This is a genomic window from Sphingopyxis sp. (assembly GCF_965227415.1).
Classification (GTDB): Bacteria; Pseudomonadota; Alphaproteobacteria; order Sphingomonadales; family Sphingomonadaceae; genus Sphingopyxis.
Genome location: NZ_OZ245749.1, coordinates 567944 through 623807 on the forward strand (window position 1 = coordinate 567944; position 55864 = coordinate 623807).

Consider the following 55864-nt stretch of genomic DNA (forward strand, 5'->3'; position numbering starts at 1 on the left):
ACCTTGCTTGCCGAAGTGATGGACGAGGCCGGCGTACCGCCCGGCGTCTTCAATCTCGTCCACGGCTTCGGCGCGGCCTCGACCGGCGAATGGTTGACCGCGAATCCCGACATCGATGCGATCACTTTCACTGGCGAGTCCGCGACCGGAAGTGCCATCATGCGCGTCGCGGCAGCGGGCGTGAAACCCGTCTCGTTCGAACTCGGCGGAAAGAATGCCGCGCTTGTCTTTGCCGACTGCGACTTCGACGAAGCGGTCGCGGGCACGGTGCGGTCGGTCTTTTCGAATTGCGGGCAGGTCTGCCTCTGCACCGAGCGCGTCTATGTCGAGCGGCCGATCTTCGATCGCTTCGTCAAAGCGCTCGCCGAGCGCGCCGAAACGCTGACGATCGGCGATCCCTGGTCGGGCGCAGACATGGGCCCGCTCATCTCGCACGGGCACCGCGAGAAGGTGCTCGGCTATTATGATCTCGCGCGCGAGGAAGGCGCAGTGGTCGTGACCGGCGGCGGGGTTCCCGAGCTTGGCGATGCGTTGAGCACAGGGGCGTTCGTCCAGCCGACGATCCTCACCGGGCTCGACCAAAATGCGCGCTCCGTGCGCGAGGAGATATTCGGCCCCGTCTGCCACATCGCGCCGTTCGACAGCGAAGAAGAAGCGATCGCGCTCGCCAACGATACCGACTATGGCCTCGCCGCCGCGATCTGGACGCGCGACGTCTCGCGCGCGCACCGCGTCGCCGCGAGCATGGAAACGGGCATCGTCTGGGTCAATGAATGGTTCCTGCGCGATCTTCGCACGCCCTTTGGCGGCATGAAGCTCTCCGGCATCGGCCGCGAGGGCGGCGAGCATTCGCTCGGCTTCTATTCGGAGCCGACCAATATCTGTGTAAAGCTGTAAGAGAAGGGAGCGCGGACACATGGCCGACATTGCCGCAATGGCCGCAAGGCTCGATGACGCGGCCCGCGAAGCGCGGGCGATTCCGCAGATCACGGGCGAAGACAGCACATTATCGCTTGCGGATGCCTATGCGATCCAGGGCGCCGCGATCGACCGCCGGCTTGCGCGCGGCGAGCGCCTCGTCGGGGTCAAGATGGGATTCACGAGCGAAGCAAAAATGGCGCAAATGGGTTTGAAGGACCAGATCTGGGGTCGGCTCACCTCGGACATGGTCGTGACCAACGGCGCCGCGATCGAGCGCGCGCGCTTCATCCATCCGCGCGTCGAACCCGAAGTCGCGGTGCGGCTGAACGCGCCGCTCACTGGCGCCGTGACGCGCGAAGAGGCGCTTGCTGCGGTCGATGCCGTCGCGGCCGCGCTCGAAGTCATCGACAGCCGCTACGAGAATTTTCGCTTCGCTTTGGGCGACGTCGTTGCCGACAACGCCTCGTCTTCAGCCTTTGTCGTCGGGCCGTGGATGCCCGCCGGCACTGACATTTCTGACGTCGCGATGGAAATGCGCGTTGACGATGCGCCTGCCGAAACCGGAACGAGTGCAGCGATACTTGGCGACCCGATCCGCTCGCTCGTGGCGGCTGCGCGGCTCGCCGGCTCTGCCGGGCTCGTGCTCGAGCCCGGATGGATCGTGATGCTCGGCGGGGCGACCGCAGCCGCCGCGATCGGCTCGGCGCGCGCGGTCTCGCTCGATGCCGCGCATCTTGGCCGCGTCGGCTTCACGATCGAGGGGGGCGGGGCATGAGCGGCGAGGGGAGAGTCATCCCCGGCAAAGCGCGCCCACGTGGCCGCTTCCCGCATTATCGCCGCGCGGGCGACTTCGTGTTCGTCTCGGGGACGAGCTCGCGCCGCGCCGACAATAGTTTTGCGGGCGCTGCGGCCGACGAGCTTGGCACGGTCAGCCTCGACATTGTCGAACAGACGCGCGCAGTGATCGAGAATATCGCCGCGATCCTCGACGATGCGGGCGGCAGTCTTGCCGACGTCGTCGATGTGACGAGCTTCCTCGTAAACATGAATGACTTTGGCGGATATAACCGCGTTTACGCCGAATATTTCGACGAAGCGGGACCTGCGCGAACGACCGTTGCGGTCCACCAGCTTCCGCATCCGCATCTTCTCATCGAGATCAAGGCGACCGCCTTCATCCCGCGCGCGCCCACGAAAGGATAGCTCATGCTGACCTATGGATTGCCCTTCAATTTTCGCGAATGGATCGAGGCGCATCGCGACCGGCTGAAACCGCCGGTCGGCAATGCCCAGATCTGGGAAGACGCTGATTTCATCGTGACGGTCGTGGGTGGCCCCAACCAGCGCACCGACTATCATGTCGATCCGCTCGAGGAGTTCTTCTTTCAGATCGAAGGCGACATGAACCTTCGCCTCTGGACCGACGAGGGTCCGAAGGACATGCCGATCCGCGAAGGCGACATCTTCCTGTTGCCGCCGCGCGTTCCGCATTCGCCGCAGCGGTCCGTCGCGGGAAGCGTCGGTCTCGTGATCGAACGCAAGCGCCCCGAAGGCGTGATCGACGCCTTCCAATGGTATTGCGAAAGTTGCGGCGCGATCGTCCACCGCGTCGAGGTTCAGCTCCAGAGCATCGTGCGCGACCTGCCGCCGCTCTTCGACGCCTTTTACGCGAGCGAGGAGCTTCGTACGTGCAGTGGCTGCGGCACTGTGCATCCCGGCAAGCATCCGCCCAGCGCCTTAATCTGACGGTTGCGGTGCAAAGCCGGGTTCTCGCGGGCGGAGGGGCTCAGCGCCGCTGGGGTTTGGGCACCACGGCGCCTGTCACGAGAATGATGCGCGTCGTGGAAACGCCGCCGCGGCGTCGATCTCGATATCGGTTATCTTGGAGTGCCACCGCAGGTTGACTGTCCTGAACCAGCCAAACTACGCCGGCGTGGATGGGTCGGTCTTTGCGATTTCTCGCCGGGAGGGGACGGGCACAAAACGGCTGGACTTGCATGCTATCCACCCACTTGGTGCCGGCGTCGTCCGAACTACGAGTATATTTGCCGGTAAGGATGCCGCCCGCTTGCCGCGACCGAGCGATGACGCCGGTCTCCAGGAAGATAAAGCTATATCAAAGGCATATATGGTGAGCCCTGCTGGGTTCGAACCAGCGACCTACTGATTAAAAGGCAGCGAAGACGATTTTCATTTTTTCCCGGAAAACCGACGTTTTTTAAGCTTTGGAACCACTGAAAAAAAGCGATTACCGTAAAATTACCGTAACCCCAGATAGGACAAACGAAGGACACAAATATCCAGTTGTGCTGCTCTCGCATCTAGGCGTGGCTTATGTCCCTGAACCGGCGTCGTCCGGCCAAGCGAGATTTGGAGTAGGCATCACGCGGCCGCCCTCCCGAAACCTGTTCATTACCCGTCGCAATGAAGGCGCCAATGTGTGATCGGATGATAGGAGACCAACAGGGCTTACATATACCTCGCTCCGGTGGATCATGAGCCTACGAAGAGGGAGCCACCCCTGTTCGCCGAGATTGCCAACCAACGCGCGCCTTAGAGCATTGGTGACGATATCGGCCAATTCCAAACCGGGCTCGGGGTCACTCGAGAAACGGAAGCTTTCTCCATACATAAGCTGAAGATCCACACCGATGGGGTGCCCGGCACTGGGGGGTGGGGCGACTTCATGTAAGTAAGCTGGCAACTCCGTTAGGAAAAACCGCTCAAAATGACGGTAGTCACCTCCGGGAAGCATCGCACCTGGCTTCGATAAGGACATTGCCTGAAGCCAAATTACTAGCGTCTTTGACCACCAATCTTCCCAATCTGTGACGACCGCGGGATCCTTGGCGTCGACAACCCAGTGAAACTCGCGGAGCTCCTTGGGGAAGCGTTGACAGTGATACACGATCATTTCCTGCATCACCTTGTAAAGCAGGTCGATCGTTACCGCGCCTTGGACGTAGAGCTGATCTGAAAAACCGGCCATTCTCTTTTGCAAATCAGCCACACCGTCGCGCAACTCTTGCGTGTGTCCGTCTGTCAAGTTGGCTGCAAGGCTTGCACCTCGCTTTTCGCGATGGTTGGCGATGTCCTTCGCAGTATGATCGGCGAGGTCAATCATCGATGCACAAAAGATCGCCCCATTCTTCCAAAGGAGATCCACCACTGCCGCCACTTGTGTCTCATTAAGCTGGCTGCCTTTCACCTCTCCCTTTCGTTTTGGAAGATTGACGCGCAATCGCTCGTATCTGCGAAAGAGTTTAGGCAAACGATGCGTGGCGACGATGAGAGCACCTAGTGTTGAAACGGCTGGCGCGTCCGCGCCCACCCCGGTAAACGTTCCCGACTCATCGATGAAAATATGCAAGTGCCCTCCATTGCCGCAACGCAACCCGCGATCAGACTGCAAGCCATTCCACGAGCAGTGCTACAAGGTAGAGTAGAGTAATCAGCCCTAGGCAGAGAAGGGCGAGCGCCGCTCCGTTGAACCAACTCGGCATCTGTCTTTGTGGTATCATATTGATCAATTTACCCGGCACGTCATCACTTCGCATGGCGCTGATTAGTGGCAAATCCTGATTGATGCTCATAATCTCTATGCCGAAAACTTCTCCCGGTCCCAAGCTGTCTAGCTTCAGCGACCAGCGGCCCATTTCTGTTTCCTCGGCGCTAAAGGCTCGACCGGGAAAGACAGTGTAGATTGGCGGCTTCCAGTTGAATGTATACTCCACATTCTTGGCCGTCTGGAGCCCTGCATTCTCCGAAACAATCGACGCCGTTCGAATGATCTGATGCTGCTGCAAAATGTTGCCCTGCGGGTCTAGAAGAGGCTGGTCGATCACATAATTTGAAGCGTGTCGAACACTGTAGAAAATTTTGGGCCTCAACCGAAATACGCGGTTGATGAAAAACCCGAGAACCACTGGCACGACTGCAAAGGCTTCTTTGCTGTGAGTTTGAAGAAATTCCAGCATCTGCATCCCCCATGCTTGGATACCAACTAGCCCAAAACCGGATGCTACGCGACTAGGTTCTCACTGGTCGGAGGGGACTCGCAGCTTCGAGGAAGGCGCGTTTAGCGACCCACTGATATGGAAAATTCCGATACGTTCCAATAATTTCCCTGATTTCCGTGCATTTCGGGGCAGCCACGGAGGCCAGCCGCAAATTACTGTGAAAATTACTGTGACTTTGTGGAAGATCGTGACCGATCCTGACCGACTTTCGATCTCGATTTCAAATCGAGATCGACTCATAAGTCTCTGACATTATTGAAGTTTTATGGTGAGCCCTGCTGGGTTCGAACCAGCGACCTACTGATTAAAAGTCAGTTGCTCTACCGACTGAGCTAAGGGCCCATCGCAGCGCCGAACCAGCGGCGCCCGAAAGTGAGCCGTCGCCCTAGTGCGCCTCGGCGTTCCGGTCAACCGGCTTGGGGCGGATTAGGCGGGCGGCGAGTTGGCGGATCGTGCGCGCGCTCAGCGGATGGCGCCAATCGGGTGCGATCGCGCGCAATGGGCCGAGAACGAAGGCCCGTCCGGCCAATTCTGCGTGCGGAATGGTAAGCTCGGCGTCGCTCCATGCGCCCCCCGACCAGAGCAGGATGTCGAGGTCGAGGGTGCGGGCGCCCCACCGCTGGCCGATCCGGCGGCCGAATTCGGCTTCGACCGCTTGCAGCCGCGCAAGCATTTCGGGCGGGGTCAGCGGCGATGCCACAAGTGCCACGGCATTGGCATAGCGCCGCCGCGAGGGGCCAATCGGTTCGCTCGCGATGATTGGGCTGACGTCGACGGGTTCGATGTCGTCGCTTTCGAGCGCATCGAGAGCGGCGAGCAGCACCTGCCGCGGGTCGCCGAAGCGCGCATGACGGCGGTTCGAGCCGAGGCCGATGGCATAAAGGGGCAGGGGCGTTGCGCTGGTCATGTCAGCGCGCCTATCGCAGCATGGTGGAGATTGACAGCCCTTTGCCGGACACCGAGCCGCCGCGCGACTGTCCGCGGTGCCCGCGATTGGTCGCGCTCCGGCACGTCTGTCAGGCCGAATATCCCAATTGGTGGAACGCGCCGGTACCTATATTCGGCGACCCGGATGCCTGGCTGGCCCTTGCCGGACTGGCGCCCGGAAAACATGGGGCGAATCGGACGGGAAGGCCGTTTACCGGCGACTATGCCGGTGACCTGCTGTTCGCGACGCTGGCCGAATTCGGGCTGAGCCGCGGCGTGTACGACGGCCGCATCGACGACGGGCTGACGCTCGACGGCGCGATGATCATCAACAGCGTCAAATGCCTGCCGCCGCAGAACAAGCCGACGCCGGTCGAGATTGCGACGTGCCGCCCCTTCTTCGAGACGCAACTCGCCGCTTTGCCAAAGGTGCAGGTGGTCATCGCACTGGGGCGCATCGCGCATGATGCGGTGCTGCGCGCCGCAGGCGTACGCCTTGCTGCTTGCCCTTTTGCCCATGGTGCGGTGCATCCGCTGCCGGGCGGCAGGCATCTGGTCGATAGCTATCATTGCTCGCGCTACAACACGAACACGGGGCGGCTGACGCCCGAAATGTTCGCTGCCGTATTTCGCTCCGCGCTCGGGCTTCGCGATCAGACGAGCGGGCGGAACTCGTCGACGATGGCGCGGTAGAGCTGACGCTTGAAGGGAACGATCAGCTTTTCGAGCTCGTCGAGATCGGCCCAGCGCCACGAACGGAATTCCTGGTGCTTGGTCGCGATATCGACGTCGCCGTCTTCGCCCATGAAGCGCATCAGGAACCAGTGTTGCCGCTGGCCGCGATACTTGCCGCCCCACATCTTGCCCATCAGATGATCGGGCAGGTCATAGAAATGCTCGGTCTTGCTGCGCGCGATGATTTCGACCAACCCGCCATGGATGCCGGTTTCCTCGCCCAGCTCGCGGATCGCCGCTTCCTCGGCATCCTCGCCAGGGTCGATTCCGCCCTGCGGCATCTGCCAGGCCTCGCTCGACGAATCGAGTCGCTGGCCGACGAAGATGCGCCCGTCGCGGTTCGCCAGCATGACGCCGGCGCAGGGGCGATAGGGAAGGCTGTCGTCGGTCATGCGGTCGCTTCGGCGACGATGGCCTTCAGCACCGTCAAGGCGCCGCGAATGTCGTCCCTGGCGCTCGGAATGCCTTGCGCAAGGCAGATATAACCGTGGATCGTCCCCGGCGCCTCGCGGTAAGTCGTCGGCACCCCCGCTTCGATCAGCTTGGCGGCATAAGCGCGCCCTTGATCGCGTAGCGGATCGAGGCCGGCGGTGATCAGCAGCGTCGGAGGCAAGCCTTCGGCGGGGAAATCGATCGGCGAGGCGCGGCGATCGGCGGGGTCAGCGGCATAGTGATCGCCGAACCATGTCATCAATTCGGTGGTCAGCAAATGGCCTTCGCCAAAATCGCGATAGCTTTGCCAGTCATTGTGTGTGGTGACCGCCGGATAGATCGGATGGATCGCGACCACCGCTTTCGACGCCGGCTCGTCGCGGAGCGCGAGCGCGGTCGCGATGGTCAGATTGCCGCCTGCGCTGTCGCCCGACAGGACGAGCCCGGTGCACGGGATATGGGCCGCAATCCAGCGCGTTGCCGCTTCGCAGTCGATCGGTGCTGCGGGAAAGGGGTGTTCGGGAGCAAGACGGTAATCGACCGCAACGACGGGCATGTCGAGGATGCGTGCGGCCTCGGCGCAATAGGGATCGTGCGTCTCCAGATCGCCGATCACCCAACCGCCCCCATGATAGAAGACCATGACCGGCCCTGCGGCACGGTCGGGACGGCTGTCGTAAATGCGGATCGGAATATCGCCTGCGGGGCCCGGAATGGTCCGGTTCTCGACCTTGGCGATCTCGCCGCGCGGGACGTCGGCCATCTGGCCCATGACCCGCATCATTTCACGCGACGCGTCGGCAGGAAGCTCGTTCAACTTGGGCCCTTCCTGGGCGTTCAGAAAGGCAAGAAAGGCCGCCACATCGGGGCGCGTATAATGGGTGGTGCCGTCGGTCATCCTCTTGGTCCCCTTTTTGCTCAAGGCGCATCTTTGTGCGCCAAGCTATTCGGCATCGCCGCGGATAATTCAATGGCAATTGGCAACCGATCGGGCACGGCACCGCGCGCATTCGCTTTGCACTGCACAATTTTTTCTGAATTGCGGCTTGCCGCCTACGGGCCTAGGCCGATGTCACAGGTTCGCAAGATTCAAAGGCAGACACAGAAAATGGCGACAGCGGTAGAGGACCGGGCCGACGAGCGGCAGTCCCCCCTTTCCGACGCAGTGGTGGTTCGATTTGCAGGCGATAGTGGCGACGGGATGCAGCTGACCGGCGGTCAGTTCACTCTTTCGTCTGCGCTCGCCGGCAACGACTTTGCGACCTTCCCCGATTTCCCGGCCGAAATTCGCGCGCCGCAGGGCACGCTATTCGGCGTTTCGGCATTCCAGATCAATTTCGGCTCCTCGGCGATCGAAACTGCGGGCGATGCGCCCGATGTCCTGGTTGCGATGAACCCCGCGGCGCTCAAGACCAATGTGCCGTCGCTCAAGCAGGGCGGGCTGATCATCGCCGACGAAGGCGAGTTCAACGATCGCAATCTCGCCAAGGCGAAATATGACGCGAACCCGCTCGACGACGGCAGCCTGGCGAAATGGCAGCTGCTCAAGCTCAACATCAGCCAGCTGACGATGGACGCCGTGAAGCCCTTTGGCCTTGGCAACAAGGAAGCGCTGCGCTGCAAGAATATGTGGACGCTGGGGCTGGCGCTGTGGATGTTCGACCGCGACCGACAGCCGCTGGTCGACTGGCTCAATGCGAAATTCGCAAAGGCGCCCGATCTTGCAGCCGCAAACATAGCGGCGCTCAATGCCGGGCACGCCTATGGCGAGACTGCGGAACTCGCTGGTCCGCTCAAACAGCATCATGTCGATCCCGCGCCGGTTGCGCCGGGCCTCTACCGTACGCTGACCGGGGCCGAAGGCATCGCGCTTGGCCTCGTCGCGGGTGCACAATTGGCAAAGCTGCCGATGTTCTTCGGTGGCTATCCGATCACGCCCGCGTCGGCGATCCTGCATCACCTGTCGCGGCTCAAGGAATATGACGTCACGACCTTCCAGGCCGAGGACGAAATCGCCGCGATCTGCTCGGCGATCGGCGCGAGCTATGGCGGCTCGCTCGGCGTGACCTCGTCGTCGGGTCCGGGCATCGCGCTCAAGGGCGAAGCGATGGGCCTTGCGATCATGACCGAGCTGCCGCTCGTCATCGTCAATTCGCAGCGCGGCGGCCCTTCGACCGGCCTGCCGACGAAGACCGAGCAGTCGGATCTCTATCAAGCCGTTTACGGCCGCAACGGCGACGCGCCGCTGCCGGTGATCGCGGCGCGCTCGCCCGGAGATGCATTCGACTGCGCGATCGAAGCGGTGCGCATCGCGGTGCAATATATGACGCCGGTGATGCTGCTGACCGACGGCTATATCGCCAATGCTGCCGAGCCTTGGGCGGTGCCCGACCTGGAAAGCTATGACGCCTTCCCGGTCGAGTTCCTGACCGAAGTGCCCGAAGGCGGCTTCAAGCCCTATGGCCGCGATGAAAAGCTCAAGCGGCCGTGGGTCAAGCCCGGCACGCCGGGGCTGCTGCATCGCATCGGCGGGATCGAAAAGGAAATCGATACCGGCCACATCAACTATGAATCGTCGAATCACCAGGCGATGACCGACATCCGCAAGGACAAGATCGACGGCATCAAGGTTCCCGATCAGGTCGTCGAACTCGGTGCCGAGGGCGGGAAGCTTGCGGTCGTCGGCTGGGGTTCGACCTTCGGCCCGATCCACCAGGCCGTGCGCCGCAAGCGCGCCGAAGGCGCCGACGTCAGCCACGTCCACATCCGCCACATTTGGCCGCTGCCCGCCAATCTGGGTACGCTGCTCAAAAGCTTTGACCGGGTCATCGTGCCCGAAATGAACACCGGCCAGCTCAAGACGGTGCTGCGCGACCAATATCTGGTCGATGCAAAGCCGGTGAACAAAGTGTCGGGCCAGCCCTTCACCATCGCCGAGATCGAAGCCGCCATCGAGGAGGCATTGAAGTGAACGAGATGACGACCATCGCGCGGACGACCACGCTCAAGGATTGGGAGACCGATCAGGAAGTGCGCTGGTGCCCCGGCTGCGGCGACTATGCCATCCTGAAGGCCGTGCAGCGCACGATGCCCGAAATAGGCACTGCGCCCGAAAATACCGTGTTCATCAGCGGCATCGGCTGCTCGTCGCGCTTCCCTTATTATATGGAAACCTATGGCTTCCATACGATACACGGCCGCGCGCCGGCGTTCGCCACGGGGCTGAAACTGGCCAATCCGGGCCTCGACATCTGGATCGTCACCGGTGACGGCGACGGGCTGTCGATCGGCGGCAACCACACGATGCACCTCATCCGCCGCAATCTCGATTGCCAGATCATGCTGTTCAACAACGAGATTTATGGCCTGACCAAGGGGCAATATTCGCCGACGAGCCGCGTCGGAACGACCAGCCCATCGACGCCCTATGGCTCGGTCGATCGCCCCGCGCAGCCCGCGGCCTTCGCGCTCGGCGCCGGCGCCCGCTTCGTCGCGCGCGGTTTCGACGTCTCGAAGGAACTGCCGAACGTGCTGAAGGCAGCGCATGCGCACAAGGGCGCGGCCTTTATCGAGATTTTCCAGAACTGTATCGTCTATAATAAAGACGTGTTCGAGGATTTTGCGGCGCCAAAGGGCGCCGAGGATCGCCAGCTCTGGCTCCAGCAAGGCGAACCGATGCTCTATGCCAAGGGCACGAAGGGTATCGCGCTCGACGTCGACGAATTGCATCTGAAGACTGTCGATGTCGTCGATGGCGATTGGCAGTCGGCGGGCGTGATCGTCCACGACGTTACCAATCGCAGCGTCGCGCACATGCTCGTGGAAATGCGCTTCGGCGAATTCCCGATGGCGCTCGGCGTCCTTTACGACGACCCGCGCCCGACCTTCGAGGCCGACGTCGTCCGCCAGAACAAGGCCGCGGCCGAAGGCAAGACCGCCGACCTGCAAAGCCTGCTCAAAAAGGGCCAGACCTGGACGGTGACCGAGGGCGGCCCCGAGCTGTGACAGCGGGGCGGGCAAGGCTGACGCTTTGCCCCGCCGCTCTTCTCGCGATTGCCGCAGCATCGTTGCACGCGCAGGAAGTCAGCGCCTTCCGCCCGACCTATTCGCTTGTCAGCGCGCAAGCGGTGGACTCGGTACAGTCGGATATCCCGCTGGACTGCCCTGACGGCTCGGTCTGCGTCGACAATCTGTCTTTCGGCTCCTTCGCTCATTCGAAGACTCTTGCCGGGCCCGACCTTGGCGAAAAATTTGGCGCGGCAATCGTGACCCATCTGCGGCTCCGCGATCAGCCGATGCTGATGATCGTCGAGAACCGGAGCGACGGGAGCAAGTTTGTCCGATCCTTCACGCGCGCGTCGCAAACTGGTGGGCAGACCTGTATCAGCCGGCTGGACGTCGATCAGCTCGATTTTCATCCGTCGGGAGCCGGGATCGACGTCAATTACCTCGATATCTGTGCGACAACCCCGCCCGTCTTTCCTTCGACAGAAGTGGTCGATGTTCGCGCGTCGACCATAAGCCCCGCCGATTTCAGGCGGAAAAAAGGCGGGTAGCGATTTTCGCTGAGGCCCAAAGGCAGTTCCGGCCCGGTGATTCTCGCCCTCATCGAGACAGAGCGCGGCTACCCCAACGGCGACTGGTATTGCGAACCTGATCCCGATCCCCAAAGCATCTGCCTCGGCGCTTCGATCGTGATCCATTCCGGCACAGTGGTGCGGCAATATGGCGGCAGCGCCAATGTCGATCCGCACTGGCGCGCGGCGAAATTCAAACAGATCGGCGCGCATGCCGTGCGCTGGGTCGAGGGAGGACGTTGGCTCGCGATTATCGAACAGACCGACGCCGATTATTATTACATCCAGTGGAAAGTCGACGCGAGCCGCGGACGATTTTGCCTGTCGCAGGTGATGATCGATCACTACGGGCTTGAAGCGGAGCCGGATTTCAAGCTCAATGAAGATGGCGACCACTGCTATCCGGTCGGCCTGTCCGATCGTCGATAATGACTGCAAAGGTGAGAGTGTTTGGACAATCTGACCCACAGCCTCGTCGGTGCCGTTCTGGGCCAGATGGGTCTCAAGACGAAGACCGGGCTCGCGATGCCGACGCTGATCATCGCGGCGAACATTCCCGATATCGACGCTGCCTGTGCAGTCTATGGTCAACTTTCGCTGTCGATGCGCCGCGGCATCACCCACGGCCCGATCGCACTGATCCTGCTTCCCATCCTGCTCTGGGCCGCGATGATCGGCTTCGACCGGTGGCAGACGCGGCGCGGCAAGCGTCCTGAAAACCGCTTGCCCATCCACAAGGGCTGGCTGCTCGCGCTCGCTTATGTCGGCTGCCTCAGCCACCCCGCGCTCGACTGGCTCAACAATTACGGGATTCGCCTGCTCGAACCTTTCAGCCATCGCTGGTTCTACGGCGACAGCATCTTCATCATCGATCTCTGGATCTGGATCGCGCTCGGGCTGTCGGTTTGGCTCTCGCTCCGCCGCGAGCGGGCAAAGGTCGCCGCGTGGACGCGCCCCGCCTGGGTCGGCTTCACGGCAGTTTGCGCCTATATCCTGTTCAACGGCGCGCTCACCGGCGTCGCAGAGCGTCAAGTTGCGGCTTCGCTGGATCGCGCGGGCCATCCCGACGCGCTTGTCGTTGCCAGCCCGCCGCCGCTGCAATTCTGGCGACGCGACGTCTTCTGGCGCAGCGGCAACCGCTACGGCACCGAAAGCTACAGCCTCGGGACCTACGAGGATATTGCGATCACCGGCACGCCCACCGGCATGGACGATCCGCGCGTCGCGCCGATGGTCGCCACCAGCCCGGTGGCAAAGGCGTTCCTGTTCTGGTCGCGCATGCCCGTCGCCAAATTCGACGCAGGGGGCCGTCTGATCCTGTCCGATCAGCGATTCGGGAACCCGCTGAGCCGAGGGCAGTTTGAGGTTATCGTTGACCCCAAGCTGGAGCCCGGGCCCTGACTTCCCCCTCGATCGTCTGGTTTCGCCGCGACCTCCGGCTCTCCGATCAGGCTGCGATGCTTGCGGCCGCGTCAGCGGGGCCGGTGATCCCGGTCTATATTCTCGACGACGAGACGCCGAAGCACCGCGCCATGGGAGCGGCGTCGCGCTGGTGGCTCCATCACAGCCTTGCCAGCCTCGATACCGCTCTGCGTGAAAAGGGATCGCGGCTAATTCTGCGCCGTGGCAAATGCGATGACCAACTTGCACAAATCGCAGAGGAATGCGGGGCGGAGGAGGTCCATTGCCTGCGTCACTATGAACCCTGGTGGCGCAACGCCGAGCGCGCCGTCGCCAGGCGGCTCGACCTGATCTGTCACGACGGCAATTATCTCGCGCCGCCGGGATCGGTGACGACGGGAACGGGCGGGCTTTACAAAATCTACACCCCCTTCTGGCGGGCGCTCAAGGAGCGCATGCCGCCGCCGGCGCCGTCCAACCGCCCGCGCGAGATCGCCGCACCGGCGACGTGGCCGATTTCCGACCAGCTTGCCGACTGGGACCTCCTCCCGACCAAACCCGATTGGGCCCTTGGTTTCAATCACCTATGGACACCCGGCGAGGAAAGGGCTCGCGAACGCGTTGCCGATTTCATCGACGAAGCGGGCGATTATGACCGTCGCCGCAACTTGCCGTCCGAAGACGGCAGTTCGTTCCTCTCGCCGCATCTCCACTTCGGCGAAGTCTCGCCCGCCTACATCTGGCACCGCCTGTCGGAAGCCTCTGGAAACATTGATGTCTTCCTGTCGGAAATCGCATGGCGCGACTACGCTCAAACTGTCATCCTCCAATTCCCCGACTATGGCGCAAGCAACGCACGCGGTACCTTCGACACTTTCCGCTGGCGCACCGGGAGCGAGGCCAGCGCCGATCTGAAAGCCTGGCAACAGGGGCGCACCGGCTATCCGATCGTCGATGCCGGGATGCGCCAGCTGTGGGCGACGGGCTGGATGCACAACCGCGTCCGGATGATCGCCGCCAGTTTCCTCATCAAGCATCTGCTGATCGACTGGCGCAAAGGCGAGCAATGGTTCTGGGATACGCTCGTCGATGCCGATTACGGCAGCAACAGCGTCAATTGGCAATGGGTCGCCGGGACGGGCGTCGATTCGAATATGTTTCCGCGGATCATGGCACCGCTGACGCAGTCGGAGAAATTCGACGCGGCCGATTATATTCGTGAATGGGTTCCAGAGCTTGCGGCGCTCGACGACCGGTCGATCCACGACCCCGACGAAGTCGGACGGCGGCCTGCGGGCTACCTACCCAAAATCATCGGACACCGCGAGGCGCGGGCTCGGGCACTTGCGGCGTATGACGTCATGAAGGCCTATGACAACTGATTGTCAGAAAGCCGCTTTTGCGGCAGGAAGGCTGGGATGAACACGCATGTCAGTCCCCGCCGCGGCAAGGAACTTCTCCGCGCAGACCGGGCGTTCCGCTCGGGAGGAGGGCTCGCGCGACTCATGGCGCGCGCGCCGGAGAGCTTCTTTCAACGCCAGCTCGACAAGATCGACAGCGGCCTCGCGTTCGGCACGGTCGAGGGGCATCTGCCCGACGGCAGCGTGCGCATTCTCGGCGGTCGCGGCAAAGGCCCCACCGCTGTGGTTCATCTCCACAATTGGGCAGCGCTGGTGCGCCTCGTTTTGTCGGGTTCGGTCGGCTGGTACCGCGCGTGGGAGGCCGGCGAGTGGTCGTCGCCAGATCCGGTGCCGCTATTCGATCTGTTCATGCGCAACGGGGAGACGCTCGGCAACGCCGGTCGGTCGCGCGGGCCGCTGCATTGGCTCAACCGCATCTCGCATTTTCTGAACCGCAACAGCCGCAGTGGAGCGAAGCGCAACATCCATGCGCATTACGATTTGGGCAATGATTTCTATCGCCTGTGGCTCGACGAGGGCATGAATTATTCGAGCGCGCTGTTCACCGATCCCGGTCAATCGCTTGAAGAGGCACAAACAGCAAAGATCGACGCAGTCCTCGACCGGCTCGACCTCCGTTCGGGAGGGCGGCTGCTCGAAATCGGCTGTGGTTGGGGCGCGCTTGCCGAGCGCGCGGTCGAACGGCACGATGTGCTCTATACCGGCATCACCCTGTCGCCGGCGCAGGCGCAGGTCGCCGAGGCGCGGCTGCGAACCACCGATCTCACCGATCGCTCGCGTATCGAGCTTTGCGATTATCGCGATGCCCACGGGCCTTATGATGCGATCGCCAGCGTCGAGATGGTCGAGGCGGTGGGACAGGCCTATTGGCCGGCCTATCTCGATGCGATCGCGCGGTTGCTGCGACCCGGGGGGCGTGCTGCGATCCAGTATATTTTGATCAGCGACGCGCTGTTCGAGCGCTACGCGGCGAGCACCGACTTCATTCAGGCCTATATCTTCCCGGGCGGCTGTCTGATCTCCGAAAGCCGCTTTCGTTCGCTTGCCGAAGAGCGCGGGCTCGCCTGGCGCGACGTGCGGCACTTTGGCAGCGGCTATGCCGAGACGCTGCGCCAGTGGCGCGAACGCTTCGATGCTGCCGCGGCGGCGGGTCAGCTTCCTGCGGGCTTCGACGATCGCTTCGTGCGTCTGTGGCGCTATTATCTGCAATATTGCGAGGGCGGGTTTCGTGGCGGCGGCATCGACGTCGCGCAAGTGACGCTGGAAAAACCATCCTGAAAACAAAAGGGGAGAGGGCAATGCGAAGACTTTTGGCAGCCGCGCTTTTGTGCGCGGCAGCGGGGATAAGCGTTCCCGCATCGACCCAGACCACCGACCATCTGCCAAAGGATCTGAATGTGCTGTTTTGGAGCCAGGACCAGCGTGACGCCGCCTTCCGCACGATGGAGACAGTCCCCAAAGTGGTTGTCCATACGATCAAGGCGGGCGGCAGCGTCTATCCGCTACCGCAGGGCAAGCCGCTCGACCTCGGTCTCGATATCGAAGCGCATATGGCGAAGCAGCGGAACGCCGGGCTGATCATCGTTCAGCACGGCAAGATCCGGCTCGAAAAATATGCGCTCGGCTATGGCGAAGCGGGACGCTGGACGAGTTTCTCCGTCGCGAAGAGTTTTACCTCGACGCTCGTCGGCGCGGCGGTCAAGGACGGGTATATCAAGAGCCTCGACGACAAGGTGACCGTCTATATTCCGGGCCTCAAGGGCTCGGCCTATGACGATGTCAGCGTGCGCCAGCTGCTGACGATGACTTCGGGCGTGAAATGGAACGAGGATTATACCGATCCCAAATCCGATGTCGCACAGTTCAATTTGCAGCAGCCGGTCACGGGCGAGGACATAACGGTCAGCTATATGAAGACCTTGCCGCGCGAAGCGCCCGCGGGGTCGAAATGGGTGTACAAGACCGGCGAGACGAATTTGATCGGCGTGCTCGTGTCGAGTGCGACCGGCAAGACGCTGTCCGAATATCTGTCCGAAAAGGTCTGGAAACCCTTTGGTATGGAACAGGATGCGGTCTGGATGCTCGGGCCGACAGGGCATGAAATCAGCGGCTGCTGCATGTCCGCAAGCCTCAAGGATTATGCGCGATTCGGCCAGTTCATCCTGAACGGTGGTGCGGCAGGTGGCCAAAGGGTCGTGCCCGACGACTGGCTATCCTCAGCGACCACGAAGCAAGCCGACATTGCCTTTCCTGGCCGCGGCTATGGCTATCAATGGTGGACGAACGACGACGGCAGCTTCGCCGCGCAAGGCATTTTCGGGCAGGGAGTTTTCATCGATCCTGCGCGCAAGCTGATCATCGCGTCGAACGGCAACTGGCCGACCGCCACCGATCCCGAAGGCGTCGGCCGCGCGCGCGAGGTCTTTTACAAGGCCGTACAGGCTGCGGTGGATCGAGAAACGAACAGGTAGGGCGTCAGGCGGCGACGGTCGCCGTCGCCCGCTGCGCTGCCCAGGCGGCCAGCATGGGGAGCCCGACGCCCAGCGCGATCATCCACCAGGTGTCGGCGAGCGTGACGGCCCGATACACGCCCGCACCGATCACAGCACCAGCGACGATCCAGCCGGCGCCGTTGCCGCCCGAGACTCGCATTGCGAGCCATCCGCCCGCGAACGTGCCGACGAACCAGCCGATCAGCAGCGCAATTGTCGATCCGATCGGGATCAAAACTTCTCCCGTTTCAAGATCATAGACATCAGGCGAGACTTCGCTGCCGGCATATTGCGCCAACCAGATCAAAGCAAACGCGACGATGATGCCGACGACGGTCGCAACAGCCGATCGCACGATATTGCTGTTCATTTCGATGCCTTTGCCAACGCTCGGATTATGCCCGCTATTGGCACAGAGTTGCAAAGATCGCGTTAAGCGTCTGCCATCACCTTGGGCAGAGCGTGGAAGTCGGTGCTGTCGAAACCGTCGACCATCAACTTGGCAACGAACTCGCCGACCGCGTCGGGATCCTTGATGCTCTGCGGATCCTCGCCGGGATAGGCGCGCGCGCGCATCTGCGTGCGGGTGCCGCCGGGGTCGAGGATGGCGGCGCGCAGGTTCGAAATGTTGCGCATTTCGGCGCCATAGCTCGTCACCAGCACTTCGAGCGCCGCTTTCGACGCCGCATAGGCGCCCCAATAGGCGCGCGGAGTGCGCGCGACGCCGCTCGTCAGCGCGATCAGGCGGCCGTTCGCGGCGCGGCGCAGGAGCGGGTCGAAATTGGCGATCATCGCCTGCTGGGCAATCAGGTTGAGTGTCAGCAAACGATTGAATTCTTTGCCGTCGATCGCTGCGACCGGGGTCAACGTGCCGAGCATGGCGGCGTTGAGCACGAGCATGTCGAGATGCTGCCAGCGTTCGGACATGGCGCTGGCCAGGCGAGCGATGCTGTCGCCGTCGGTCAGGTCGAGCGGAGCGATCGTCGCGCTGCCGCCGGCATTGTGGATGCGATCCTCCAGTTCTTCGAGACCGCCCGCCGTGCGCGCTGTAATCACGACATGCGCGCCGCGTGCGCCAAGCGATTCCGCGATCGCCGCGCCGATGCCACGGCTCGCCCCGGTCACGAGCGCAACCTGGCCCGCCAATTCTTCAGACTTGATGGTCATTGTGTCAAACAACCCGTTCGGCAAGCAGTGAAAATTGATCGTCGACGCTGTTCTCGTCAAAATCAGTCAGCGTCGTCGGATAGTCGCCCGTGAAGCAGGCGTCGCAATATTGCGGCGCGCGATCGTTGCGATCGACTTCGCCCAGCGCGCGATAGAGGCCGTCGATCGTCAGAAACGCCAGGCTGTCGGCGTTGATGAAGTTCGCCATCTGGCCGACCGTCATCTGAGCCGCGAGCAGCTTGGCGCGCTCAGGCGTATCGACACCGTAAAAACAGCTGTGCTGCGTCGGCGGGCTGGCGATGCGCATATGCACTTCGGCGGCCCCCGCATCGCGCATCATCTGGACGATTTTCAGGCTCGTCGTCCCGCGAACGATTGAATCGTCGATCAGAATCACGCGCTTGCCGGCGATCAGCGCGCGGTTCGCATTATGCTTCAACTTGACGCCCAGATGGCGAACCTTGTCGCCCGGCTGGATGAACGTGCGGCCGACATAGTGCGACCGGATGATACCGAGTTCAAAGGGAATGCCCGATTCCTGCGCATAGCCGAGCGCTGCGGGGGTGCCCGAATCGGGCACCGGGATCACCAGATCGGCATCGACCGGATTTTCGCGGGCCAGCTCGGCGCCGATCGCCTTGCGGACCGAATAGACGCTTGTGCCTTCGACGATCGAATCGGGGCGCGAGAAATAGACATATTCGAAGATGCACGGGCGCGCGGCACGCTCGCCAAACGGGCGGTGCGAGGTCAGTTCGCCATCGCGGATGATCACAAGCTCGCCAGGGTCGACCGATCGAACGAAATCGGCGCCGACCACGTCGAGCGCTACCGTTTCGGACGCGAGGATATACGCATCCGCCAGCTTGCCGATAACGAGCGGACGAATGCCCAGCGGATCGCGGCAACCTATCATGCCTTCAGCGGTGAGGCAGATCAGCGAATAAGCGCCTTCGACCTGTTTCAGCGCATCGATGAAACGGTCGAGCAATGTCCGATAGTTAGACGTCGCGACGAGGTGGATGATCACTTCGGTGTCGCTCGTCGACTGGAAGATCGAGCCGCGGCGGACAAGAACCTTCTTCAGCGCGGTCGCGTTGGAAATATTGCCGTTATGCGCCACGGCGAATCCGCCGGTGGACAGGTCGGCGAAGAGCGGCTGGACATTGCGCAGCGCGGTTTCGCCTGTCGTCGAATAGCGGACATGGCCGATCGACGAGGGACCGGCGAGCTGGCGCATGATGTCGTCGCGGTCGAAATTGCCCGCGACATGGCCCATCGCGCGGTGGGTATGGAAGTCCCTGCCGTCGAAGGCCGTAATGCCTGCGGCTTCCTGGCCGCGGTGTTGCAGGGCGTGAAGCCCCAACGCCACAACTGCGGCAGCGCTCTCGGCGCCGTAGATACCAAAAACGCCACACTCCTCGCGGAGCTTGTCGTCGTCGAAAGGATGGGTCGTCAGCATGTCGATCCAGCATGGAGGGGCGTTGACTGCCGCGCATATAGGGACGGTTGTTTGAAATGTCGCCCCCCATATTCACGCAATTGTCACGCGAGCACGGCGGACGGGGTGACAGCGGCTCATTTCCTGCTCTAAAGCGCTGCCTATGGATCAGAAAAGCGACGAAACCGACCGCTTCCAGCCGCGCTTCGATGCCGCAGGGCTTTTGACCGCGATTGTCACCGACGCCGATACGGGCACGCTGCTGATGGTCGCGCACATGAATGAGGATGCAATCCGGCTGACTCAGCAGACCGGCTATGCCCATTTCTGGTCGCGGTCGCGCCGTTCGCTGTGGCTCAAGGGCGAGACGTCGGGCAACCGGCTGGCGCTGGCCGAGATGCGCGTCGATTGCGATCAGGACGCGCTGCTGCTGCGGGTGAAGCCCGAAGGGCCGGCATGTCATACCGGGCGTCGCTCTTGCTTCTATCGCCGCGTCGAGGCCGACGGGACGCTGACGTTCCTGAGCGACGATGCCTGATATCCGGCTCGCGCTGCTGTTCGGGGCTCTGCTCGTCACCGCGTGCGACCGGTCGGCGCCCGATGCGAACAACCCCGATGCGAACAACGGGATCGATACCGATAATCCTCTGGAGGTCGCGGCGCGCGCACGCGGCGTCGTGCGTCCGGACACGGCAACGCCCACGGGGGTCTTCGAACGCGCGCACGATCTTGGTCGCGACGCGATGTGCGTCGTCTCCGACGGTGCCGGGCAGTGGCGCTTCACCGTCACCGCATCCTATGGGCCAGGGCTATCATGCATCGCGAAGGGAACGATGGCGCGCGACGGCGATGGGTGGCGAATGCGGTTCGCGGGAGCGGACGGCTGCGAAGCGGTCGTTCGCGAAGAGGACGATGAGCTGCGGCTTCCGGGTCGCTTGCCTTCGCAATGCGACAATCTCTGCCCCGCGCACGCTTCGCTCTCGGGGCTTTTCCTGCCGCGGGCAAGTTGGGACCAGGCTGACGCGAAACGCTTGCAGATGCGCGACAAACGCGGCAATATCGTCCTGCCTTGCAGCGATTGACCGGGGCGATTCCACAAAATCCCACCAGCCTTGACGTTCACGTCAACGGAAACTATTCTCGCTCAATGACCGAAGAATACGGCCACGCCCACATCGACACGCCCGATCACCTCGGTCGCGACCAGTTCAGTATCACCGATCTTTCGACCGAATTCGGCGTGACCGCGCGCGCGCTTCGTTTCTACGAAGACGAAGGGCTGATCAGCCCGTCGCGCAAAGGCCTGTCGCGCATCTATTCGAAGCGGGATCGGGCCCGGCTGGCCTGGATCTTGCGCGCCAAGCGCACGGGTTTCAGTCTTGCCGACATTCGCGAGATGATCGACCTTTACGATGTCGGCGACGGCCGCAAGCTGCAACGGCAGGTGACGGTCGAGAAATGCCAGCAGCGCATCAGCCTATTGCAGAGCCAGCGCGACGATATCGACAGCGCTGTCGAGGAACTGACACGCTTCATCGATATGGTGAAAAAGGTCGATGCCGGCGAAAAAGTGCGCTGAGCTTCGGCTTCGCAGCCTCCCCGGGCGAAAGTATAACCAACCCCGCTTTCCAGAAAGATGAGTCATGCCCGCGTATCGTGCCCCCGTCCAAGACACGCTATTCCTGATCAACGACGTCCTCGGGATCGAACGCTATGCGGGTTTGCCGGGGTTCGCGAACGCCTCTCCCGATATGGTCGAGGCGGTGCTGACCGAGGCGGGCCGATTCTGCGAGGAAGTGCTGTTCCCGATCAATCTTTCGGGCGATCTCGAAGGCTGCACGCGGCACGACGACGGCTCGGTGACGACGCCGTCGGGCTTCAAGGAAGCCTACAAGGCCTATTGCGAGGCTGGCTGGACGCTGCTGACCCAGCCTGAGGAGTTCGGCGGGCAAGGGCTGCCGCACGTCATCGGTTTTCCGGTTGAGGAATATCGCATGGCCGCAAACCAGGCGTTCGCCATGTATCCCGGCCTGACGCAGGCGGCGGTCGCGGCGATCCTCGTCAAGGGCTCGGACGAACAGAAAGCGACCTATGCACCCCGCATGATCTCGGGCGAGTGGGGCGGTACGATGAACCTGACCGAGCCGCATTGCGGCACCGACCTTGGCCTTATCCGAACGCGCGCGGTTCCGAACCCCGACGGCAGCCATGCGGTCACCGGCACCAAGATTTTCATTTCGTCGGGCGAGCACGACCTCACCGACAATATCATCCACCTCGTGCTCGCGAAGACGCCCGACGCGCCCGACGGCGTCAAGGGCATCTCGCTGTTCATCGTGCCCAAATATCTCGTCAACGCGGACGGTTCGCTTGGCGAGCGCAATATGCTCCAGTGCGGTTCGATCGAGCACAAGATGGGCATCCACGCCAACTCGACCTGCGTGATGAATTATGACGGCGCGAAGGGCTGGATGGTCGGTGAGGAGAATAAGGGCCTCGCCGCGATGTTCGTGATGATGAACGCCGCGCGCCTCGGCGTCGGCATCCAGGGCCTCGGCCAGGCCGACATCGCGTTTCAGAATGCCGTCCAATATGCGCAGGATCGCCGCCAGGGTCGCGCGCTGACAGGCCCGCAGGATCCCCAGGAAAAGGCCGACCCGCTGTTCGTTCATCCCGACGTGCGCCGCATGCTGATGGACGGCAAGGCCGTCGTCGAAGGACTGCGCGCGCTCTGCCTCTGGGGGGCGTTGCAGGTCGATCTGGCGCACGTCGCCGAGACCGAGGAAGAACGCCAGAGCGCCGACGATCTGGTCAGCCTGCTGACCCCGGTGATCAAGGGCTATGGCACCGACAAGGGGTATGAGGTCGCGACCAACGCGCAGCAGGTGTTCGGCGGCCATGGCTATATCGAAGAGCAGGGCATGTCGCAGTACGTCCGCGATGCCCGCATCACCATGATCTATGAGGGCGCGAACGGCGTTCAGGCGATGGATCTCGTGGGGCGCAAGCTCGCGCAGAACGGCGGCCGTGCGATCCAGGCGTTCTTTGCGATCGTCGACGAGGAATGCACGCGCGCCAAGGCCGACGAGGCGCTCGCCGATTTCGCGGCCCGCCTTGAAAAGGCGAATGCCGAACTCAAGGCCGCGACGATGTGGTTCATGCAGAATGGTATGGCGAACCCGAACAATATCGGCGCCGGCGCGCACCATTATATGCACATCATGGGCATCGTCGCGCTGGGTTCGATGTGGCTGATGATGGCAGAAGCCGCGCAAAAGGCCCTCGCCGAGGGGCGTGGTAACAAGGCTTTCCTCGAAGCCAAGCTCGTGACCGCGCGCCACTTTGCCGAGCGGTTCATGCCCGACGCGGGCGCGCTCCGCCGCAAGATCGAGGCCGGCAGCGACGCGATGATGGCTCTAACGCCCGAGCAGTTCTTCGCTGCCTGACCCGCGCCTGTGCAACCTTCGCCGCCGCCATGCGTGGAGGCGGCGATGAGCAACAGCGACTTGGCACCGATCGTCGTCGAAGGCCGCAATTGCTGGCGGATCGCGCGCGCCGACAAGGCGCGGATGATTGTCGATGCCGCCGATTATTTCGCGTTGCTCGAACAGCTCATGGCCGATGCGAAGGAACGCATCCTGCTCATCGGCTGGGATTTCGATCCGCGCATCGCGCTGAAGCCTGACAAGAATGGCAAGGGCGAACCGCTCGGAGACTATCTGCTGCGGCTGGCCAAGAATTGTCCCGAGCGCGATATCGATATTCTCCGCTGGAATTTCGGCGGGTTGAAGCAATTCGCGATGCCGCGCATCGTGTCGATGATCGCGCGGTGGAAGCTGACGCGGTCGATCAGCTTTCGTCTCGACAGCGCACACCCCGTCGGTTGCAGTCATCATCAGAAGGTTGCGGTTTTCGACGATCATCTAGCGGTTTGCGGGGGGATCGACGTCGGCGCACGCCGGTGGGACACGCGCGATCATGCCGACGGCGATCCGCACCGCACCGCCCCCGACGGCAAAGCCTATATGCCGTGGCACGACAGCACGATGATATTGGCGGGTCCCGTCGGCAATGCGCTCGCCGAACTGGGCAACGAGCGTTGGCAACGTGCGACGAAGAAGGCGCTGCGCGAACTGAAGGGCGAGGGCGAAAATTGGCCCGACGATCTCGAAGCCGATTTCGAGGGCGTTGACGTCGCCATCTCGCGTACTCGCGCCGAGTATGACGGCTACGCCGAGATCCGCGAGATCGAGCAGCTTTACCTCGACATGATCGCCGCGGCGAAACGCTTCATCTATTTCGAGAATCAATATTTTACCTGCGGCAAGATCGCCGCAGCGATTGCCGAACGATTGAACGAGGATGACCCGCCCGAATTCGTGATGGTAATGCCCGAGAGCGCCGATGGCTGGCTCGAGCAAGTGGCGATGGATGCGGCGCGTGTGCAGCTGGTGCGCGCGGTTGCAAAGTCGAAGCATGGTGACCGGCTGAAGGTCTATTATCCGCGGACGCAGGCGGGCGAGCCCATCTATGTCCACGCCAAGACTGCGGTCGTCGATGACCGCGCTATCCGTATCGGTTCGGCGAACCTCAACAACCGCTCGATGGGGCTCGACAGCGAATGCGATGTCACAATCGACACGGCTCTGCCGGCCAATCGCGGCGTTGAGCCGACGATCCGGCGCCTCAGGGAGTCGCTGATCGCCGAGCATCTCGACGTTGCGCCGGAAGATGTGGCACGCAGCTTTGACGCCACCGGCTCGCTCATTGCGACGATCGAGGCGCTGCGCGGCGACGGGCGGTCGCTCGAATTGCTCGATCTCGTCCCGCCGGGGCCCTTGGACAAATTCATTGCCGAGAATGAATTGCTCGACCCGACCAGCCCCGATGCAATGTTCGAAAGCCTTACCGAACGCGGCTTGAAGAAAAGTTGGCACAGCGGTCGCAAATGGATGCGGCGGCATCGGCCGTTCGGGCGGTCATAATTTATACGTGCGTGCGTTTTCGCGAAAGCGGAAGTCCATGTGGCGCTAATCGGCCAGCGACAGGATATGCTGCGCCTGCTTCAGGTGCGGCGCATCGACCATCTTGCCGTCGACCTGCAAAACGCCCACGCCCGGATTGGCAGCAAAGGCATCGACGATCGCCTGCGCACGCACGACTTCGTCGCCGGCAGGCGTAAAGGCCGCGTTGATCGGCTCGACCTGCGACGGATGGATCGCCATCATGCCGGTGAACCCGTCGCGCCGCGCGCGCGCCGCATAGGCGGCCAGGCCGGCTTCGTCCTTGATCGCGGGAAAGACCGTATCGATCGCCGCAACGCCCGCGCCATGCGCCGCGAACAACGTCAGCGCGCGCGCAACCTCATAAGGCGAAGTATAGCTGCCGTCGTCGTGCCGGCTTGTCGTCGCGCCGATCGCGGCGGGCAGATCCTCGGCGCCCCAGGTCAGCCCGAGCAACCGGTCCCTCACTTCGCGATAACTGCCGAGCGTGAAGATCGCGGACGGCGTTTCGGTCGCGATCGGCAGGATTGCTGGCAACGAGACGTCGCGCGCGGATTCGCTGCGCAGAATCGTGTCGAGTTGCTGGATGCTCGGCGCGCCTTCGGCCTTGGGCAGCATGATCGCGTCGGGGCGTGCTCCCGCGATCGCGGCGACGTCGGCGGCGGTCATATGTCCATCGAGCGGATTGACCCGCACCAGCGTCACGACCTCGCGGTCACCGAGCAGATATTCCGCGACCGCAGCGCGCGCGGCCTCCTTGTTCGCAAGCGCGACCGAATCCTCCAGGTCGAGAATGATCGCATCGGCGCCCGAGGCGGCGGCTTTGGCAAAGCGTTCGGGCCGGTCGCCCGGGACGAAAAGAAGCGAACGCAGGCGCATCAGGCACCCTTTCCTTTGATCAATGCCGCCCGCTCGCACTGGCATACGACGTCGCCGCGCTGATTGATACAACGATGCAGGAACGTCACGATGCCCGATCCGGGGCGCGACTTCGATTCCTTCAGACCGATCACTTCGGTTTCGGCGCGCAGCGTGTCGCCGATGAACACCGGCTTGGGCATCACCAGCTTGTCGTACCCCAGGTTCGCGACGAGCGTGCCCAGCGTCGTATCGCCGACCGACAGCCCGACCATCAGACTGAACGTGAAGGTGCCGTTGACCAGGATCTGCCCGAACTCGGACGCCTTCGCCGCCTCGGCATCGAGGTGCAAAGGCTGTGGATTGTGCGTCATCACCGTAAAGAGCAGATTGTCGGTCTCGGTCACCGTCCGGCGGATTTCATGGACGATCGTCTCGCCGATTGCCCATTCGTCGAAATGCTTGCCTGCCATCAGCCTTCTCCCGCCTCGATCTTCGCGAGCAATGCCTCGACCTGCACCTGCGCTCCCGTGACCGCATTCAGTTCGGCGACGACCCCGTCGAACGGCGCGGTCAGACTGTGCTCCATCTTCATCGCCTCGAGCGTCAGCAGCTTCTGGCCCTTGGTTACCGTGTCACCCGCCGCAACATCGACCGCGATGATCTTGCCCGGCATCGGCGACAGGATGGCGCCGTCGCTGGCACCGCCGCCAGTGCCGCCCACAGCACGCCAGGGCGTCAGCTGCCACACCGAACCACTTTCGGCGATCAGCATCGCCGGAGCGGGCTCCTCGCTTCCGGGGCCGTGAAGCGCCACCTCGACCCGCTTGCCGTCGATCAGGAAAGGCGCCGTGCGGACATCGGGGGCATTGAGGCGAAAGCCCGCCTGCGGGACACGCGGGACCATCGCCATCGCGGCATTGGTCAGCGCGGCTTCCGACGGAACCGGCTCGGCAGTCATGGCATCGCCGTCGCGGCCGATCAGTCCGGTGTCGACCGTTCCGGCGATGAAGTCGGGGTGGTCGAGCGCGCTCAACAGAAAAGCCGAATTGGTCTTCACCGGCCAGACCGCGCTGTCTTCCAGCATCTCCGACAGCGTCAGCCGCGCCTCTTCACGATCCTCGCCATAGGCGATGACCTTGGCGATCATCGGGTCATAGAAGGGCGAAACCTCGGCGCCTTCATAGACGCCGGTGTCGATCCGCCCGCCGTCATGCTCCGCGAGCTGAAACAGTTCGAGGGTGCCGATCGAGGGCAGGAAGCCCTTCGTCGGATCTTCCGCATACAGCCGCGCCTCCATCGCCCAGCCGTCGATGACGAGTTCGTCCTGCGTCAGCGGGATCGGCTCACCCGACGCGACGCGGAGCTGCCATTCGACCAGATCGACGCCGGTAATTTCCTCGGTCACCGGATGCTCGACCTGCAACCGCGTGTTCATTTCCATGAACCAGATGCGGTCGGCGCGCAGCCCTTCGCTGGCGTCGGCAATGAACTCGATCGTTCCGGCACCGACATAGTCGACCGCCTTTGCGGCGCGCACCGCGGCGGCGCAGAGTTGCTCGCGGGTCGCTTCGTCCATGCCGGGGGCAGGGGCTTCCTCGATCACCTTCTGGTGTCGACGTTGCAACGAACAGTCGCGCTCGAACAGATGAACGACATTGCCGTGCGTATCGCCGAACACCTGCACCTCGATATGGCGCGGGGTCAGAATATATTTCTCGATCAGCACATGGTCGTTGCCGAACGACGCCGCCGCTTCGCGCTGGCACGAAGCGAGCGCATCGAGGAAATCCGCCGCGGCATCGACCTTGCGCATCCCCTTGCCGCCGCCGCCCGCGACCGCCTTGATCAGAACGGGGTAGCCGATCTGCGCGGCCTGCTCGGCCAGGAAGGCGGGGTCTTGGTTCTCGCCCATATAGCCGGGCGTGACGGGCACGCCCGCTTCGGCCATCAGCGTCTTGGCAGCATCCTTGAGGCCCATCGCCGTGATCGACGAAGGCTTCGGCCCGACCCACACGAGTCCGGCATCGGCGACCGCTTGCGCGAACGCGGCATTCTCCGACAGGAAACCATAGCCCGGATGGATCGCCTCGGCCCCCGTCTCCTTCGCCGCGGCGATGATCTTCTCACCGATCAGATAGGATTCACGCGCTGGTGACGGCCCGATATGCACCGCCTCGTCGGCTTGCCGGACATGCAGCGCCTTGGCATCGGCGTCCGAATAGACCGCAACGGTCCGAATGCCCATCTCGCGCGCGGTGCGGATAATGCGGCAGGCAATTTCGCCGCGATTGGCGATGAGGAGGGATTTGATCATGGGCGATCTTCCACGGAACGCGAGGGGGGACCATCCAAAGGATGGTGGAGGGGCCGCAAGCTATCGGCGAACGTCGCGATGGATTGGGCAACCGCCGCCGCGTCCTGCAAAACTTCACTCGCTGCTATTCGCACGATATCCCATCCCTTCTGATTCAAAATCCGGTCGCGCCGCGCGTCTCGTTCGGGGCGGTCGGTCAAGTCATGCGCCAGCCCATCTACCTCGATGAGCAGGCGCTTTTCGACGCAATCAAAGTCCGCCACATAATCGAGAACGGGAAATTGCCGGCGAAACTTCAGTCCCGTTCGACCTCCACGCAGTTCGCGCCACAACAATATTTCGGGCAATGTCAGCTCGCCGCGAAACTTCCGGGCGAGCCGCACCGTCTTTTCGTCAGCGCCTATTGTCCGATGCCGCGCACGCCCCAATTCCTCCCCGGAACGGGGAGGGGGACCATCCGAAGGATGGTGGAGGGGTCGCGGCTTATCGCACATGCGCGGGTGCCAGAGGGAGAGGTTCCGGCCCCTCCGTCACCGCTTCGCGGTGCCACCTCCCCGTTCCGGGGAGGAAGGAGGTTGTCATTGCCACGATTACATCCTGAACACGCCGAAGCCGCGGTCCTCGACCGGGGCGTTCAGCGTTGCCGAAAAAGCCAGCCCAAGCACATCGCGCGTCTGCGCCGGGTCGATGATGCCATCGTCCCACAGCCGCGCGGTCGCGTGATAGGGATTGCCTTCGTCCTCATATTTCTGACGGATCGGTACCTTGAAGGCTTCGGCTTCTTCGGGCGTCCATTTGTCGGCGTCGCGGTGAACCGTCGCCAAAACCGACGCGGCCTGTTCGCCGCCCATCACGCTGATCCGCGCGTTAGGCCAGGTAAAGAGGAAGCGCGGCGAATAAGCGCGCCCGCACATGCCATAATTGCCCGCGCCAAAGCTGCCGCCGATCAGCACGGTGATCTTTGGCACCGTCGCGGTCGCGACCGCCGTCACCAGCTTCGCGCCATGCTTGGCGATCCCCTCGGCCTCATATTTGCCGCCGACCATGAAGCCCGAGATATTCTGAAGGAAGAGCAGGGGGATGCGCCGCTGCTGCGCCAGTTCGATGAAATGCGCGCCTTTGACGGCGCTTTCGCTGAACAGCACGCCGTTGTTCGCGAGGATCGCAACCGGGATGCCCCAGATATGCGCGAAGCCGCAGACGAGCGTGCTGCCATATTGCGCCTTGAACTCGTGAAACTCGCTCGCGTCGACGATGCGCGCGATCACCTCATGGACATCATAGGGTGCGCGCACGTCCTGCGGCACGATGCCGTACAGATCTTCGGCGTCATATTTCGGCGGCCGCGGTTCCTTGATCTCGACTTCGAAACCCGTGTTCGCACCCAGATGGCTCGCGATGTCGCGAACGATCGTCAGCGCATGCTCGTCATTCTCGGCAAGATGGTCGACGACGCCCGACTTTTTCGCGTGCAGATCGCCGCCGCCCAGATCCTCTGCGCTGATCTCTTCACCCGTCGCGGCCTTCACCAGCGGCGGACCCGCGAGGAAGATCGTGCCCTGACCGCGCACGATCACCGTCTCGTCGCTCATCGCGGGGACATAGGCGCCGCCCGCCGTGCAGCTTCCCATCACGCACGCGATCTGCGGAATGCGCTTCGCCGACATATTCGCCTGGTTGAAAAAGATGCGCCCGAAATGGTCGCGGTCGGGAAAAACCTGATCCTGGTGCGGCAGGTTCGCGCCGCCGCTGTCGACGAGGTAGATGCAGGGCAGGCGGTTCGCCTCGGCAATCTCCTGCGCGCGAAGATGCTTCTTCACCGTCATCGGATAATAGGTGCCGCCCTTCACCGTCGCGTCGTTGCAGACGATCATCGCTTGCTTGCCCGATACGCGGCCGATGCCAGCGATCATTCCCGCGCCAGGGATTTCGCCTTCATACATATCGCACGCGGCGAGCTGGCCGATCTCGAGGAAGGGTGAGCCCGGATCGAGCAGTCGCTCGACGCGCTCGCGCGGCAGCAATTTGCCGCGGCTTGCATGTCGCTCGCGCGACTTCTCGTTGCCGCCGAGCGCAGCCTCCGCGACGCGGGCGTAGAGCTCGTCGCGCAGGCCGCGATTGTGCGCAGCATTGGCGCGAAACGCCTCGCTGTCGGCGTTGACCATCGTTCCCAAAACTGGTGCGCTCACGTCGCATTCTCTCCTCTGCCGGCACGATGGATTACCCCGCCGCTCGTCGATTGAAAAGGACCGCACGCCGAAATTGGTTGGCATTGAAACCAGTTTGTCACAGGCCTATGCCCGCTGCGTGCCGCCCCAAGAACAAGGTTAGTCCTATGAAAAAAGCCGTCTTTGCCATCCTGCTTTCGACCGCCGCTATCGTCGCGGGTCCTGTCGCCTGTTCGAAGGGCGACAAGGAAAGCGCGGCCTATACCGTCGGCACCGAGCTTGGCATCAGCAAGGCCGCGATGGACGCGAGCGTGAAGCCGGGCGACGACTTCTACGCCTATTCCAACGGCAACTGGCAAAAGACGACCGCAATCCCCGCCGATCGTTCGTCGATCGGCGCGTTCTACATCGCCTTCCTCGAAACCGAGAAGCGCACGCGCGAACTCGTCGACGCCATCGTCAAAAGCGGCGGCGATCCCACGACCGACGACGGTCGCATTGCCGCCTTCTACAAGGCCTACACCAACATCCAGGCGATCGACGCAGCAGGCCTGAAGCCTGTCGAAGCCGACCTTGCCCGTTTCGCCGCGATCACCGACAAGGCAGGCCTGTCGAAAGCGCTTGGCGAACAGACGCGGGCCGATGTCGATCCGCTGAACGCGACCGATTTCGAGACCGAAAATCTGTTCGGCATCTTCATGACTCAGGGGCTTGCGACCCCCGGCGAAGTGATCCCCTATGTGTTGCAGGGCGGGCTCGGGATGCCCGAGCGCGAATATTACCTCTCGGGCGACGCGAAGATGGCGAGCATCCGCACGGCCTATAAGACCTATGTTGCCAAGCTGCTGACCGAGGCAGGCATCGACGATGCCGATGTCAAGGCTGGCCGCATCTACGACCTCGAAGTCAAGATCGCGAAAGCGCATTCCAGCCGCGAACAGAGCGGGGATTTCACCAAATCGGCGGGTGTCTGGACCAAGGCCGACTTTGCGAAGAAGGCCCCGGGAATCGACTGGGACGCCTATTTTGCCGCCGCTGGCCTCGACAAGGCTGCCAAATTCGGCGCCTATCACGCGACTGCGATCACGGGCCTTTCGGCGCTTGTTGCGTCGGAGCCGCTCGATGCGTGGAAGGATTGGCTGATGTTCCACCAGATCAACGGCCACACCGACGTGCTGCCGACGAAGCTCGATGACGCCCACTTTGCCTTTTACGGCACGACGCTTGCGGGCACACCGGAGCAGCGCAACCGCGACAAGCGTGCGCTCGACGCGCTCAATGCCGATCTCGGCGATGCGGTCGGCCGCGTCTATGCCGAGAAATATTTCCCGGCGTCGGCGAAGGCCGAAGTGGGCGACATGGTAAAGGGCATCAAGACCGCCTTCGCCAAGCGCGTCGAGACCATCGACTGGATGGCCCCCGAGACCAAGAAGGAAGCGATCAAGAAGGTCGAGACGATCGTCGTCGGCGTCGGCTATCCCGAGACGTGGCGTGACTATGGCAGCTACACCGTCAGCGCCGACAACGCCTATGCGAATCAGGTCGCGGGGCAAAAGGCCGAATATGCGCACCAGCTCGCCAAGATTGGCAAGCCGATGGACAAGGCCGAATGGTGGATGACCCCGCAGACGGTCAATGCGGTCAATCTGCCGGTCCAGAACGCGCTGAACTTCCCCGCCGCGATTCTGCAGCCGCCCTTCTTCAACGCCAAGGCCGACCCGGCGTATAATTATGGCGCGATCGGCGCGGTGATCGGGCACGAGATCAGCCACAGCTTCGACAACAACGGCGCAGCGTTCGACTCGACCGGTGCGCTGCGCAATTGGTGGACCGCGGCCGACCTTGCGAAGTTCAATGCCGCGGGCGCCGCGCTTGCTGCGCAATATGACGGGTACAAGCCGTTCCCCGACCTCGCGCTCAACGGCAAGCTGACGCTCGGCGAGAATATCGCCGACGTTGCCGGCCTTCAGGCGGCCTATGACGCCTACCGCGCCTCGCTGAACGGCAAGGAGGCGCCAGTGATCGACGGCTTCACCGGCGACCAGCGTTTCTTCATTGCCTATGCGCAGACGTGGGCGACGAAGATGCGCGACGAGGCGCTGCGCGCGCGCGTCGCGACAGACGGTCACGCACCGGGCATGTACCGCGCGCTCACCGTCCGCAATCTCGACGCCTGGTACAAGGCGTTCGACATCAAGGAAGGCGACAAGCTCTACCTCGCTCCCGACAAGCGCGTCCGCGTCTGGGGCTGAACGGCACGGGCGAGGGTGGCTGGTCATTGCGGCCGCTCCGCCCGCGCTTTGAGGTAGGCGATCAGTGCGGCCCGTTCGTGCGGTGTCAGCCGGTTGAGGCGCGCGCGCACCGTCGATCGCATCATGCCAAGATCGCGCGGTGCAAGCCCCTCGCCGGTCGTCAACAGATGGTCGAGCTGTTCGATATTATAGGCGCCGGCGATATCGAGATCCGGGGTGAAGTCGACATAACCCTGCAGTTTCGAATTGTGGCATTCGGAGCAGACGAGCATGGCGACGTAGCGGCCATACGCATGGTCGCTTCCCAGATCCGCAGGCTGCTCGCGCCGAAAGCGCGCCGCGATCTCGGGCGCCGGTCGCATCTCTCCGGTCTCGATCAGGCGAAAAAAGAGCGGCCCTTTTTTAAGGGGCGGCATGGGCTTGCCGCCCGGAGGCACCGTCCGAAGATAAGCAATCAGCGCTGCCATGTCGGCATCGCTCAGGAATTGCAGCCCCTCCGACGGCATGAACCAGAACTCGCGGCCGTCCTTCGGAATCCCCTGGCGCAAGGCCCGCTCGAATTCGGCGTCGCTATATCGCGGCATCAGCAGGCTCAGGTTCGGGGCATTCATGTCACCCATTTCGGGCTCGTCGGCAGAGACGTTCGTGCCCTGAAGGGTGGCGCCATGACACGCCTCGCATCCAAGCAGCACGGCGATCCGCTTCCCATGCGCCAGTTTTGCCTCGACGCCGTTATAATCCGCACCGTCGAGCGAGAAGCTCGCGCGCGCGCCGGTTGGCGTTGCCGGTTGCTGGCAGCCGGCAAGCGCCAACGCCGCGATAGTCAGGACAATGTGACCGCCACCTGTCATCTATCGGCCCGACTGGTCGGCGGCGGGCTTTTTCTTGCGGATCAGGTGGCTGTAAACGCCGACCAGATTGATCCCGAGGAGCGCGACATTCTGCCATCCAATGCCTTCGCTTTCAGGCTGCATAAAGCCCCATGCGATCAGCGCGAGGCTGCTCGTCACGAAGATGACGAACGCCCAGCCGTTCCACCGCTCGCCGAGGTTGAGCGAGACCAGCAGCGCGGCAAGCGTCGATGCCGCGGCGCCATAATATTGCAGCGCCGTCAGAAGCGTGTCGCTCATCCGCCGGTCGCCCCGAACACGAATTCGAGCTTCAGCCCGTCGGGGTCGGCGAAGAAGACCGCATAATAGGTCGGACCATAGCGCGGATAATCGGCGGGTGCGTCGAGGATCGTCGCGTCGATGTTGCGCAGCAAATCGTGGAGGGCATCGACATCGGCTCGGCTGTCCGCCGTCCACGCCAGATGATGCAGCCCCGGCGCGTACCGGTCGTGCGTCCGCGCAGCGCCTTCGCCGCGTGCCTCGATGATTCCGATCGAGTGAAAGGGCTCGCCTTCGCGGTCCCAGTCGGTTCCATGATCATGATCCGCCGCGCGCCGATAGCCGAGGAAGGCGAGCACCGCATCATAGAAGATGCGCGAGCGTTCCTTGTCGGTGACCGTCAGGTCGATGTGATGGAGAAGCCCGCGCATGCTCATGCCAACGCGCCGATGATGGCGAAGATGCCGGAGCCGGTCAGAAACGGCCAGCCGATGTGCTTGCCGCGGGTATAGACGGCATCGAACAGCCCGGTCGCGGTCCAGGCCGCCCCGATCACGAGGATAAGGCTCTGCGGCGTGCCGGGCCAGACGACAGATGCCGCGGATACCAGCATCAGCAGCGACAGGGCATGCCAAGCCAGGCGGAACACCTTGCGCGCCAGATCGACGTTCATGATTCCCTGATCGAGCGTCAGAAGCGGCTGGATCAGCCGCCGCTCGCCAAGAAAGCCATGCACCAGGGCCGTCGTCGCCATGAAGGCGGCCGACAGCCAGAGCCAGGTCACGCGCCGGCGCCAATCAACTCGCGGCCGATCAGCATGCGGCGAATCTCGTTTGTACCCGCGCCGATGTCGAGCAGCTTGGCGTCGCGCCAGTAGCGCTCGACCGGCCAGTCCTTGGTATAGCCCGCGCCGCCGAGCGCCTGGATCGCTTCGCCCGCGACCTTCACCGCATTCTCGCTCGCGAGAAGGATGCAGCCTGCTGCGTCGAAACGCGTCGTCTGCCCCGCGTCGCAAGCCTTGGCGACGTTATAGACATAGGAGCGCGCCGACTGGAGCATGACATACATATCGGCAACCTTCGCCTGCATAAGCTGAAACGAACCGATAGGCTTGCCGAACTGCTTGCGCTCGCGGACATAGGGAATGACCGTGTCGAGGCACGCCTGCATGATCCCGAGCTGAAGCCCGGCGAGGACGACGCGCTCATAGTCGAGCCCTGACATCAGCACGCCGACGCCGCCATTCTCGGGCCCCATGACCTGCTCTTCGGAGACTTCGCAATCGTCGAAGACGAGTTCGGCGGTCGGCGATCCGCGCATGCCGACCTTGTCGATCTTCTGCCCGATGCTGAACCCCGGCATGTCCTTCTCGATCAGGAACGCCGTGATGCCGCGCGATCCGGCTTCGGGGCTGGTCTTGGCGTAAACGACCAGCGTGTCGGCGCAGGTCGCGTTGGTGATCCAGAATTTGGTGCCGTTGAGCAAATATCCGCTGCCCCTTTTCTCGGCCTTCAGCTTCATCGAAACGACATCGCTGCCCGCGCCGGCTTCGGACATCGCAAGGCTGCCGACATGCTCGCCGCTGATCAGCTTGGGCAGATATTTCGCCTTCTGCTCGGCATTGCCCCAGCGCCGGATCTGATTGACGCACAGGTTCGAATGCGCGCCATAGGAGAGGCCGATCGCGCCGCTCGCGCGCGACACTTCCTCGACCGCGATCACATGCTCGAGATAGCCGAGCCCGAGGCCGCCGAAGTCTTCCTCGACGGTGATGCCGTGCAGGCCAAGCTCGCCCATCTGCGTCCACAGTTCGTCGCGCGGGAACCAGTCGTCGGCATCGGCCTTCGCGGCGAGCGGCGCGATCTGCTCGTCGGCGAAGCGGGCGGTGGTGTCGCGGATCATGTCGGCGGTCTCGCCGAGCGCGAAATCGAAATCGGGGGTAGCGCGCATGGAAGTCCCTTCGGTCGGGGCGGAACACCCGTCCTGTCTGCCCGAAAGCGTCAGCATATGAAAATTGAAACTTCACACGTCTCAGCATAAGTAGAATTTATGATAAAGCGTTCGCACATCCGCCAGTTCCTCGCCGTCGTCGACGCGGGCAGCTTCACGCGCGCCGCGCAGCAGATCCGCGTGACGCAGCCCGCGCTGTCGACCGGAATCGCGGATCTCGAACGTCTGGTCGGCGCCCCGCTCTTCATCCGCAATCGCCGCCAGATCCGCCTGACCGAAGCGGGCGGTCGCTTCCTGCCGATCGCCCGCGACCTTGAACGCAATTTCCGCGCCGCCGATGGTTTCGGGCGCGCCGAGGAAAGCGACAAGCCGGTGCTCAAACTCGGCACGATCCGGTCGGTGCCCGGCGCGTTCTTCCAGAATGTCACCGCGCTGTTGGCGCGCGATTTCGGACTCGAGATCAGCGAGAATAGCGATTCCGAATTGCGTGCGGCCGTTCACGGCGGGCGCCTCCACATGGCGATCGTCCCGCTGCGTTCGGGCGAACATGAACCGCACGTCACTCCCTTGTATGAAGAGCCCATCGTCATGTTCGTCGCCGCCGACCATCCGCTCGCGGGGCAGGGAGAAGTCGCGCCCGAGGATCTCGCCCCCGAAACGATGATCGCGCGCCGAGCCTGCGAGTTTCTGGACGCGACGAGCCGCTTTTTCACGCGCCATCGCGTCCGCCCGCGCTTTGCTCTGCGCAGCGACAGCGACGATCGATGCCTGCGCATGGTCGCGGCGGGCGTCGGGATCACGACCGCGCCCGCTTCGCTCGCGATCGACGGCATCGTGCCGCTCAAAGTCAGCGGCTATGATTTTCGCCGCGAGCTCGGCCTGCTCATCGATCCGGCGTGGCGGACGCAGCCGGACATGGAACAGCGCATCGCCCGCGCGCTTCCCGCGATCCAGCGTGCCGCGGCCGACTGGCAGGAGGCAAGGGTCGATGGCTAGTCGGGACTCGGGGCTCACAAGTCTGGCTTGCAGCGCCAAAAGCCCATACAGCTTGCCCGCCGTCCTGAGCGGCGGCAAGGGCGAGGCATGACCGATACGCTGACCCATCTCGACCGGCTTGAGGCCGAGAGCCTTCACATCCTGCGCGAGGTGATGTCGGACGCGGTGAGGCCGGTGATGCTGTACAGCGTGGGCAAGGACAGCGCGGTGATGCTGCATCTGGCGCGCAAGGCGTTCTATCCGTCGCCGCCGCCGTTTCCGCTGCTCCACGTCGATACGACGTGGAAGTTCCGGGCGATGTACGAGCTGCGCGACCGCATGGCGGCCGAGAGCGGCATGGAGCTGATCGTCTATCAGAACCCGGAGGCGAAGGCGCGCGGGATCAACCCGTTCGACCATGGCCCGCTCCACACCGACATGTGGAAGACCGAGGGGCTGAAGCAGGCGCTCGACCTTCACGGCTTCGACGTCGCGTTCGGCGGCGCGCGGCGCGACGAGGAAAAGAGCCGCGCGAAGGAGCGCATCTTCTCGTTCCGCACCGCGACCCATGGCTGGGACCCGAAGCAGCAGCGGCCCGAGCTGTGGAACCTCTACAACGCCCGGAAGGCAAAAGGCGAGAGCATCCGCGTCTTCCCGATCTCGAACTGGACCGAGCTCGACATCTGGCAATATATCGCGCGCGAACAGATCCCGATCGTCCCGCTCTATTTTGCCGCGCCGCGGCCGACGGTGACACGCGACGGCCTGCTGCTGATGGTCGACGACGACCGCTTCCCGCTGTTGCCCGGCGAGACGCCGGCCCTCCGCTCGGTGCGCTTTCGTACCCTGGGCTGCTATCCGCTGACCGGCGCGGTCGAGAGCGAGGCGACGACGCTGTCCGAGGTCATCCAGGAGATGCTCCTCACCACGACCAGCGAACGGCAGGGCCGCATCATCGACAAGGACGGCGGCGACGCCAGCATGGAGAAGAAGAAGCAGGAGGGGTATTTCTGATGACCGACATCCCCGACGCTCCTGTTTATGTCACCGACGCGCTGATCGCGGAGGATATCGAAGCCTATCTCGCGCAGCATCAGCAGAAGTCGCTGCTGCGCTTCATCACCTGCGGGTCGGTCGACGACGGCAAATCGACGCTGATCGGGCGCCTGCTCTATGACAGCAAGATGATCTTCGAGGATCAGCTTGCCGCGCTCGAAGCCGACAGCAAGCGCGTCGGGACGCAGGGGCAGGAGATCGACTTCGCACTGCTCGTCGACGGCCTTGCCGCCGAACGCGAACAGGGGATCACGATCGACGTCGCGTACCGCTTCTTCACGACCGAGAAGCGCAAGTTCATCGTCGCCGACACCCCGGGGCACGAGCAATATACGCGCAACATGGTCACCGGCGCCTCGACCGCCGACCTTGCCGTCATCCTGATCGATGCACGCAAGGGCGTGCTGACGCAAACGCGCCGCCACAGCTTCCTTGCGCACCTGCTCGGCATCCGCAACATCGTGCTCGCGGTGAACAAGATGGACCTTGTCGGCTATGACAAGAGCATCTTCGAGCGCATTCTCTTGAGCTACCGCGCCTTCGCCAGCGAGATCGGTATCACCCAGTTTACCGCGATCCCGATCTCGGGGTTCAAGGGCGACAATATCACCGCGCTGTCGGACAATATGCCCTGGTTCAAGGGACCGGTGCTGATCGAGCATCTCGAGACGGTCGAGATCGGCAGCGCGGCCGACGAGGGCAAGCCGTTCCGCATGCCGGTGCAGTGGGTCAACCGCCCGAACCTCGACTTCCGCGGCTTCTCGGGCCAACTCGCCAGCGGCAGGGTCAAGCCCGGCGAGCTGGTCCGCATCCTGCCCAGCGGCAAGACCACGACGGTCAGCCGCATCGTGACCCTCGACGGCGATCTCGACGAAGCGGTTGCAGGCCAGTCGGTGACGCTGACGCTCGCCGACGAGATCGACTGCTCGCGCGGCGACGTCATCGCGGCTGCCGATGCGCCGCCCGAGGCGGCCGACCGGTTCGAGGCGACGCTCGTCTGGATGGCCGACGAGGCGATGATCGCGGGGCGCGCCTATTGGCTGAAGCTGGCGACGCAGAGCGTATCGGCCACGGTGCAGGCACCCAAGTACGAGATCAACGTCAACACGCTCGACCATCTGGCGGCCAAGACGCTCGAGCTCAACGGCATCGGCGTCGTCGAGCTGTCGACCGACAAGCCGATCGTGTTCGAAAGCTATGCCGACAATCATGCGCTCGGCGGGTTCGTGCTTGTCGACAAGCTGACCAACGCGACCGTCGCGGCGGGGATGCTGCACTTCAGCCTGCGCCGGGCGCAGAACGTCCATTGGCAGGCATCCGACATCGACCGCGACATGCGCTCGTCGCTCAAGAACCAGCGGCCCGCGCTGCTCTGGTTCACCGGCCTGTCGGGCTCGGGCAAGTCGACGATCGCCAACCTGGTCGAGAAGCGCCTGCACCGCATGAACCGGCACAGCTTCCTGCTCGACGGCGACAATGTCCGCCACGGGCTCAACCGCGACCTCGGCTTTACCGAAGCCGACCGGATCGAGAATATCCGCCGCGTCGGCGAGGTCGCCAAGCTGATGACCGACGCCGGGCTGATCGTGATCACGGCGTTCATATCGCCGTTCAGGGTCGAGCGCGACATGGTGCGATCGATGCTGCCCGAGGGCGAGTTCATCGAGGTGTTCATCGACACCCCGCTCGCCGAAGCCGAGCGCCGCGACGTCAAGGGCCTCTACAAAAAGGCCCGCAGCGGACAACTCAAGAACTTCACCGGCATCGACAGCCCCTATGAACCCCCCGAGGCACCGGAAATCCGCATCGACACCACCACGATGACACCCGAAGACGCCGCAGACCTGATCATCGATCGCTTGCTGGGATAAGTATGGCCGAGACCGACGCTCAACTCGCTGCAAGGCTCGCGACCGCCGCTGGCGACATTCTCCTCGCGCTGCGCGGGCAGGGCGCGCTCGAAGGCAAGGCGCTCGGCAAAGCGGGCGACGATGCGGCCAATGCCATGCTCTGCCGCGAAATCCGCGCCGCCAGGCCCGATGACGCGCTGCTGTCCGAGGAGGAAAAGGACAATCCGGCGCGCTGCGGTCAAAGCCGCGTCTGGATCGTCGACCCGCTCGACGGCACGCGCGAATATGGCGAGGGCCGTGACGATTGGGCCGTGCATGTCGCGCTGGCGATCGACGGGGTGGCGAGCGTTGGCGCGGTGGCGCTGCCGGGCGCCGGCATGACGCTCTCTTCGGAAGCGCCGGCACCGCTTCGTCCGGCAAACCGCCCGCTCAAGATGCTCGTCAGCCGCACGCGGCCAGCGGCCGAAGCCGTCTATGTTGCGCAGCAACTCGGCGCCGAACTGCTTCCCATGGGATCGGCGGGGGCAAAAGCGATGGCGGTCGTGCTGGGGCAGGCCGATATCTATCTTCATACCGGTGGCCAATATGAGTGGGACAACTGCGCCCCAGTCGCGGTCGCACAGGCGGCAGGGCTGCACGTCAGCCGCGCCGACGGTTCGCCGATCCGGTACAACAATGCGAATCCCTATCTGCCCGACCTGCTGATCTGCCGCGCCGAGCTGGCCGGCGACGTGCTGCGGTTTGCGGCACAATATTCGCCCACTTAAGCGAGCGGCCATTGCCAGCGGCGCGCCCGCGCCTTAATCCGTTGCATCCGAAAACCAAATGCGACGGGAGACGCGCGATGACCGACCTGCCCACCACCAACATTGTCATGCTGACGCTTGCAAAGCCCGAAGGGCAGCTCGAGGTCTATTTCGAACGCCGCCCGATGCCTGAACCCAAGCCGCACGAAGTGCTGGTGAAGGTGCTGACGACGCCGATCAATCCGTCCGACCTCGGCCTGCTGTTCGGCGGCGCCGATATGTCGACCGCGCGCGCCGGCACACGCGACGGCCTGCCGATGATCACCGCCGACATTCCGCCGGCGGGCATGCGCGCGATGGGCGGCCGCATCGGCGACGCGCTGGCGATCGGCAACGAGGGTTGCGGAATCGTCGTCCAGGCCGGGGACTCGCCCGAAGCGCAGGCGCTGGTCGGCAAGACCGTCGCGCTGCTCGGCGGTGAGATGTACGCCGAATATCGCTGCCTGCCGGTCCAGATGACGATGCCGTTGCCCGACGGCACCGATCCCGTCGACGGCGCTTCCTGCTTCGTCAATCCGCTGACCAGCCTGGCGTTTACCGAGACGATGAAGGCCGAAGGCCATAGCGCGATCGTTCACACGGCGGCCGCGTCGAACCTCGGGCAGATGCTCGTCAAGATCTGCGCCAAGGACGGGATCCCGCTCGTCAACATCGTGCGCAGCGACGCGCAGGTCGAGATTCTCAAGGGTATCGGCGCGCAGCATATCGTCAACAGCAGCGCCGACGATTTCATGGATCGCCTGATCGATGCGATCACCGAGACAGGCGCGACGATCGGCTTCGACGCGACAGGCGGCGGCAAGCTGGCCGGGCAGGTGCTCACCGCCATGGAAGCGGCGGCAGTGCGTCGCATGACGACCTACAGCCGCTATGGCTCGGACACCTTCAAGCAAGTCTATATCTACGGTGCGCTCGATCTCTCGCCGACCATTTTCGCGGCGCGCAGCTTCGGACTGACCTGGTCGCTTTCCGGATTCCTCCTGACCCCCTTCATGCAAAAGGCGGGGATGGAAACGGTGGGCCGGATGCGCAAGCGCGTCGTCGACGAACTCACGACCACGTTCAAGAGCCACTACAGCCACGAAGTGTCGCTGGCCGACGCCCTGAACCTCGACACCGCAAACGCCTACAACGCGAAGCGCACCGGCGAGAAATATCTGATCCGACCATCGGCGGGCTGAGCGGCTGCTAGCGAGCGGGCGCGGACGATTTTGATATATTCCCCGGCGAAGGCCGGGGTCCAGAGCGTGCTTGCGCAACATCGACTCTCCAACGCCCTGGGCCCCGGCTTTCGCCGGGGAACACGACGGGTCAACTTCCCCGGCTTTCGCCGGGGAAGTTGATGCATCGGGTAAGCGACCGCTCACCCCTCCTTTTCGGACATGTCAAACTCGGAGCTGGTGGCGGTAAGCGACAGAAAGCAGCGTTTTCTATTAACGTCATCCCGCTCCATCATCGTCATCCCGGACATGATCCGGGATCCATGACTTCGGCGGTTGCTTGGCCTCCGGATCAGGTCCGGGGTGACGAAGGGGAGAATGGCCGCTCTCCACCCCCAACCGGGCACCCCGCTCAAACCTGCTCGCTCATCGCTCGCAACAACCCCCGCCAATGTTCGCTCAGCCGCCGCTGGAACAGCATCAGCTCGAACCCGTGCCGTGCGGCGTGGCGCTGCGGGATCGTGTCCCAGCCGCGATGCTCGACGGTGATGCGTGTTTCGGTACCGACCGGCTCGAATCGCACATCGACTTCGGTCGCCTGATCGGGCGCGAAGCTTGGGACGCGCCAGCCGAACGCGAGCAGTTCGCCGGGGCGCCAATGACGCACTGGCCCAATCTCCCATTCTTCGCCATCGTCGAAGCGCGTGACGAGGCGCCCGTCGGGTCCTGCGGGATCGAAGCGCAACATGCCGTCGCCCTTCGGCGAGAGCGGGAAGAGCGGGTGGCTTTTCCACCAGCGCCCGATGCCGCGCGTAAACGCCGCAAACGCCGCCTCGGGAGTTGCGGCGACGCGCAGCGCGACGATCACCGCGGCGGTCATTGGGGGGCGCTCATTCGTCGTCCTCGAGATGGCGCTTGAATGCCGCGAGCTGGTGCGTCCACAACGCCTCGGTCGCGGCCAGCCAGCGTTTGAGCTCGTCGGTCGCGCCATCCTTGAGGCTGTAGATGCGCACCCGCGCGTCGAAATGGGGATGCCCGTCCTCGACCAGCCCGCCTTCCTTGAGCGCGCGCAGGTGCCGGCTCATCGCAGGCGGCGCGAGACCCAGCGCGCCGGCCAGTTCGCCTGCGCTTCGCGGCCGCTCGCCGAGCAGTTCGATCACCCGCCGCCGTTTGGGGTCTGCGATCGCCGACAGCATCCGGTCGAATGCGGCGCTCAATCGTCGAGCCGCGTCTTGGTCGTAAAGCCGCCTTCGGCGTCCCATTCGTCCGAGCTCTTTTGCTCGACCGTGACGCCGAAGGTCCAGATATGCCCCTCGGCATCCTTCGCGCGATAGGTGCGGTCGCCATAAAATTGGGTCTCGGGCTCGGCGACGATGTCGGCGCCTGCCGCGCGCGCGCGTTCGCAATGCGCGTCGATATCCTCGCCGATGCCAAGCTGGACATGGACGGTCTGGCTATTCTTGCCGCCCAGGTTCACCGGGCTGCGGTGATCGTCGGACCATTCGTTGCCGATCATGATCGTCGAGGCGCCATATGCCATTTCGCTGTGTGCGAGGTTGCCCTGTTCGTCGAGCAGCACGAACACCGGCTCGAACCCGAACGCTTCCTCGAGCCAGCGAAACGCGGCCTTGCTGTCCTTGTAACAGACGGCGCTCGAAAGCCCTTTGCCGCGTGGATGATCTGTCATGCCGTGTCTCCCGAGTCGGTGATTTGATTTTCAATATCTATAATATTTTCCACAAAATGAAAATACATGCAATTGTGCGTGAAGTTGCTAGAAAACCGCATGACAATCGATCTCGCCCGCTGCGTCGCCGAAGCCTATGACATCGCCCTGCCGCACCGCGGCCAGGGCAAGGTCGCCGACTATATCCCTGCGCTCGCCAGCGTCGATCCGAACCGCTTCGGCTTTGCGCTCGCGCTGCCCGACGGCACCGTCCACAGCGCAGGCGACGCCGACATCCCGTTCTCGATCCAGTCGGTGTCAAAAGTCTTCACGCTGGCGCTCGCGCTGCGCCGCGTCGGCAGCTCGCTGTGGGACAGCGTCGGGCGCGAGCCGTCGGGCAGCGCGTTCAACTCGATCGTCCAGCTCGAAAGCGAACAGGGAATCCCGCGCAACCCGCTGATCAATGCCGGGGCGATCGCGACGACCGACCGGCTGATCGACGGCCGCGACGGCGATGCGACGGTCGACGAAATCCTGAGCTTCCTGCGCGCCCGTGCCGGCGACGACAGCATCGCAATCGATGGGGAGGTCGCCTCGTCCGAAGCGCAGACCGGCGCGCGCAACCGCAGTCTCGGCTATTTCATGGAGGCGTTCGACAATCTGCGTCACCCCGTCGAGACCACGGTCGGCGTCTATTTCCGCCAATGCGCGATCGCGATGAGCTGTCGCCAGCTGGCCAAAGCCGGCCTTTTCCTTGCCATGGAGGGCCGCGATCCGCTCAGCGATGAGCAGCTGATCGAACAGCATCGCGCCCGGCGCATCAACGCGATCATGATGCTCTGCGGCCATTATGACAATTCGGGCGAATTTGCCTTCCGCGTCGGCCTTCCGGGCAAGAGCGGCGTCGGCGGCGGCATTCTCTGCATCGCGCCGGGGCAGGGGTCGATCGCGGTCTGGTCGCCGGGACTCAACGACGCGGGGACATCGCTGGTCGGTGCGATCGCGCTCGAACATTTCGCCTATGCGGCGGGATGGTCGGTGTTCGATTGATGCTCGACCCTGATCGGCGACTAATCGTCGACCAGCGTCATGCGAACCTTTGCCGTGCCCGTGCGGTGCATGCCGATTTGCTTTGCTGCAGCCTGTGAAATGTCGATCACGCGACCGCGGCCCCAAGGCCCGCGGTCGTTGACGCGCACGATGACGCTCTTGCCGTTGGCAAGATTGGTGACGCGGATCCGGGTGCCAAAGGCGAGCGTGCGGTGCGCGCAGGTCAGATCGTCGGGATTGAAGGCTTCGCCGCTTGCAGTACGGTTTCCGGCGAGTTCGCGACCGTAATAGCTCGCCATCCCGCTGCCGATGTCGCTTTCCTCGGCCTGGGCGTCGTCGTCGCCATTCCGCTCTTGTGCAACCGCCGGCATCGCCAGCAGCAGCGGCAGGGCTATTGCCATGATGCGCCGCATGTTTTCCCTCCCCCCGTTGGGTGCGCGCCAAAAAACAGCGCGGGCGGCTTGTGGCAAGCCGCCCGCGCTACGCTGGTACGATTCTGCGATCAGACGTCGAGGTTGGCGACGCTCAGCGCATTGGTCTGGATGAAGTCGCGCCGTGGCTCGACCTCGTCGCCCATCAACTGTTCGAAGATGCCGTCGGCGACGTCGGCCTGCTCGGTGCGGACGCGCAGCAGCGAGCGGTTCGACGGGTCGAGCGTCGTTTCCCACAGCTGTTCGGCGTTCATTTCGCCCAGCCCCTTGTAGCGGCTGATCGACAGGCCCTTGCGACTGTTGGCAAAGATCGCGTCGAGCAGTTCGGACGGGCGCGTGATCGGGCTCGACTTGGCGCTCACTGCGGCGGGCGCTTCGCCATTTTCGCCATCGGCTTCCGCTTCGACTTCGACCGGCGCGCTGCCGAGCTTCACGAGGCGGCCCGGGCTGGCATAGGTTTCGGTCTGCTCGCTGGCGAGTTTGTGCATGCGGCGTGCTTCCTGGCTCGCCAGGAACGCGGCATCGACGACATGATGGTCGCTGACCCCGCGCCAGCGGCGCTCGAGCGTGTAACCGCCGCCTTCGACCGCCGAGACGGTCCAAACGGCTTCGGCGCCGCCGGTCAGCGCGCGCTCGGCGATATTGAGCCAGCTTGCGGCCGTCGCTGCCGCGCTGTGACGCCCCGCTGTGTCGAGGTCGGGATCGAGCGCGCCGGTGAGCGCAAGCGCTTCGACCAGCCCCGCATCGAGGCTGCGCGGCACATAGCGCATCAACGCGCGCAGGCGCCGGCCATGCTCGATCAGTCCACGCAGATCCGCACCCGACCGCGCGCCGCCCGGCGTTTCGAGCAGCAGCGCGTCGATGCCCGCATCGACCAGATAATTTTCCAGCGCGCTATCGTCCTTCAGATAGACTTCGCTTCGCCCCTTCGCGACTTTGTAAAGTGGCGGCTGGGCGATGTAGAGATGGCCGCCCTCGATGATCTCGGGCATCTGGCGATAGAAGAAAGTGAGCAGCAGCGTGCGGATATGCGCGCCGTCGACGTCAGCGTCGGTCATGATCACGATCTTGTGATAGCGCAGCTTTTCGAGGTTGAACTCGTCGCGGATTCCCGTCCCGAGCGCCTGGATCAACGTCCCGACTTCCTTCGACGAAATGATGCGGTCGAACCGTGCGCGTTCGACGTTCAGGATCTTGCCCTTCAGCGGCAGGATCGCCTGCACATGGCGGTCGCGCCCCTGCTTGGCGGACCCGCCTGCCGAATCACCCTCGACCAGGAAGAGTTCGCATTTCGCAGGGTCGCGCTCCTGGCAATCAGCGAGCTTGCCGGGCAGGGAGGCAATATCCATCGCGCCTTTGCGCCGCGTCAGTTCGCGTGCCTTCTTCGCGGCTTCGCGCGCCGCGGCGGCGTCGATGACCTTCTGGATCACCGCTTTTGCATAAGCGGGGTTTTCTTCGAGCCATTCGGTCATACGGTCGGCCATCAGGCTTTCGAGTGGCTGGCGCACTTCGGACGAGACGAGCTTGTCCTTGGTCTGGCTGCTGAACTTGGGGTCGGGCAGCTTGACCGAGACGATCGCGGTCAGGCCTTCGCGCATGTCGTCGCCCGTCAGCGAGACCTTTTCCTTTTTCAGGATGCCCGATTTTTCGCCGTAGCCGTTGATCGTGCGCGTCAGCGCGGCGCGAAATGCTGCGAGGTGCGTGCCGCCGTCGCGCTGCGGAATATTGTTCGTGAAGCAGAGGACATTTTCATAATAGCTGTCGTTCCACTCGAGCGCGACGTCGATGCCGATGCCGTCGCGCTCGCTGCTGATCGCGATCGGATCGGGCAGCAGCGCATTCTTGTTGCGATCGAGATATTTGACGAACGCCGCGATGCCGCCTTCATAGAACAGATCGTGCGCGACATGCTCGGCGTGGCGCGCATCGACCAGCTTGATCCGCACGCCCGAATTCAGGAAGGCGAGTTCGCGGTAACGATGCTCGAGCTTCTCGAAATCGAACTCCAGGACATTCTTGAACGTGTCGGTCGAGGCCGAGAAAGTAACGCGCGTCCCCTTCTTGCCCGCGGGCGCGGGCCCGTTGATCTTGAGCGGCGCAACCGAATCGCCATGTTCGAAGCGCATCCAATGTTCTTCGCCGTCGCGCCAGATCGTAAGCTCGAGCCATTCGGACAGGGCATTGACGACGCTGACGCCGACGCCGTGCAAGCCGCCCGACACCTTGTACGCATTGTCCTCGCTCGTATTCTCGAACTTACCCCCAGCGTGGAGCTGGGTCATGATGACTTCGGCCGCCGAAATGCCTTCCTCGGCATGGATGCCCGTCGGGATGCCACGGCCATTGTCCTCGACGCTGACCGACCCGTCGCTGTTGAGCGTGATCAGGACGAGATCGCAATGCCCTGCGAGCGCTTCATCGATTGCATTGTCCGAAACCTCGAACACCATGTGATGCAGGCCCGACCCGTCGTCGGTATCGCCGATATACATGCCCGGCCGCTTGCGCACCGCATCAAGGCCCTTCAGGACCTTGATCGAATCGGCACCATAAGCGTTGGTATTGGGCTGTTTGGAGGCGCTTTCGGGCGCGCTGTTCTCGGGGGTGTCTGTCATAGCGATTATATAGGGTCGAGGGGCATAAAACCCAAGCGAAAATGCGCCTCACGCCGCTTTCCGATGGCCCGTTGCGCGCGCGCGCCGCGACGGCTAGTTTCGGGGCATGAAACATCGCCTCCCGACCCCGCTCGCCGCTGTCCTGATTGCCTCGCTCGCTGCGTGCAGCCAGCCTTCGCCGCCCGCCGATAATGCGCCCGCGCTTCCCGGCGAACCGCTTGCGACGCGCGCGGTGATGATCGGCACCGAAGGGCCAAGCCTGCCTGCCTGCTCCAGCATTTCGCGCGTCAAGGCCGGCGGCACCGATGTATTTTGGGGCCCGGGCGAAACGCGCGCCGTGAAGGCGAAGATTGCGGGCGGCGCGAAAGTCTCGGTGTGCGAGGCGACCGACGACGACGCCTGGTTCGGTATCGTCTTTTCGGCGCCCGGAACGGACGAGGATATGTGCGGCGTCGCCAAGACCGTTCAGAACGCACGCGAATATCAGGGCCCGTGCCGCTGGGGCTGGATCAAGGGCGGAACGGTTCAGCTGGGGGCTTAACAGCCCTACCGCTTCATGCACTGCCGCGTGTCGTCACGCTTGTATTCGCTGCAATTCCACAGCGCCTTTTCAAACCCCGCCTTGTCGTCGCGGAGGTAGGAGAAGGTCATCGCCGAGCGCTGCATGTCGCTCATCGCGTCGCTGTCGGGCTTGAGGCCCGGATTGGTCCACCCCATGAATTTGCAATAGGGCTTGTTGCCGCAGAGACGCAGCGCGGTCGTCACGAAGCTTTCGGGCGCAGCGCGGCGATCGAGTGCGACATAGATGGTGTCGCGCCCCGTCGCTTCGCCCGCACCGGCGATGACCTTCGCGTCGCCGACGGCCGCGTTCGCATCCACGCCGGCAAGAGCGGTCGGCGGCTCGACACCGACCGCGAGGGCGTGGGCGGGCGAAAGCGCTGCCATCTTGGCGATGCCGCCGTCGTTCCCCGAGACCGCGCCGCGAAACGCGCCCGGCGTTCCCCAGAATCCCGGCCAGCGGAAGAAGAGGTGCGTATCGACGATCGCAATCTTCTCGAGGCTGTCGCTCCAATAGGGGCGCACCCAGTCGGTGTGGTAGTGCGTCGCGAGCCCTACGGCAGGGTAGGTTGTGCCCGACAGCATCATCTCGGCATTCGCTTGCGAACGCGCCCATGCAGCGTCTGAATAGCGGCGATTGAGCGCGCCATCGCAGGTGAAGGTGAACTGACAGCCGGTGGTGCGGTCGGATCCCTGAAACACGACGCCGCAGATCGATTTGGGAAAGGCGGGATGCCGCGCGCGGTTGATGATGACCTGGCCGACCGCCTGTTGCCCCTTCGAATCGTCGCCCGCCTCGTAAAGCATCGCGGCGGCAAGGCAGTCGCGCGCACGGGCGCGACCATCGCCGCTCCCCGCATAGACGAACGGCCGTGCGGCGACGAAGCCCTTGGTGACGAGGGGTATCTCGCCATTCTGCGCCTTTGCATCCGCCACGGTGACGGGCGCCAGTTCCATCGGCGCCACTTCGGGGATGATATCAGCAGGCGGTGCAACCGGATGCGGAAGCATGCCATGCTTTCCCGCCCCGGTATGGCTGCTGGAGTAGAGCACCGCGACGATCGCCGCGACGGTGAGCAAGACGAACAGCCAGCCCGTCCAGTCGCGCCGCAAAGGCATCGCCGGTTCGCCCGCCGGGCGCATCACGAGGGATCAGATTTCGGGAAGGAAATCGGGAACCGACAGGTAGCGCTCGCCCGTGTCATAGTTGAACCCGAGCACGCGTGTACCCGGCGGCAGTTCGGCCAGTTTCTGCTCGATCGCGGCCAGCGTTGCGCCCGATGAAATGCCGACGAGCATGCCCTCTTCGGTCGCGGCACGGCGCGCGAAATCCTTTGCCGCGGCGGCATCGACCTTGATCACCCCGTCGAGCAGGTCGGTGTGGAGGTTGCGGGGGATGAAGCCGGCGCCAATGCCCTGGATCGGGTGCGGCGCCGGCTGACCGCCGGAGATGACCGGCGACGCTTCCGGCTCGACCGCAAACACTTTCAGGTTAGGCCAATGCTGTTTCAGGAACTGCGCCGTGCCGGTGATATGGCCGCCGGTTCCGACGCCGGTGATCAGCACGTCGATCGGTGTATCCTTGAAGTCTGCCAGAATTTCCGGCCCCGTCGTGCGGACGTGCACGTCGATGTTCGCTTCATTCTCGAACTGCTGAGGCATCCAGGCACCGGGGGTTGTCTCGACCAGTTCGATCGCGCGCTCGATCGCGCCTTTCATGCCCTTTTCGCGCGGCGTCAGGTCGAAGGTCGCGCCATAGGCCAGCATCAGCCGGCGGCGTTCGAGCGACATGCTTTCGGGCATGACGAGGACGAGCTTATAGCCCTTGACGGCAGCGGCCATCGCCAGGCCGATGCCGGTGTTCCCCGACGTCGGTTCGACGATGGTGCCGCCTTGTTTCAAGCTGCCGTCGCGTTCGGCGGCCTCGATCATCGCCAGTCCGATCCGATCCTTGATCGACCCACCGGGATTGCTGCGTTCCGACTTCACCCACACTTCGGCGTCGGGGAACAGCTTGGCCACACGGATGTGCGGCGTATTCCCGATGGTCTCAAGGATCGAATTGGCTTTCATGATCGATGCGCTCTTTCTCTATATTCAAACCGCGGGTCCAGACGGACGCGATTCGGCCAGTCTCCGGCGCGCAGCCACTGGGTTTCGTCCGCCAGGGCCGGCAGTGGCGCGGGTTGTAACGATGCCAGCAGATACTGTCCATAAGGCCAGTCGGCGATCCCCGAGTCGGCGTTGATGTGACCAAAGGGACCGGCGTTCACGAAGCGCGCATCCCACTGACGCGACAGGCGCCAAGCATAGGCGGTCTTGGCATAGCTGTCGTTGTCGCTCGCGACGACGATCATCGGCGTACGCGAGGTGAAGCCTGGCGTGTCGTCGAATCCGGTGACGCGATGTTCGTGGCGCAGGTTCGTAAGATCGGGCGGCGCGACGAGTAGTGCGCCGGCGATGCGCGTACGCGTCACGGCGCTTGCAGCCGCGAACCAGTGCGCGAACGCGTGGCAGCCAAGGCTGTGCGCCGCGATCAGCACCGGCTCGCTCTCGGCATCGATGGCGTCCGCGATTCGACGCGACCACTCATCCTTGTCGGGTTCGGCCCAGCGGCCCAGATCGACTCGCTCGCAGTCGGCGAACTTATGCTCCCAAAGGCTTTGCCAATGGGTGGGGCCGCTGTTGTGCAGGCCCGGAATCGTCAGGATTTTGTGGCGGATCGTTGCATTGTGCATCGGGGTTCTCCATCGATGAGGGGGAGGGGAACCGTGGTGACGGGTGCAATCGACATAACTCAACTAATTTAGTTGGCAAATACTTTGTGGCGAAAGGACGGCGGTTTGCGGCGAACCGATTTGGCCGTTTCGGGCAACCGCGGAAATGCGTTAGTCCGCCTGTTTGAACTGCGGCTCGAACGTCTTGGCGCGGCGCAATTCGGGGAAGAGCCAGGCCCAGAGTGCTGTAACGCCAACCGCTGCCGCGCCGCCGGCCACGACTGCGGCGACCGGACCAAGCGCGGCTGCCATCGCACCCGCGCGCATCTCGCCAAGTTCGTTCGAGGCGGAGATGGCGAGCCCCGACGCCGCGCTGACGCGGCCGCGCATATGGTCGGGCGTGTTGAGCTGGATCAGCGTGCCGCGGACGAAGACCGAGAACATATCAGCGGCGCCCAGCAGGACGAGCATAGCGAGCGACAGGAACAGGCTGGTGGACAGGCCGAAGGCAACCGTCGCCACGCCGAACACGGCCACCGCCCACAACATCTTCACGCCGACATTCCGCTCGATCGGTCGGATCGACAGACCCAGTGCGACCACTGCTGCGCCCAGCGCGGGGGCAGCGCGGAGCAGGCCGAGACCTTCGGAGCCGACGTGCAATATGTCGCGCGCATATACGGGCAACATCGCTGTCGCTCCCGACAGGATGACCGCGAACAGGTCGAGCGTGATCGTGCCGAGCAGGAACCGCTCCATCCATACGAACTTCAGCCCGTCGAGCATCTCGCGGAGCGGATGGCGGCGCACCTCGACAGGCGGCGGCAGCACGGGCCGCACGCGGCTGATCGTGAAAGCTGAGAGCGCAAGCAGGACGACAGCAAAGATATAGACCGACGTCGGATGCGCGGCGAAGATCAGACCGCCCGCGGCGGGACCGATCACCGAGGCCGACTGCCACGCGATGCTGCTCATCGCGATCGCGCGGGGCAGCACGGCGGGCGGCACGATGTTCGGCGCGATCGCGCTCATCGCCGGGCCGGAGAAAACACGGGCGACCCCGTGCAGCGCCGCGAGCCCGAACAGCAACGGCAGCGTCAGCATATCGTGCCAAGTGAACCAGCCGAGCGTCGCGGCGATCACGATATCGATCAGGTTCGAAAAAATCGCGACGCGGCGTCGCTCGAAGCGGTCGGCAGCCCAGCCGGCAACCGGCGTCAACAGCGCCAGCGGCACGAACTGGAACAGCCCGAGCAAGCCGAGCTGGAACGATGCCTCCTTGATCGACATTCCGTAATCGGTACGCGCGGTGTCGTAGAGCTGGTATCCGATCACCACGACCACCGCGATCGTCGCCATCACCGCAGTGAAACGCGCGATCCAATAATAGCGATAGTCTGCGAAGCTGAGCGGGGAGGGGGCTTTGGGGGTCACTTCGGGCAGCACCGGCTCTTCGCCGTCGGGAGGGAGGATCGTCGCCATCGGCCAACGCCCTATCGCGCTTTTCGCCTCTGTCCAGAGCGCATGCGTATGCCGTTCGTCGATTATCGGGTGTCATCCGCCGGATGCAGTGGCAGAAACCCGCGATCGATTGAGGGAGATCATCGAATGACCCGTAAATTTGCCCGTTTCGGCGGCGCCGCGATGGCTGCGACGCTGCTCGTCCTGACCGCGTGCAACGCGTCCGACAATAAGTCGAGCACCGCGCCGACCGCGAAAAGTTGGACCGAATTCCGCGACAATTTCCTCGCCGGCTATTTCCCGCTCAACCCCAATTTCGCGGTCTATCAGGGGAAGCATGAATTCGACGGGCAACTTCCCGATTGGTCACCCGCCGGCCTCGAAAAGCAGACCGCGTTCCTCGAAAAGACGATCGCCGACGCCAAGGCGTTCGACGGCCAGATGACCGATGCAGAAAAGTTCGAGCGCGACTATCTGGTCCATGTCGCCGAAGGTCAGCTGTTTTTCCTGAAGGACGCCGACTTTCCGCACAATAACCCGGCCTATTATGTCGGCCAGCTCGACCCCAACGTCTATGTCGCACGCCCCTATGCCGACGCAACGACGCGGATGAAGGCGTTCATCGCCTACGCGCAGAAGGTCCCGGCTGCGGCCGAACAGATCAAGGCGAACCTGAAGCTTCCGCTCCCCGCAACCTTTGTGAAATATGGCACGGCAGGCTTCGGCGGCTTCGCAGATTATTATACCGGCGACGCCAAAAAGGCCTTTGCCGAGGTCAAGGATCCCGAACTCCAGAAACAGTTCGACGAGGCCGCTGCGAAAGCCGCCGCTGCGGTAAAGGACCTTGCTGCTTATGTTGGATCGAAACCGGGCACGCCTGACGGTTATGCCCTCGGCGCCGACAAATTCGCAAAGATGATCCTTACCAACGAAGCGGTCGACACGTCGATCGAAGAACTTGAACGCATCGGTCAGGCCGACCTCAAGCGCAACCAGGATGCGCTGAAGGCGGCCTGCGCGACCTATGCCGCCGGCATGACGATCACCGACTGCATGAAGAAGATGAACTCGGACAAGCCCGCCGACGGACCGGTCGCCGAGGCGCGCCGCCAGCTCCCGACACTGCGCGCTTTCATCGTCGAAAAGGATCTCGTCTCGATCCCCGGCACCGAACAGGCGCAGGTCGAGGAATCTCCGCCGTACAACCGTCAGAACGCGGCCTATATCGACATTCCGGGGCCGTATGAAAAAGGCCTGCCGTCGGTCTATTACATCTCGCCGCCCGATCCGGCCTGGGACAAGCAGATGCAGGACGACTTCGTGCCGGGCAGGAAGGACCTGATGTTCACGTCGGTCCACGAAGTGTGGCCGGGCCACTTCCTCAACTTCCTCCACTCGAACCGGGCGGAGAGCATCTTTGGCAAGCTGTTCGTCGGCTACGCTTTCGCCGAAGGCTGGGCGCATTATACCGAGGAAATGATGTGGGATGCGGGGCTGGGCAACGGCGATCCCGAAACGCATATCGGCCAGCTGTCGAATGCGTTGCTGCGCGACTGCCGCTATCTCTCCGCGATCGGGCTGCACACGAAGGGAATGACGGTCGCGGACAGCGAAAAGCTGTTCAAGGAGCAATGCTATCAGGATGAAGGCAACGCCAAGCAGCAGGCCGCGCGCGGCACTTACGATCCTCTGTACCTTAACTACACGATGGGCAAGCTGATGATCCGCAAGCTGCGCGAGGATTGGACCAAGGGCGACAAGACCAAGTGGAAGGCGTTCCACGACGAATTCCTGTCATACGGCGGCCCTCCAATCCCGATGGTGCGTGCGGCAATGATGAAAGAGGACGCGCCGAAAGCGGTCTTCTGAGGCTGGCGAATCATGGGACCGGCGGCTAGCCTCTCGCCAAAGGGGCTAGCCGATGGTTGATGTGTTCATTTCCTACTCGCGCGACAACAAGGTGCGCGTGGCGGATATTGCTGCTGCGGTGACCGCGGCGGGCTATGATGTATGGTGGGATGCCGAACTGCCTCCGCACCGCTCCTATGGCGACGTCATCACCGAAAAGATCGGCAGCGCGAAGGCGGCGATTGTCGTCTGGTCGCACGCGTCGGCGCAATCGGAATGGGTGCGGGCCGAAGCCGATGTCGCGCGCAACCAGAAAAAGCTGGTGCAGACCGCAATCGACGATGTGATGCCGCCGCTGCCGTTCAACCAGATCCAATTCGCCGACCTGAGCGATTGGAACGGTGATCCCGCGCATGGCAGCTGGCGCAAGGTGCTGATGAGCTTGGAGGAGCTGTGCGGGCGAGAGGCCCTGACACCGCCGCCGCCCCAACCGAGGCCCGCGCTTGCTGCTGCGGCGCCGCCTTCGCCAGGTGATGGGCAGACTCGCCCGGTGGAAGGGAAATCCTCGTCCCTGGCGTTGACGCTCGCTTGGGCGTTGGTCGCGGCCGCCGCGATTGCGATCGCCTTGCTGGCGTGGAAACTGCTTCAACCGACGCCCGGATCCGCTCCTTCGGCGGTCGAAGGCGTTGCCGCGCCGGCTGAAAAGCCCGGGGCGGAAATGTCGGGCGCGGCCGATAGCGGCCCGGCCGAAGCCTTTACGCTCGCGGCGGTGATCGACGACCCCGACGGCTTTACCAACATCCGCTCGGGCGGGAGCACCAAAGCCGCCATCGTGGGCAAAATCCTCGATGGCGAGAAGTTCCTGACCTACAAACAGCGCGGGCCGTGGTGGCGAGTCCGCAAGGCCGACGGGACGACGGGCTTCATGTTCCGCAAATATATCCGGCTGATCGAAGGCGGGGCCGCGGCCAGCCCTCCACCGCCGACCGCGGAACCGATGCCCACCGGCGTCGGCGGCAGCGGCGTCGTCCTTCCCGATTCATCCGATCGCCTGTTGTCCGCCGACGAGTTGGGCAATTACAGCGCGCTCGAGCTGCGCATCGCGCGCAACGAAATTTTCGCGCGCCATGGACTGCGCTTCAAGGATCCGAGGCTGCGAGCGCATTTCAGCCAGTTCGGCTGGTACAGCCCGACGACCGACGCCGTGTCGCTGTCACCAATCGAAAAGGCCAATGTCGCGCTGCTGAAAACGGCTGAAGACGCCGCGCAATGAGTGATTGCGCCGCTGTCGAGGCGGAAGTCGCGCATCGTCTGGGGCAGGGCGATGCGCTCAGTGCATTCGACTGCGCCGTCGCGGCGCGGCGCGAGGGCGTCGAGAGTCCACGGTTACGCTATCTGATGGTGCGCGCACTTGCCGCGTCGGGTGACAGCCTTGGCGCGATGCATCTTTACGAACAGCTCGACCTCGCAGCGACGGCCGACGTCGATTGCCTCGCGCTGGCCGGGCGCATCTGGAAAGACGAGGCTTTCGATCACGACGGTGTGGAACGCCTATCATTCTTGCAAAAGGCGGCGACGGCTTACGACCGCGCTTTTCGAGTATCGGGCGCCGATTTTCCCGCGATCAACGCAGCGAGCCTTTACGCGATTCTGGGTGAACGCGAACGCGCGGTCGCTCTCGCCGGACCAATCGCCGCCAACGGCGCTGGGGACTCTTATTGGGACCGGGCAACGCTCGTCGAGGCCTTGTTGCTGCTCGGGCGCGGCGACGAAGCGCTGGCGCACGCCCGCGCGACGAAGGACCAGGCAGGCGCCGGGGATCGAGCCTCGACATGCCGGCAATTATTGCGCCTGCTCGCTAGCGGTTCGGTCGATGCCGATCACGCAAAGGCGATCGTCGATCTCCTGCGTCCGGCGCCGGTCGGTGTCTATTGCGGTCGCATGTTTCTGGCGGGCGGCGAGGGCGAAGGAAACGCGGTGCGCGCGATTGCCGGGGCACTCGACGCCCAACCGCTGTCCGCATTGATCGGCCCGCTTGCTTGCGGCGCCGACATATTGTTTGCCGAAGCCGCGCTCGAACGCGGGATTGACCTTACGATCGTGCTGCCCTTTGCCGAGGATGATTTCATCGCCCAGTCGGTACGGTCGGGCGGGGAGGCTTGGCTCCCGCGCTACATCCGTTGTCGCGACGGCGCCGCCATGGTCCACTTCGCGAGCACCGCGCGCTATGTCAGCGACGACTGCCAATTCATTCTCGGATCGCATACGGCGATGGGCCTTGCCAAGCTCCGCGCTCGCGAACTGGAAACGGCTGCGATCCAGCTTGCGGTTGTCGACCCAGAGGTCACGGCCCGGATGGGCGCCGAGATCGCCGGCACCAACGCGGATATCGCACTCTGGCGATCGAAAGGTGAGCAAACGCTGACCATCCCGGTCGCGGATCTTGACCGCAACCTGAACTTTCCACTCGCGCCGAAACCG

At 63.5% G+C, this 55864-nt stretch carries 56 protein-coding genes and 1 tRNA gene (2 of these 57 cut by a window edge); 29 read left to right on the plus strand and 28 right to left on the minus strand.

All coding sequences use genetic code 11. From position 1 onward, the window contains the following. The 4 genes in view from ACO055_RS02660 to ACO055_RS02675 are tightly spaced (at most 19 nt apart) and all read left to right on the plus strand, a layout consistent with a single transcriptional unit that may run on beyond the window. Positions 1-897, plus strand: partial view of a 2-hydroxymuconic semialdehyde dehydrogenase gene (locus ACO055_RS02660; protein ID WP_422062398.1) — the 3' portion only. Its footprint begins 576 nt before the window's first position; only the last 897 of its 1473 coding nucleotides appear in the window; its start codon lies beyond the left edge, outside the window; it ends in the stop codon at positions 895-897. Between the two features lie 19 nt (positions 898-916). Continuing rightward, positions 917-1696 (plus strand): 2-keto-4-pentenoate hydratase, encoded by a 780-nt coding sequence (locus tag ACO055_RS02665; RefSeq protein ID WP_422061071.1) that lies wholly within the window; start codon positions 917-919, stop codon positions 1694-1696. Next, positions 1693-2124: a RidA family protein gene (locus tag ACO055_RS02670; protein ID WP_422061072.1), complete on the plus strand. Its 432-nt coding sequence runs from the start codon at positions 1693-1695 to the stop codon at positions 2122-2124. The genes ACO055_RS02665 and ACO055_RS02670 overlap by 4 nt, the downstream gene beginning before the upstream one ends. 3 nt (positions 2125-2127) lie before the next feature. Next, positions 2128-2667 (plus strand): 3-hydroxyanthranilate 3,4-dioxygenase, encoded by a 540-nt coding sequence (locus ACO055_RS02675; protein ID WP_422061073.1) that lies wholly within the window; start codon positions 2128-2130, stop codon positions 2665-2667. Positions 2668-3253: 586 nt separating this feature from the next. Here the strand turns inward: ACO055_RS02675 and ACO055_RS02680 are convergent. The 4 genes from ACO055_RS02680 to folK all read right to left on the minus strand — a co-directional run bounded on the left by ACO055_RS02680 (position 3254) and on the right by folK (position 5847). Further along, entirely contained in the window at positions 3254-4291 is a 1038-nt protein-coding gene (locus ACO055_RS02680; RefSeq protein ID WP_422061074.1) for a hypothetical protein, read from the minus strand. Positions 4292-4322: 31 nt separating this feature from the next. Then, positions 4323-4898, minus strand: coding sequence for a hypothetical protein (locus tag ACO055_RS02685; RefSeq protein ID WP_422061075.1), 576 nt, complete (start codon positions 4896-4898; stop codon positions 4323-4325). A gap of 308 nt (positions 4899-5206) precedes the next feature. Further along, positions 5207-5282 (minus strand) — tRNA-Lys (locus tag ACO055_RS02690). A 43-nt stretch (positions 5283-5325) separates the two neighbouring features. Further along, a complete protein-coding gene (folK, locus tag ACO055_RS02695) occupies positions 5326-5847 on the minus strand; it encodes a 2-amino-4-hydroxy-6-hydroxymethyldihydropteridine diphosphokinase (RefSeq protein ID WP_422061076.1) in 522 nt (173 codons plus the stop codon). A gap of 23 nt (positions 5848-5870) precedes the next feature. Here folK and ACO055_RS02700 point away from each other — a divergent pair, with 23 nt between their 5' ends. Beyond that, positions 5871-6560: a uracil-DNA glycosylase gene (locus ACO055_RS02700; protein WP_422061077.1), complete on the plus strand. Its 690-nt coding sequence runs from the start codon at positions 5871-5873 to the stop codon at positions 6558-6560. Here ACO055_RS02700 and ACO055_RS02705 read toward each other — a convergent pair. Both ACO055_RS02705 and ACO055_RS02710 read right to left on the minus strand, forming a co-directional pair. Next, entirely contained in the window at positions 6521-6994 is a 474-nt protein-coding gene (locus ACO055_RS02705) for an RNA pyrophosphohydrolase (RefSeq protein ID WP_422061078.1), read from the minus strand. The two genes, ACO055_RS02700 and ACO055_RS02705, sit on opposite strands and share 40 nt — an antisense overlap. Continuing rightward, positions 6991-7932 carry an alpha/beta hydrolase gene (locus ACO055_RS02710; protein WP_422061079.1) on the minus strand — a complete coding sequence of 314 codons (942 nt, stop codon included), beginning with the start codon at positions 7930-7932 and terminating at the stop codon, positions 6991-6993. Before ACO055_RS02710 ends, ACO055_RS02705 begins: the two co-directional genes overlap by 4 nt. A 210-nt stretch (positions 7933-8142) precedes the next feature. Between ACO055_RS02710 and ACO055_RS02715 the strand changes: the two genes are divergently transcribed. From ACO055_RS02715 to ACO055_RS02750, 8 genes are read left to right on the plus strand one after another with little or no spacing between them, the layout of a single operon-like run. Continuing rightward, on the plus strand, positions 8143-10005 hold the full coding sequence (locus ACO055_RS02715; protein ID WP_422061080.1) for a 2-oxoacid:acceptor oxidoreductase subunit alpha: 1863 nt from the start codon (positions 8143-8145) through the stop codon (positions 10003-10005). Beyond that, positions 10002-11039 (plus strand): 2-oxoacid:ferredoxin oxidoreductase subunit beta, encoded by a 1038-nt coding sequence (locus ACO055_RS02720; protein ID WP_422061081.1) that lies wholly within the window; start codon positions 10002-10004, stop codon positions 11037-11039. The genes ACO055_RS02715 and ACO055_RS02720 overlap by 4 nt, the downstream gene beginning before the upstream one ends. Continuing rightward, positions 11036-11590: a hypothetical protein gene (locus ACO055_RS02725; RefSeq protein ID WP_422061082.1), complete on the plus strand. Its 555-nt coding sequence runs from the start codon at positions 11036-11038 to the stop codon at positions 11588-11590. Before ACO055_RS02720 ends, ACO055_RS02725 begins: the two co-directional genes overlap by 4 nt. A 36-nt stretch (positions 11591-11626) precedes the next feature. Beyond that, entirely contained in the window at positions 11627-12040 is a 414-nt protein-coding gene (locus tag ACO055_RS02730) for a hypothetical protein (protein WP_422061083.1), read from the plus strand. A gap of 21 nt (positions 12041-12061) precedes the next feature. Next, positions 12062-13012 carry a metal-dependent hydrolase gene (locus ACO055_RS02735; RefSeq protein WP_422061084.1) on the plus strand — a complete coding sequence of 317 codons (951 nt, stop codon included), beginning with the start codon at positions 12062-12064 and terminating at the stop codon, positions 13010-13012. Between the two features lie 56 nt (positions 13013-13068). After that, entirely contained in the window at positions 13069-14394 is a 1326-nt protein-coding gene (locus ACO055_RS02740; protein ID WP_422061085.1) for a cryptochrome/photolyase family protein, read from the plus strand. Positions 14395-14430: 36 nt separating this feature from the next. Beyond that, a complete protein-coding gene (locus tag ACO055_RS02745) occupies positions 14431-15711 on the plus strand; it encodes a class I SAM-dependent methyltransferase (protein WP_422061086.1) in 1281 nt (426 codons plus the stop codon). 20 nt (positions 15712-15731) lie between these two features. Continuing rightward, complete coding sequence (locus tag ACO055_RS02750; RefSeq protein WP_422061087.1) at positions 15732-16904, plus strand: serine hydrolase domain-containing protein; 1173 nt, start codon at positions 15732-15734, stop codon at positions 16902-16904. Positions 16905-16908: 4 nt separating this feature from the next. Here the strand turns inward: ACO055_RS02750 and ACO055_RS02755 are convergent, their stop codons facing one another. The 3 genes from ACO055_RS02755 to purF form a co-directional block, all read right to left on the minus strand. Continuing rightward, a complete protein-coding gene (locus ACO055_RS02755; protein WP_422061088.1) occupies positions 16909-17295 on the minus strand; it encodes a hypothetical protein in 387 nt (128 codons plus the stop codon). A gap of 62 nt (positions 17296-17357) precedes the next feature. Further along, positions 17358-18092, minus strand: a complete 735-nt coding sequence (locus ACO055_RS02760) for an SDR family NAD(P)-dependent oxidoreductase (RefSeq protein WP_422061089.1) — start codon at positions 18090-18092, stop codon at positions 17358-17360. 4 nt (positions 18093-18096) lie between these two features. Next, positions 18097-19554: an amidophosphoribosyltransferase gene (gene purF / locus ACO055_RS02765; protein WP_422061090.1), complete on the minus strand. Its 1458-nt coding sequence runs from the start codon at positions 19552-19554 to the stop codon at positions 18097-18099. 142 nt (positions 19555-19696) lie between these two features. On the opposite strand from purF, the gene hisI reads away from it, so the two are divergent. The 5 genes from hisI (at position 19697) to ACO055_RS02790 (ending at position 24518) form a co-directional block, all read left to right on the plus strand. Continuing rightward, on the plus strand, positions 19697-20071 hold the full coding sequence (hisI, locus tag ACO055_RS02770; RefSeq protein ID WP_422061091.1) for a phosphoribosyl-AMP cyclohydrolase: 375 nt from the start codon (positions 19697-19699) through the stop codon (positions 20069-20071). Continuing rightward, positions 20064-20615 (plus strand): hypothetical protein, encoded by a 552-nt coding sequence (locus ACO055_RS02775; RefSeq protein WP_422061092.1) that lies wholly within the window; start codon positions 20064-20066, stop codon positions 20613-20615. The genes hisI and ACO055_RS02775 overlap by 8 nt, the downstream gene beginning before the upstream one ends. A gap of 65 nt (positions 20616-20680) precedes the next feature. Further along, a complete protein-coding gene (locus tag ACO055_RS02780) occupies positions 20681-21112 on the plus strand; it encodes a MerR family transcriptional regulator (RefSeq protein ID WP_422061093.1) in 432 nt (143 codons plus the stop codon). A 64-nt stretch (positions 21113-21176) separates the two neighbouring features. Next, complete coding sequence (locus ACO055_RS02785; RefSeq protein WP_422061094.1) at positions 21177-22979, plus strand: acyl-CoA dehydrogenase C-terminal domain-containing protein; 1803 nt, start codon at positions 21177-21179, stop codon at positions 22977-22979. A 45-nt stretch (positions 22980-23024) separates the two neighbouring features. Next, positions 23025-24518, plus strand: a complete 1494-nt coding sequence (locus ACO055_RS02790; RefSeq protein WP_422061095.1) for a phospholipase D-like domain-containing protein — start codon at positions 23025-23027, stop codon at positions 24516-24518. 45 nt (positions 24519-24563) lie between these two features. On the opposite strand, the gene ACO055_RS02795 is transcribed toward ACO055_RS02790, so the two are convergent. The 5 genes from ACO055_RS02795 to ACO055_RS02815 all read right to left on the minus strand — a co-directional run bounded on the left by ACO055_RS02795 (position 24564) and on the right by ACO055_RS02815 (position 29900). Beyond that, positions 24564-25415, minus strand: a complete 852-nt coding sequence (locus ACO055_RS02795) for an HpcH/HpaI aldolase/citrate lyase family protein (protein WP_422061096.1) — start codon at positions 25413-25415, stop codon at positions 24564-24566. Further along, positions 25415-25867: a MaoC family dehydratase gene (locus ACO055_RS02800; RefSeq protein WP_422061097.1), complete on the minus strand. Its 453-nt coding sequence runs from the start codon at positions 25865-25867 to the stop codon at positions 25415-25417. Before ACO055_RS02800 ends, ACO055_RS02795 begins: the two co-directional genes overlap by 1 nt. Next, positions 25867-27711, minus strand: coding sequence for an acetyl/propionyl/methylcrotonyl-CoA carboxylase subunit alpha (locus tag ACO055_RS02805; RefSeq protein WP_422061098.1), 1845 nt, complete (start codon positions 27709-27711; stop codon positions 25867-25869). The genes ACO055_RS02800 and ACO055_RS02805 overlap by 1 nt, the downstream gene beginning before the upstream one ends. After that, positions 27708-28094, minus strand: a complete 387-nt coding sequence (locus ACO055_RS02810) for an endonuclease domain-containing protein (protein ID WP_422061099.1) — start codon at positions 28092-28094, stop codon at positions 27708-27710. The genes ACO055_RS02805 and ACO055_RS02810 overlap by 4 nt, the downstream gene beginning before the upstream one ends. Before the next feature lie 207 nt (positions 28095-28301). After that, on the minus strand, positions 28302-29900 hold the full coding sequence (locus tag ACO055_RS02815) for a carboxyl transferase domain-containing protein (RefSeq protein WP_422061100.1): 1599 nt from the start codon (positions 29898-29900) through the stop codon (positions 28302-28304). A gap of 146 nt (positions 29901-30046) precedes the next feature. Between ACO055_RS02815 and ACO055_RS02820 the strand changes: the two genes are divergently transcribed. Next, the gene (locus ACO055_RS02820; protein WP_422061101.1) at positions 30047-32131 is read left to right on the plus strand and encodes a M13 family metallopeptidase; all 2085 of its coding nucleotides are present in this window, start codon (positions 30047-30049) and stop codon (positions 32129-32131) included. Between the two features lie 23 nt (positions 32132-32154). Here the strand turns inward: ACO055_RS02820 and ACO055_RS02825 are convergent, their stop codons facing one another. The 5 genes from ACO055_RS02825 to ACO055_RS02845 are packed head-to-tail and all read right to left on the minus strand — an operon-like array spanning position 32155 to position 35190. After that, positions 32155-32982, minus strand: coding sequence for a cytochrome c (locus ACO055_RS02825; RefSeq protein WP_422061102.1), 828 nt, complete (start codon positions 32980-32982; stop codon positions 32155-32157). Further along, entirely contained in the window at positions 32983-33261 is a 279-nt protein-coding gene (locus ACO055_RS02830) for a hypothetical protein (RefSeq protein WP_422061103.1), read from the minus strand. Further along, complete coding sequence (locus tag ACO055_RS02835) at positions 33258-33677, minus strand: VOC family protein (protein ID WP_422061104.1); 420 nt, start codon at positions 33675-33677, stop codon at positions 33258-33260. The genes ACO055_RS02830 and ACO055_RS02835 overlap by 4 nt, the downstream gene beginning before the upstream one ends. After that, complete coding sequence (locus tag ACO055_RS02840; RefSeq protein ID WP_422061105.1) at positions 33674-34024, minus strand: hypothetical protein; 351 nt, start codon at positions 34022-34024, stop codon at positions 33674-33676. Before ACO055_RS02840 ends, ACO055_RS02835 begins: the two co-directional genes overlap by 4 nt. Continuing rightward, positions 34021-35190, minus strand: coding sequence for an isovaleryl-CoA dehydrogenase (locus tag ACO055_RS02845; RefSeq protein ID WP_422061106.1), 1170 nt, complete (start codon positions 35188-35190; stop codon positions 34021-34023). The genes ACO055_RS02840 and ACO055_RS02845 overlap by 4 nt, the downstream gene beginning before the upstream one ends. A gap of 99 nt (positions 35191-35289) precedes the next feature. Here ACO055_RS02845 and ACO055_RS02850 point away from each other — a divergent pair, with 99 nt between their 5' ends. The 5 genes from ACO055_RS02850 (at position 35290) to ACO055_RS02870 (ending at position 41058) form a co-directional block, all read left to right on the plus strand. Next, positions 35290-36186 (plus strand): LysR family transcriptional regulator, encoded by an 897-nt coding sequence (locus tag ACO055_RS02850; protein WP_422061107.1) that lies wholly within the window; start codon positions 35290-35292, stop codon positions 36184-36186. Between the two features lie 87 nt (positions 36187-36273). Then, entirely contained in the window at positions 36274-37179 is a 906-nt protein-coding gene (gene cysD / locus ACO055_RS02855) for a sulfate adenylyltransferase subunit CysD (RefSeq protein ID WP_422061108.1), read from the plus strand. Then, on the plus strand, positions 37179-39092 hold the full coding sequence (gene cysN / locus ACO055_RS02860) for a sulfate adenylyltransferase subunit CysN (protein ID WP_422061109.1): 1914 nt from the start codon (positions 37179-37181) through the stop codon (positions 39090-39092). The genes cysD and cysN overlap by 1 nt, the downstream gene beginning before the upstream one ends. 2 nt (positions 39093-39094) lie before the next feature. Beyond that, positions 39095-39838, plus strand: a complete 744-nt coding sequence (locus ACO055_RS02865; RefSeq protein WP_422061110.1) for a 3'(2'),5'-bisphosphate nucleotidase CysQ — start codon at positions 39095-39097, stop codon at positions 39836-39838. A gap of 77 nt (positions 39839-39915) precedes the next feature. After that, a complete protein-coding gene (locus ACO055_RS02870; RefSeq protein WP_422061111.1) occupies positions 39916-41058 on the plus strand; it encodes a zinc-binding dehydrogenase in 1143 nt (380 codons plus the stop codon). A gap of 391 nt (positions 41059-41449) precedes the next feature. On the opposite strand, the gene ACO055_RS02875 is transcribed toward ACO055_RS02870, so the two are convergent. From ACO055_RS02875 to ACO055_RS02885, 3 genes are read right to left on the minus strand one after another with little or no spacing between them, the layout of a single operon-like run. Further along, a complete protein-coding gene (locus ACO055_RS02875) occupies positions 41450-41917 on the minus strand; it encodes an SRPBCC domain-containing protein (RefSeq protein ID WP_422061112.1) in 468 nt (155 codons plus the stop codon). Between the two features lie 10 nt (positions 41918-41927). Next, positions 41928-42254, minus strand: a complete 327-nt coding sequence (locus tag ACO055_RS02880; protein ID WP_422061113.1) for an ArsR/SmtB family transcription factor — start codon at positions 42252-42254, stop codon at positions 41928-41930. Then, positions 42251-42724 carry a VOC family protein gene (locus ACO055_RS02885; RefSeq protein ID WP_422061114.1) on the minus strand — a complete coding sequence of 158 codons (474 nt, stop codon included), beginning with the start codon at positions 42722-42724 and terminating at the stop codon, positions 42251-42253. The genes ACO055_RS02880 and ACO055_RS02885 overlap by 4 nt, the downstream gene beginning before the upstream one ends. Before the next feature lie 99 nt (positions 42725-42823). Between ACO055_RS02885 and ACO055_RS02890 the strand changes: the two genes are divergently transcribed. After that, positions 42824-43753: a glutaminase gene (locus ACO055_RS02890; protein WP_422061115.1), complete on the plus strand. Its 930-nt coding sequence runs from the start codon at positions 42824-42826 to the stop codon at positions 43751-43753. A 20-nt stretch (positions 43754-43773) separates the two neighbouring features. Here ACO055_RS02890 and ACO055_RS02895 read toward each other — a convergent pair whose 3' ends face one another. After that, positions 43774-44166, minus strand: coding sequence for a septal ring lytic transglycosylase RlpA family protein (locus ACO055_RS02895; RefSeq protein WP_422061116.1), 393 nt, complete (start codon positions 44164-44166; stop codon positions 43774-43776). Positions 44167-44255: 89 nt separating this feature from the next. Beyond that, entirely contained in the window at positions 44256-46799 is a 2544-nt protein-coding gene (gyrB, locus tag ACO055_RS02900; protein ID WP_422061117.1) for a DNA topoisomerase (ATP-hydrolyzing) subunit B, read from the minus strand. Positions 46800-46905: 106 nt separating this feature from the next. On the opposite strand from gyrB, the gene ACO055_RS02905 reads away from it, so the two are divergent. After that, positions 46906-47340 (plus strand): hypothetical protein, encoded by a 435-nt coding sequence (locus tag ACO055_RS02905; protein WP_422061118.1) that lies wholly within the window; start codon positions 46906-46908, stop codon positions 47338-47340. 5 nt (positions 47341-47345) lie between these two features. On the opposite strand, the gene ACO055_RS02910 is transcribed toward ACO055_RS02905, so the two are convergent. The 4 genes from ACO055_RS02910 to ACO055_RS02925 all read right to left on the minus strand — a co-directional run bounded on the left by ACO055_RS02910 (position 47346) and on the right by ACO055_RS02925 (position 51556). Further along, positions 47346-48476 carry a cell wall hydrolase gene (locus ACO055_RS02910; RefSeq protein ID WP_422061119.1) on the minus strand — a complete coding sequence of 377 codons (1131 nt, stop codon included), beginning with the start codon at positions 48474-48476 and terminating at the stop codon, positions 47346-47348. 33 nt (positions 48477-48509) lie between these two features. Continuing rightward, entirely contained in the window at positions 48510-49430 is a 921-nt protein-coding gene (cysK, locus tag ACO055_RS02915; RefSeq protein ID WP_422061120.1) for a cysteine synthase A, read from the minus strand. After that, entirely contained in the window at positions 49427-50095 is a 669-nt protein-coding gene (locus ACO055_RS02920; RefSeq protein ID WP_422061121.1) for an RBBP9/YdeN family alpha/beta hydrolase, read from the minus strand. Before ACO055_RS02920 ends, cysK begins: the two co-directional genes overlap by 4 nt. Before the next feature lie 150 nt (positions 50096-50245). Further along, positions 50246-51556 (minus strand): MFS transporter, encoded by a 1311-nt coding sequence (locus ACO055_RS02925; RefSeq protein WP_422061122.1) that lies wholly within the window; start codon positions 51554-51556, stop codon positions 50246-50248. A gap of 126 nt (positions 51557-51682) precedes the next feature. Here ACO055_RS02925 and ACO055_RS02930 point away from each other — a divergent pair, with 126 nt between their 5' ends. The 3 genes in view from ACO055_RS02930 to ACO055_RS02940 are tightly spaced (at most 52 nt apart) and all read left to right on the plus strand, a layout consistent with a single transcriptional unit that may run on beyond the window. Then, entirely contained in the window at positions 51683-53404 is a 1722-nt protein-coding gene (locus ACO055_RS02930) for a DUF885 domain-containing protein (protein ID WP_422061123.1), read from the plus strand. A 52-nt stretch (positions 53405-53456) separates the two neighbouring features. Then, positions 53457-54656, plus strand: a complete 1200-nt coding sequence (locus ACO055_RS02935; RefSeq protein ID WP_422061124.1) for a YARHG domain-containing protein — start codon at positions 53457-53459, stop codon at positions 54654-54656. Continuing rightward, positions 54653-55864, plus strand: the 5' portion of a protein-coding gene (locus tag ACO055_RS02940) for a TRAFs-binding domain-containing protein (RefSeq protein WP_422061125.1). The gene runs 552 nt beyond the window's last position; the window shows 1212 of its 1764 coding nt (coding positions 1-1212); its start codon is at positions 54653-54655; its stop codon lies off the right edge, out of view. The genes ACO055_RS02935 and ACO055_RS02940 overlap by 4 nt, the downstream gene beginning before the upstream one ends.

What these genes read in the sequence shown, in the direction of transcription:
- ACO055_RS02665 (WP_422061071.1), top strand. Translation starts at nt 917, where the DNA reads ATGGCCGACATTGCCGCAATGGCCGCAAGGCTCGATGACGCGGCCCGC.
- ACO055_RS02670 (WP_422061072.1), top strand. Translation starts at nt 1,693, where the DNA reads ATGAGCGGCGAGGGGAGAGTCATCCCCGGCAAAGCGCGCCCACGTGGC.
- ACO055_RS02675 (WP_422061073.1), top strand. Translation starts at nt 2,128, where the DNA reads ATGCTGACCTATGGATTGCCCTTCAATTTTCGCGAATGGATCGAGGCG.
- ACO055_RS02685 (WP_422061075.1), bottom strand. Translation starts at nt 4,898, where the DNA reads ATGCTGGAATTTCTTCAAACTCACAGCAAAGAAGCCTTTGCAGTCGTG.
- folK (WP_422061076.1), bottom strand. Translation starts at nt 5,847, where the DNA reads ATGACCAGCGCAACGCCCCTGCCCCTTTATGCCATCGGCCTCGGCTCG.
- ACO055_RS02705 (WP_422061078.1), bottom strand. Translation starts at nt 6,994, where the DNA reads ATGACCGACGACAGCCTTCCCTATCGCCCCTGCGCCGGCGTCATGCTG.
- ACO055_RS02710 (WP_422061079.1), bottom strand. Translation starts at nt 7,932, where the DNA reads ATGACCGACGGCACCACCCATTATACGCGCCCCGATGTGGCGGCCTTT.
- ACO055_RS02715 (WP_422061080.1), top strand. Translation starts at nt 8,143, where the DNA reads ATGGCGACAGCGGTAGAGGACCGGGCCGACGAGCGGCAGTCCCCCCTT.
- ACO055_RS02740 (WP_422061085.1), top strand. Translation starts at nt 13,069, where the DNA reads ATGCTTGCGGCCGCGTCAGCGGGGCCGGTGATCCCGGTCTATATTCTC.
- ACO055_RS02745 (WP_422061086.1), top strand. Translation starts at nt 14,431, where the DNA reads ATGAACACGCATGTCAGTCCCCGCCGCGGCAAGGAACTTCTCCGCGCA.
- ACO055_RS02750 (WP_422061087.1), top strand. Translation starts at nt 15,732, where the DNA reads ATGCGAAGACTTTTGGCAGCCGCGCTTTTGTGCGCGGCAGCGGGGATA.
- ACO055_RS02755 (WP_422061088.1), bottom strand. Translation starts at nt 17,295, where the DNA reads ATGAACAGCAATATCGTGCGATCGGCTGTTGCGACCGTCGTCGGCATC.
- ACO055_RS02760 (WP_422061089.1), bottom strand. Translation starts at nt 18,092, where the DNA reads ATGACCATCAAGTCTGAAGAATTGGCGGGCCAGGTTGCGCTCGTGACC.
- purF (WP_422061090.1), bottom strand. Translation starts at nt 19,554, where the DNA reads ATGCTGACGACCCATCCTTTCGACGACGACAAGCTCCGCGAGGAGTGT.
- hisI (WP_422061091.1), top strand. Translation starts at nt 19,697, where the DNA reads ATGGATCAGAAAAGCGACGAAACCGACCGCTTCCAGCCGCGCTTCGAT.
- ACO055_RS02775 (WP_422061092.1), top strand. Translation starts at nt 20,064, where the DNA reads ATGCCTGATATCCGGCTCGCGCTGCTGTTCGGGGCTCTGCTCGTCACC.
- ACO055_RS02780 (WP_422061093.1), top strand. Translation starts at nt 20,681, where the DNA reads ATGACCGAAGAATACGGCCACGCCCACATCGACACGCCCGATCACCTC.
- ACO055_RS02785 (WP_422061094.1), top strand. Translation starts at nt 21,177, where the DNA reads ATGCCCGCGTATCGTGCCCCCGTCCAAGACACGCTATTCCTGATCAAC.
- ACO055_RS02790 (WP_422061095.1), top strand. Translation starts at nt 23,025, where the DNA reads ATGAGCAACAGCGACTTGGCACCGATCGTCGTCGAAGGCCGCAATTGC.
- ACO055_RS02795 (WP_422061096.1), bottom strand. Translation starts at nt 25,415, where the DNA reads ATGCGCCTGCGTTCGCTTCTTTTCGTCCCGGGCGACCGGCCCGAACGC.
- ACO055_RS02800 (WP_422061097.1), bottom strand. Translation starts at nt 25,867, where the DNA reads ATGGCAGGCAAGCATTTCGACGAATGGGCAATCGGCGAGACGATCGTC.
- ACO055_RS02805 (WP_422061098.1), bottom strand. Translation starts at nt 27,711, where the DNA reads ATGATCAAATCCCTCCTCATCGCCAATCGCGGCGAAATTGCCTGCCGC.
- ACO055_RS02820 (WP_422061101.1), top strand. Translation starts at nt 30,047, where the DNA reads ATGAAAAAAGCCGTCTTTGCCATCCTGCTTTCGACCGCCGCTATCGTC.
- ACO055_RS02825 (WP_422061102.1), bottom strand. Translation starts at nt 32,982, where the DNA reads ATGACAGGTGGCGGTCACATTGTCCTGACTATCGCGGCGTTGGCGCTT.
- ACO055_RS02830 (WP_422061103.1), bottom strand. Translation starts at nt 33,261, where the DNA reads ATGAGCGACACGCTTCTGACGGCGCTGCAATATTATGGCGCCGCGGCA.
- ACO055_RS02835 (WP_422061104.1), bottom strand. Translation starts at nt 33,677, where the DNA reads ATGAGCATGCGCGGGCTTCTCCATCACATCGACCTGACGGTCACCGAC.
- ACO055_RS02845 (WP_422061106.1), bottom strand. Translation starts at nt 35,190, where the DNA reads ATGCGCGCTACCCCCGATTTCGATTTCGCGCTCGGCGAGACCGCCGAC.
- ACO055_RS02850 (WP_422061107.1), top strand. Translation starts at nt 35,290, where the DNA reads ATGATAAAGCGTTCGCACATCCGCCAGTTCCTCGCCGTCGTCGACGCG.
- cysD (WP_422061108.1), top strand. Translation starts at nt 36,274, where the DNA reads ATGACCGATACGCTGACCCATCTCGACCGGCTTGAGGCCGAGAGCCTT.
- cysN (WP_422061109.1), top strand. Translation starts at nt 37,179, where the DNA reads ATGACCGACATCCCCGACGCTCCTGTTTATGTCACCGACGCGCTGATC.
- ACO055_RS02865 (WP_422061110.1), top strand. Translation starts at nt 39,095, where the DNA reads ATGGCCGAGACCGACGCTCAACTCGCTGCAAGGCTCGCGACCGCCGCT.
- ACO055_RS02870 (WP_422061111.1), top strand. Translation starts at nt 39,916, where the DNA reads ATGACCGACCTGCCCACCACCAACATTGTCATGCTGACGCTTGCAAAG.
- ACO055_RS02875 (WP_422061112.1), bottom strand. Translation starts at nt 41,917, where the DNA reads ATGACCGCCGCGGTGATCGTCGCGCTGCGCGTCGCCGCAACTCCCGAG.
- ACO055_RS02885 (WP_422061114.1), bottom strand. Translation starts at nt 42,724, where the DNA reads ATGACAGATCATCCACGCGGCAAAGGGCTTTCGAGCGCCGTCTGTTAC.
- ACO055_RS02890 (WP_422061115.1), top strand. Translation starts at nt 42,824, where the DNA reads ATGACAATCGATCTCGCCCGCTGCGTCGCCGAAGCCTATGACATCGCC.
- ACO055_RS02895 (WP_422061116.1), bottom strand. Translation starts at nt 44,166, where the DNA reads ATGCGGCGCATCATGGCAATAGCCCTGCCGCTGCTGCTGGCGATGCCG.
- gyrB (WP_422061117.1), bottom strand. Translation starts at nt 46,799, where the DNA reads ATGACAGACACCCCCGAGAACAGCGCGCCCGAAAGCGCCTCCAAACAG.
- ACO055_RS02905 (WP_422061118.1), top strand. Translation starts at nt 46,906, where the DNA reads ATGAAACATCGCCTCCCGACCCCGCTCGCCGCTGTCCTGATTGCCTCG.
- ACO055_RS02910 (WP_422061119.1), bottom strand. Translation starts at nt 48,476, where the DNA reads ATGCCTTTGCGGCGCGACTGGACGGGCTGGCTGTTCGTCTTGCTCACC.
- cysK (WP_422061120.1), bottom strand. Translation starts at nt 49,430, where the DNA reads ATGAAAGCCAATTCGATCCTTGAGACCATCGGGAATACGCCGCACATC.
- ACO055_RS02920 (WP_422061121.1), bottom strand. Translation starts at nt 50,095, where the DNA reads ATGCACAATGCAACGATCCGCCACAAAATCCTGACGATTCCGGGCCTG.
- ACO055_RS02925 (WP_422061122.1), bottom strand. Translation starts at nt 51,556, where the DNA reads ATGGCGACGATCCTCCCTCCCGACGGCGAAGAGCCGGTGCTGCCCGAA.
- ACO055_RS02930 (WP_422061123.1), top strand. Translation starts at nt 51,683, where the DNA reads ATGACCCGTAAATTTGCCCGTTTCGGCGGCGCCGCGATGGCTGCGACG.
- ACO055_RS02935 (WP_422061124.1), top strand. Translation starts at nt 53,457, where the DNA reads ATGGTTGATGTGTTCATTTCCTACTCGCGCGACAACAAGGTGCGCGTG.